This window comes from Streptomyces sp. NPDC012769 (genome assembly GCF_042901205.1).
GTDB lineage: Bacteria > Actinomycetota > Actinomycetes > Streptomycetales > Streptomycetaceae > Streptomyces.
Window position 1 is genome coordinate 228615 of record NZ_JBIBCP010000001.1, and the last position, 55059, is coordinate 283673.

The 55059-nt window shown below is 72.0% G+C and carries 55 protein-coding genes and 3 pseudogenes (2 of these 58 running past the window's edge); 27 read left to right on the top strand and 31 right to left on the bottom strand.

Features of this window, described 5'->3' with window-relative positions; all coding sequences use genetic code 11:
* Both ACFY7C_RS01025 and ACFY7C_RS01030 read left to right on the top strand, forming a co-directional pair.
* A protein-coding gene (locus ACFY7C_RS01025; RefSeq protein WP_389641765.1) for a hypothetical protein crosses the window boundary here: on the top strand, window positions 1–388 show its 3' portion. 44 nt of this gene lie to the left of the window's left edge; 388 of the gene's 432 nt are visible here — the last part of the coding sequence; its start codon lies beyond the left edge, outside the window; its stop codon occupies window positions 386–388.
* A 45-nt stretch (window positions 389–433) separates the two neighbouring features.
* Window positions 434–844 carry a hypothetical protein gene (locus ACFY7C_RS01030; protein ID WP_389641768.1) on the top strand — a complete coding sequence of 137 codons (411 nt, stop codon included), beginning with the start codon at window positions 434–436 and terminating at the stop codon, window positions 842–844.
* Window positions 845–904: 60 nt separating this feature from the next.
* Here the strand turns inward: ACFY7C_RS01030 and ACFY7C_RS01035 are convergent, their stop codons facing one another.
* Together ACFY7C_RS01035 and ACFY7C_RS01040 are read right to left on the bottom strand one after the other, a co-directional pair.
* On the bottom strand, window positions 905–2557 hold the full coding sequence (locus tag ACFY7C_RS01035; protein ID WP_389641771.1) for an alkaline phosphatase D family protein: 1653 nt from the start codon (window positions 2555–2557) through the stop codon (window positions 905–907).
* Window positions 2558–2743: 186 nt separating this feature from the next.
* Window positions 2744–3160, bottom strand: a complete 417-nt coding sequence (locus ACFY7C_RS01040; RefSeq protein WP_389641773.1) for a hypothetical protein — start codon at window positions 3158–3160, stop codon at window positions 2744–2746.
* A gap of 585 nt (window positions 3161–3745) precedes the next feature.
* Between ACFY7C_RS01040 and ACFY7C_RS01045 the strand changes: the two genes are divergently transcribed.
* Window positions 3746–4645, top strand: coding sequence for an NAD-dependent protein deacetylase (locus ACFY7C_RS01045; protein ID WP_389641776.1), 900 nt, complete (start codon window positions 3746–3748; stop codon window positions 4643–4645).
* A gap of 115 nt (window positions 4646–4760) precedes the next feature.
* Here ACFY7C_RS01045 and ACFY7C_RS01050 read toward each other — a convergent pair whose 3' ends face one another.
* The 3 genes from ACFY7C_RS01050 to ACFY7C_RS01060 form a co-directional block, all read right to left on the bottom strand.
* Window positions 4761–5288 (bottom strand): hypothetical protein, encoded by a 528-nt coding sequence (locus ACFY7C_RS01050; RefSeq protein WP_389641778.1) that lies wholly within the window; start codon window positions 5286–5288, stop codon window positions 4761–4763.
* Between the two features lie 138 nt (window positions 5289–5426).
* A complete protein-coding gene (locus ACFY7C_RS01055; RefSeq protein ID WP_389641782.1) occupies window positions 5427–6008 on the bottom strand; it encodes a hypothetical protein in 582 nt (193 codons plus the stop codon).
* A gap of 196 nt (window positions 6009–6204) precedes the next feature.
* Window positions 6205–7467, bottom strand: a complete 1263-nt coding sequence (locus tag ACFY7C_RS01060; protein ID WP_389641785.1) for an MFS transporter — start codon at window positions 7465–7467, stop codon at window positions 6205–6207.
* 171 nt (window positions 7468–7638) lie between these two features.
* On the opposite strand from ACFY7C_RS01060, the gene ACFY7C_RS01065 reads away from it, so the two are divergent.
* Window positions 7639–8577: a LysR family transcriptional regulator gene (locus ACFY7C_RS01065; protein WP_389641788.1), complete on the top strand. Its 939-nt coding sequence runs from the start codon at window positions 7639–7641 to the stop codon at window positions 8575–8577.
* A gap of 211 nt (window positions 8578–8788) precedes the next feature.
* Window positions 8789–9235: a hypothetical protein gene (locus ACFY7C_RS01070; protein WP_389641790.1), complete on the top strand. Its 447-nt coding sequence runs from the start codon at window positions 8789–8791 to the stop codon at window positions 9233–9235.
* Window positions 9236–9303: 68 nt separating this feature from the next.
* Here ACFY7C_RS01070 and ACFY7C_RS01075 read toward each other — a convergent pair whose 3' ends face one another.
* From ACFY7C_RS01075 to ACFY7C_RS01090, 4 genes are all read right to left on the bottom strand, one after another.
* Window positions 9304–9636 carry a hypothetical protein gene (locus ACFY7C_RS01075; protein ID WP_389641793.1) on the bottom strand — a complete coding sequence of 111 codons (333 nt, stop codon included), beginning with the start codon at window positions 9634–9636 and terminating at the stop codon, window positions 9304–9306.
* 130 nt (window positions 9637–9766) lie between these two features.
* Complete coding sequence (locus ACFY7C_RS01080) at window positions 9767–11545, bottom strand: sensor histidine kinase (protein WP_389641796.1); 1779 nt, start codon at window positions 11543–11545, stop codon at window positions 9767–9769.
* Window positions 11546–11760: 215 nt separating this feature from the next.
* Entirely contained in the window at window positions 11761–12579 is an 819-nt protein-coding gene (locus ACFY7C_RS01085) for an ABC transporter permease (protein WP_389641799.1), read from the bottom strand.
* Complete coding sequence (locus ACFY7C_RS01090; RefSeq protein ID WP_389641802.1) at window positions 12576–13520, bottom strand: ATP-binding cassette domain-containing protein; 945 nt, start codon at window positions 13518–13520, stop codon at window positions 12576–12578. The genes ACFY7C_RS01085 and ACFY7C_RS01090 overlap by 4 nt, the downstream gene beginning before the upstream one ends.
* Window positions 13521–13765: 245 nt before the next feature.
* Here ACFY7C_RS01090 and ACFY7C_RS01095 point away from each other — a divergent pair, with 245 nt between their 5' ends.
* Complete coding sequence (locus ACFY7C_RS01095; protein ID WP_389645849.1) at window positions 13766–14386, top strand: response regulator; 621 nt, start codon at window positions 13766–13768, stop codon at window positions 14384–14386.
* A 113-nt stretch (window positions 14387–14499) separates the two neighbouring features.
* Here the strand turns inward: ACFY7C_RS01095 and ACFY7C_RS01100 are convergent, their stop codons facing one another.
* Entirely contained in the window at window positions 14500–16011 is a 1512-nt protein-coding gene (locus ACFY7C_RS01100; protein WP_389641805.1) for a hypothetical protein, read from the bottom strand.
* Between the two features lie 105 nt (window positions 16012–16116).
* Between ACFY7C_RS01100 and ACFY7C_RS01105 the strand changes: the two genes are divergently transcribed.
* Window positions 16117–17157 (top strand): vWA domain-containing protein, encoded by a 1041-nt coding sequence (locus tag ACFY7C_RS01105; protein WP_389641808.1) that lies wholly within the window; start codon window positions 16117–16119, stop codon window positions 17155–17157.
* Window positions 17158–17227: 70 nt separating this feature from the next.
* Here ACFY7C_RS01105 and ACFY7C_RS01110 read toward each other — a convergent pair whose 3' ends face one another.
* The 3 genes from ACFY7C_RS01110 to ACFY7C_RS01120 all read right to left on the bottom strand — a co-directional run bounded on the left by ACFY7C_RS01110 (window position 17228) and on the right by ACFY7C_RS01120 (window position 19972).
* Window positions 17228–18760: a right-handed parallel beta-helix repeat-containing protein gene (locus ACFY7C_RS01110; RefSeq protein WP_389641810.1), complete on the bottom strand. Its 1533-nt coding sequence runs from the start codon at window positions 18758–18760 to the stop codon at window positions 17228–17230.
* 148 nt (window positions 18761–18908) lie between these two features.
* A complete protein-coding gene (locus ACFY7C_RS01115) occupies window positions 18909–19238 on the bottom strand; it encodes a hypothetical protein (protein WP_389641812.1) in 330 nt (109 codons plus the stop codon).
* 191 nt (window positions 19239–19429) lie between these two features.
* Window positions 19430–19972, bottom strand: coding sequence for a GNAT family N-acetyltransferase (locus ACFY7C_RS01120; RefSeq protein ID WP_389641815.1), 543 nt, complete (start codon window positions 19970–19972; stop codon window positions 19430–19432).
* A 120-nt stretch (window positions 19973–20092) separates the two neighbouring features.
* Here ACFY7C_RS01120 and ACFY7C_RS01125 point away from each other — a divergent pair, with 120 nt between their 5' ends.
* Both ACFY7C_RS01125 and ACFY7C_RS01130 read left to right on the top strand, forming a co-directional pair.
* Window positions 20093–20908: a hypothetical protein gene (locus ACFY7C_RS01125; protein ID WP_389641818.1), complete on the top strand. Its 816-nt coding sequence runs from the start codon at window positions 20093–20095 to the stop codon at window positions 20906–20908.
* Window positions 20909–21040: 132 nt separating this feature from the next.
* Window positions 21041–22153 (top strand): ABC transporter substrate-binding protein, encoded by a 1113-nt coding sequence (locus ACFY7C_RS01130; protein WP_389641821.1) that lies wholly within the window; start codon window positions 21041–21043, stop codon window positions 22151–22153.
* A 12-nt stretch (window positions 22154–22165) separates the two neighbouring features.
* Here ACFY7C_RS01130 and ACFY7C_RS01135 read toward each other — a convergent pair whose 3' ends face one another.
* Window positions 22166–22924 (bottom strand): TioE family transcriptional regulator, encoded by a 759-nt coding sequence (locus tag ACFY7C_RS01135; RefSeq protein WP_389641824.1) that lies wholly within the window; start codon window positions 22922–22924, stop codon window positions 22166–22168.
* Between the two features lie 58 nt (window positions 22925–22982).
* Here ACFY7C_RS01135 and ACFY7C_RS01140 point away from each other — a divergent pair, with 58 nt between their 5' ends.
* A complete protein-coding gene (locus ACFY7C_RS01140; RefSeq protein WP_389641827.1) occupies window positions 22983–24185 on the top strand; it encodes an erythromycin esterase family protein in 1203 nt (400 codons plus the stop codon).
* Between the two features lie 430 nt (window positions 24186–24615).
* Window positions 24616–24789, top strand: a complete 174-nt coding sequence (locus tag ACFY7C_RS01145; RefSeq protein WP_389641830.1) for a CsbD family protein — start codon at window positions 24616–24618, stop codon at window positions 24787–24789.
* A gap of 79 nt (window positions 24790–24868) precedes the next feature.
* Here ACFY7C_RS01145 and ACFY7C_RS01150 read toward each other — a convergent pair whose 3' ends face one another.
* Both ACFY7C_RS01150 and ACFY7C_RS01155 read right to left on the bottom strand, forming a co-directional pair.
* Entirely contained in the window at window positions 24869–25936 is a 1068-nt protein-coding gene (locus ACFY7C_RS01150; protein ID WP_389641833.1) for an SRPBCC family protein, read from the bottom strand.
* Window positions 25937–25939: 3 nt separating this feature from the next.
* Entirely contained in the window at window positions 25940–26983 is a 1044-nt protein-coding gene (locus ACFY7C_RS01155) for a histone protein (RefSeq protein ID WP_389641836.1), read from the bottom strand.
* Between the two features lie 203 nt (window positions 26984–27186).
* On the opposite strand from ACFY7C_RS01155, the gene ACFY7C_RS01160 reads away from it, so the two are divergent.
* The 8 genes from ACFY7C_RS01160 (at window position 27187) to ACFY7C_RS01195 (ending at window position 31247) form a co-directional block, all read left to right on the top strand.
* Window positions 27187–27564, top strand: coding sequence for a gas vesicle protein (locus ACFY7C_RS01160; RefSeq protein WP_389641839.1), 378 nt, complete (start codon window positions 27187–27189; stop codon window positions 27562–27564).
* Window positions 27565–27702: 138 nt separating this feature from the next.
* On the top strand, window positions 27703–28164 hold the full coding sequence (locus ACFY7C_RS01165) for a gas vesicle structural protein GvpA (RefSeq protein WP_389641842.1): 462 nt from the start codon (window positions 27703–27705) through the stop codon (window positions 28162–28164).
* 15 nt (window positions 28165–28179) lie between these two features.
* Complete coding sequence (locus tag ACFY7C_RS01170) at window positions 28180–28899, top strand: GvpL/GvpF family gas vesicle protein (protein WP_389641845.1); 720 nt, start codon at window positions 28180–28182, stop codon at window positions 28897–28899.
* 31 nt (window positions 28900–28930) lie between these two features.
* On the top strand, window positions 28931–29179 hold the full coding sequence (locus tag ACFY7C_RS01175) for a gas vesicle protein GvpG (RefSeq protein WP_389641848.1): 249 nt from the start codon (window positions 28931–28933) through the stop codon (window positions 29177–29179).
* A 31-nt stretch (window positions 29180–29210) separates the two neighbouring features.
* A complete protein-coding gene (locus ACFY7C_RS01180) occupies window positions 29211–29723 on the top strand; it encodes a gas vesicle protein (RefSeq protein ID WP_389641850.1) in 513 nt (170 codons plus the stop codon).
* On the top strand, window positions 29720–30610 hold the full coding sequence (locus tag ACFY7C_RS01185; protein WP_389641853.1) for a GvpL/GvpF family gas vesicle protein: 891 nt from the start codon (window positions 29720–29722) through the stop codon (window positions 30608–30610). Before ACFY7C_RS01180 ends, ACFY7C_RS01185 begins: the two co-directional genes overlap by 4 nt.
* Complete coding sequence (locus ACFY7C_RS01190) at window positions 30607–30819, top strand: gas vesicle protein (RefSeq protein ID WP_389641856.1); 213 nt, start codon at window positions 30607–30609, stop codon at window positions 30817–30819. The genes ACFY7C_RS01185 and ACFY7C_RS01190 overlap by 4 nt, the downstream gene beginning before the upstream one ends.
* On the top strand, window positions 30816–31247 hold the full coding sequence (locus ACFY7C_RS01195; protein ID WP_389641859.1) for a gas vesicle protein K: 432 nt from the start codon (window positions 30816–30818) through the stop codon (window positions 31245–31247). Before ACFY7C_RS01190 ends, ACFY7C_RS01195 begins: the two co-directional genes overlap by 4 nt.
* Before the next feature lie 66 nt (window positions 31248–31313).
* Here the strand turns inward: ACFY7C_RS01195 and ACFY7C_RS01200 are convergent, their stop codons facing one another.
* The 5 genes from ACFY7C_RS01200 to ACFY7C_RS01220 form a co-directional block, all read right to left on the bottom strand.
* On the bottom strand, window positions 31314–31583 hold the full coding sequence (locus tag ACFY7C_RS01200) for a GlsB/YeaQ/YmgE family stress response membrane protein (protein WP_389641862.1): 270 nt from the start codon (window positions 31581–31583) through the stop codon (window positions 31314–31316).
* A 101-nt stretch (window positions 31584–31684) separates the two neighbouring features.
* Entirely contained in the window at window positions 31685–32536 is an 852-nt protein-coding gene (locus ACFY7C_RS01205) for an alpha/beta fold hydrolase (protein WP_389641865.1), read from the bottom strand.
* Window positions 32537–32724: 188 nt separating this feature from the next.
* On the bottom strand, window positions 32725–33144 hold the full coding sequence (locus ACFY7C_RS01210) for an STAS domain-containing protein (protein WP_389641868.1): 420 nt from the start codon (window positions 33142–33144) through the stop codon (window positions 32725–32727).
* A 154-nt stretch (window positions 33145–33298) separates the two neighbouring features.
* Window positions 33299–33688 (bottom strand): hypothetical protein, encoded by a 390-nt coding sequence (locus ACFY7C_RS01215; RefSeq protein ID WP_389641871.1) that lies wholly within the window; start codon window positions 33686–33688, stop codon window positions 33299–33301.
* A gap of 144 nt (window positions 33689–33832) precedes the next feature.
* Complete coding sequence (locus ACFY7C_RS01220; RefSeq protein ID WP_389641874.1) at window positions 33833–34852, bottom strand: AraC family transcriptional regulator; 1020 nt, start codon at window positions 34850–34852, stop codon at window positions 33833–33835.
* 348 nt (window positions 34853–35200) lie between these two features.
* Here ACFY7C_RS01220 and ACFY7C_RS01225 point away from each other — a divergent pair, with 348 nt between their 5' ends.
* Together ACFY7C_RS01225 and ACFY7C_RS01230 are read left to right on the top strand one after the other, a co-directional pair.
* Window positions 35201–36922: a PP2C family protein-serine/threonine phosphatase gene (locus tag ACFY7C_RS01225; RefSeq protein WP_389641877.1), complete on the top strand. Its 1722-nt coding sequence runs from the start codon at window positions 35201–35203 to the stop codon at window positions 36920–36922.
* Between the two features lie 140 nt (window positions 36923–37062).
* Window positions 37063–37599 (top strand): NUDIX hydrolase family protein, encoded by a 537-nt coding sequence (locus ACFY7C_RS01230; protein WP_389641880.1) that lies wholly within the window; start codon window positions 37063–37065, stop codon window positions 37597–37599.
* Here the strand turns inward: ACFY7C_RS01230 and ACFY7C_RS01235 are convergent.
* From ACFY7C_RS01235 to ACFY7C_RS01250, 4 genes and pseudogenes are all read right to left on the bottom strand, one after another.
* Window positions 37589–38095, bottom strand: coding sequence for a hypothetical protein (locus tag ACFY7C_RS01235; RefSeq protein WP_389641883.1), 507 nt, complete (start codon window positions 38093–38095; stop codon window positions 37589–37591). The two genes, ACFY7C_RS01230 and ACFY7C_RS01235, sit on opposite strands and share 11 nt — an antisense overlap.
* On the bottom strand, window positions 38088–38477 hold the full coding sequence (locus ACFY7C_RS01240) for a VOC family protein (protein ID WP_389641886.1): 390 nt from the start codon (window positions 38475–38477) through the stop codon (window positions 38088–38090). Before ACFY7C_RS01240 ends, ACFY7C_RS01235 begins: the two co-directional genes overlap by 8 nt.
* A gap of 113 nt (window positions 38478–38590) precedes the next feature.
* Window positions 38591–38866 (bottom strand): annotated as a pseudogene (locus ACFY7C_RS01245) (ArsR/SmtB family transcription factor); the annotation flags it as partial.
* Between the two features lie 188 nt (window positions 38867–39054).
* Window positions 39055–39690 carry a histidine phosphatase family protein gene (locus ACFY7C_RS01250; RefSeq protein WP_389641889.1) on the bottom strand — a complete coding sequence of 212 codons (636 nt, stop codon included), beginning with the start codon at window positions 39688–39690 and terminating at the stop codon, window positions 39055–39057.
* A 302-nt stretch (window positions 39691–39992) separates the two neighbouring features.
* Between ACFY7C_RS01250 and ACFY7C_RS01255 the strand changes: the two genes are divergently transcribed.
* Window positions 39993–40838, top strand: coding sequence for a maleylpyruvate isomerase N-terminal domain-containing protein (locus ACFY7C_RS01255; protein ID WP_389641892.1), 846 nt, complete (start codon window positions 39993–39995; stop codon window positions 40836–40838).
* A gap of 22 nt (window positions 40839–40860) precedes the next feature.
* Here the strand turns inward: ACFY7C_RS01255 and ACFY7C_RS01260 are convergent.
* Window positions 40861–42774, bottom strand: a pseudogene (locus ACFY7C_RS01260) (flavin monoamine oxidase family protein); the annotation flags it as partial.
* A gap of 352 nt (window positions 42775–43126) precedes the next feature.
* On the opposite strand from ACFY7C_RS01260, the gene ACFY7C_RS01265 reads away from it, so the two are divergent.
* Window positions 43127–43678 carry an SMI1/KNR4 family protein gene (locus ACFY7C_RS01265; RefSeq protein ID WP_389641895.1) on the top strand — a complete coding sequence of 184 codons (552 nt, stop codon included), beginning with the start codon at window positions 43127–43129 and terminating at the stop codon, window positions 43676–43678.
* 36 nt (window positions 43679–43714) lie between these two features.
* Here the strand turns inward: ACFY7C_RS01265 and ACFY7C_RS01270 are convergent, their stop codons facing one another.
* Entirely contained in the window at window positions 43715–44032 is a 318-nt protein-coding gene (locus ACFY7C_RS01270; RefSeq protein ID WP_389641898.1) for a DUF6234 family protein, read from the bottom strand.
* A 197-nt stretch (window positions 44033–44229) separates the two neighbouring features.
* Here ACFY7C_RS01270 and ACFY7C_RS01275 point away from each other — a divergent pair, with 197 nt between their 5' ends.
* Both ACFY7C_RS01275 and ACFY7C_RS01280 read left to right on the top strand, forming a co-directional pair.
* Window positions 44230–44667 carry a nitroreductase family deazaflavin-dependent oxidoreductase gene (locus ACFY7C_RS01275; protein WP_389641901.1) on the top strand — a complete coding sequence of 146 codons (438 nt, stop codon included), beginning with the start codon at window positions 44230–44232 and terminating at the stop codon, window positions 44665–44667.
* 109 nt (window positions 44668–44776) lie between these two features.
* Entirely contained in the window at window positions 44777–46006 is a 1230-nt protein-coding gene (locus ACFY7C_RS01280) for a nitric oxide synthase oxygenase (protein WP_389641904.1), read from the top strand.
* Here ACFY7C_RS01280 and ACFY7C_RS01285 read toward each other — a convergent pair.
* Window positions 45997–48190, bottom strand: a pseudogene (locus ACFY7C_RS01285) (RICIN domain-containing protein). The gene ACFY7C_RS01280 and the pseudogene ACFY7C_RS01285 sit on opposite strands and share 10 nt — an antisense overlap.
* A gap of 254 nt (window positions 48191–48444) precedes the next feature.
* Here ACFY7C_RS01285 and ACFY7C_RS01290 point away from each other — a divergent pair.
* Both ACFY7C_RS01290 and ACFY7C_RS01295 read left to right on the top strand, forming a co-directional pair.
* Window positions 48445–49416, top strand: coding sequence for a LacI family DNA-binding transcriptional regulator (locus ACFY7C_RS01290; RefSeq protein ID WP_389641908.1), 972 nt, complete (start codon window positions 48445–48447; stop codon window positions 49414–49416).
* Between the two features lie 167 nt (window positions 49417–49583).
* Window positions 49584–52697, top strand: a complete 3114-nt coding sequence (locus tag ACFY7C_RS01295; protein ID WP_389641911.1) for a glycoside hydrolase family 3 N-terminal domain-containing protein — start codon at window positions 49584–49586, stop codon at window positions 52695–52697.
* Window positions 52698–52842: 145 nt separating this feature from the next.
* On the opposite strand, the gene ACFY7C_RS01300 is transcribed toward ACFY7C_RS01295, so the two are convergent.
* The 3 genes in view from ACFY7C_RS01300 to ACFY7C_RS01310 are tightly spaced (each overlapping or abutting the next) and all read right to left on the bottom strand, a layout consistent with a single transcriptional unit that may run on beyond the window.
* Window positions 52843–53913, bottom strand: a complete 1071-nt coding sequence (locus ACFY7C_RS01300) for a tetratricopeptide repeat protein (protein WP_389641914.1) — start codon at window positions 53911–53913, stop codon at window positions 52843–52845.
* Entirely contained in the window at window positions 53913–54992 is a 1080-nt protein-coding gene (locus ACFY7C_RS01305) for a tetratricopeptide repeat protein (protein ID WP_389641917.1), read from the bottom strand. The genes ACFY7C_RS01300 and ACFY7C_RS01305 overlap by 1 nt, the downstream gene beginning before the upstream one ends.
* On the bottom strand, window positions 54989–55059 hold the final stretch of the coding sequence (locus tag ACFY7C_RS01310) for an AAA family ATPase (RefSeq protein WP_389641920.1). 1339 nt of this gene lie beyond the right edge of the window; only the last 71 of its 1410 coding nucleotides appear in the window; its start codon lies off the right edge, out of view; the stop codon is at window positions 54989–54991. Before ACFY7C_RS01310 ends, ACFY7C_RS01305 begins: the two co-directional genes overlap by 4 nt.

The following is a 55059-nucleotide window of genomic DNA, read 5'->3' on the forward strand; positions in this document are numbered from 1 at the left end:
ATGGTCGCTGGACGAGGAGAACTGGTCGCGCAAGTGGTGGATTCCCTTGGTCGCCATCGTGATGGCGGCTGCGACCTGGGGGCTCCTGGGATACGTGGAGGGCGGCTGCGACCGTGGGCCTCGGGGCGGCTGCGTGGCCGCCGACGGCTACGAGTGGCGCGGTTGGGTGTTCTTCCTTTCCGCGATGCCCGCCTTCTTCGTGGTGGGAACCGGCATGACGGCCGACCGCTGGCCGCCTCCGCTCGGCGTCGCCACCGGTGGCACTGTTTGCGGTCTCTACACGCTCATGCAGGGCCGGACGGTCGGCCACCTGATCACCGCGGCCGTACTCTTCGCCTTGGCCGTCACGGCACCCGCACTCGCCCGGCGACGCCGACGGGCCTCGTGAGCCACGTCAAGGCGAACGGATTCAACGCGCCCGTAGGCTGGTTCGGTGTTCGATCGTCTGGAGATCAAAGTGGTGCCGCCCGGGCCGCGGTTCGATGCCCAGGTGCGGTTCTGGGTCAACGGGGAGGACATGGTCGAAGAGGCGGTCGGTGTGGGCGGCCGGGGGCCGTACGCGGTCGATGTGCTGCCGGTCGGCCGCCCCAGCCCGCTTCGGGCGACCGGCGAGGCGCGCCGCCTGACGCTGGGGGAACCGGAGTGCACCGGTGGCTGCTGTGGCTTCCTGACCGTGGTCGTGCAGCGGCTCGGGGAGATCGTGCAGTGGTCGGACTGGGAGGCTCCGTGGGAGGCGAACACCCTGCCGCCCGACTCTCCGTTGGAGCTCCACTTCGAGGCGAGTCAGTACGACGCCGAGGTGGCTCGCGCCGAGGCGGTCCGCTGGTGGCCGGCACACCCGTAGCCGGCTCGGCACGCCACCGGCCGGCTTGGGCCCTTGATCAACGGTGCGGCGGGCGTCGTCTCATCGCACCGGTGGGAACACCCGCTCGACGCGCTGCGTTCCGTTTCGGGTGCGGTAGGAGCGGGCCCAGGTGGTTGTCGCGTTCGGCTGGGTCTTGTCGGAGATGGTGAAGTAGTCCATCTGGGAGTGCTCGGGGGTCACGTCGAGGACTCCGTAGCCGTGGTTGTCCATGTCCAGCCACTTCACATGGCGGTTGGCGGCCCGGATCGCCGCGGCTGCCGCGAGTGAGGTCGTGCCCGGCGGCACGCGCAGGGTCTCGTCGAAGTTGTCGGAGGTGACGGACGTGACCACGAACTCCGTCGCCGCCGACCGTGAGAGCGGGTACGTCGCCGCGTTCACCGGCACGTCGTTGGCCCACGCCATGTGGATGTCACCGGTCAGGAAGACCGTGTTCCGGATGGATCGCTGCGTCAGGTGCGCGAGGAGCTCCCTCCGGTCGTCCGTGTAGCCGTCCCACTGGTCGGTGTTGTACGCCACCCCCTGCTGCGGCAGGCCGAGCATCTCGGTCAGCGGGGCGAGGAGGGAGGGCAGCAGCGAGCCGAAGGCGAACGGGGCGATCATCACCGAGCTGCCGACCAGCTGCCAGGTGGCGTTGGAGCCCGCGAGGCCCGTTTTCAGCCAGTCGAGCTGCGCACGGCCGGTGATCGTGCGTTCCGGGTCGTCGACCGAGCCGCTGCCGGTCGTCACCTGCTGGGAACGGAACGAGCGCAGGTCGAGAAGGTGCAGATCCGCCAGCCGGCCGAAGCGCAGTCGTCGGTACACCGTTCCCTCGGTCGAGGCGCGGACCGGCATCCACTCGAAGTACGCCTGCTTGGCGGCGGCCACCCGGGCCGCCCACTCCCCCTCGGCACCCGGTGTGTGGTTCTCCGCACCGCCCGACCAGGCGTCGTTGGCGAATTCGTGGTCGTCCCAGACCGCGATCACGGGGTGCGCGGCGTGCAGCGCCTGGAGGTCGGCGTCCGTCTTGTGCGTGGCGTGGCGGATGCGGTAGTCGGCGAGCGAGACGGTCTCGTGCGGGGGCTCGTGCCGGCGTACGACGTACGGAGGTTCCGGCGCGACACCGGTCGCGAACTCGTAGAGGTAGTCACCGAGATGGACGATCGCGTCCAGGTCGGCGCGGGCCGCGAGATGGCGGTACGCGGAGAAGTAGCCGGCCTCCCAGTTGGCGCACGAGACCACACCGAAGCGGACCCGGGGGGCGGTGGCGTCGGGGGCCGGGGTGGTGCGTGTGCGGCCGACGGAGGAGACCACGGCTCCCGCCGTGAAGCGGAACCAATGGGCGGTCGCCGGGCGCAGACCCCGGACGTCCACCTTGACCGTATGGTCGGAGGCGGCCGTCGCGGTGACGGAGCCCTGGGCGACGGTGCGGGTGAAGGCCCGGTCCTCGGCGACCTCCCAGCCGACGGTGATGTCGGGGCCGCTGCCCGAACCGGGCACGGCCGCGGCGGTGGGGGTGACCCGCGTCCAGAGCATGACGCCGTCGGGCAATGGGTCGCCGGAGGCGATGCCGTGCAGGAAGGCGGGCGCCTCGGCGGCCTGGAGAGCGGGAGGCGCCGCGCCCACCAGGGCGGGGGTGGCGGCGGCAGTGAGGGCGGCGGCCTTCACGACGGTCCGGCGGGTGGGGGAAGGAGCTGGCACGTGCTGGCTGGTCACGGGCAGTCAGGTTACGGACCGAAGAGACGAAAAGGCGTGAATCGCATGGAACCGGACCGGCGCGCGGCCGGGCATGCGGCCGTACGGGGGACGGGACGCCGGCGACCCGGTCGGAGGCGGCCGGATACGCAGCAGGTCCCGCGGGGTCGAGCATCCGCTCCCGCGGGAGTGCTTCACCGGAGCCGATCACCAGCTCGTGCAGAGATCATGGTCCGGGCAGAACATGACGTGCGTGGCGTTGTAGCCGGCCCGCACCGTCAGGGATGCCGGAGCCGGACCGTAATTGACGAAGGACCCCGGGTCGGCGGTGGCGGTGAAGGTCACCGTCGTGCCGACCGGGAAGTCGGCGTGGCAGGAGCCGGTCGGTTCCTGCTGGTACTCGGTGCTGTCCGAGGGCCATGCCTCCTGGTGGCAGTTGATTCCGGCCGGCCGGCTGGTGACGGTCCCGCCACCCCAGCCGTCGCTGACCCACGCCGACACCGTCGCCTGTTGGGGTTGGGCCTGCACCGGCGCGGCCGTACCGATCGTCGCCGCGGTGCCGAGCGCCACGGCGGCCACCATCACCCGCCTGACGCCGCGGGCCCCTTTGTGCTTCTGTGCCATGGGGGCACCCCCTTGATTGCCGTACCGATCACGCCGGTGCGCAGGCGTGGGGATCCAGCGCGATGATCCGATGGATGACCGCCACGGGATCACCGACCCGGCGGACCGCCTTGCGGAACGCCTCCGGGCTTGCCGCCTCGTACACGCATTACGCCCGGCGGTGGTCCCCGGTGACGTAGCTGTGCATCCGGACCACCTGCGTGCCGATGTCGGCCTCGATGAGGGTCGGTTCCGGCCTCTCGGCCAGGCACCCAAACCCCTACCGGGGCATCGTCGCCGCGTCCTCTCCGACCAGGTGGGTTTTGGTCTCATACATCAGCCTAGGGCCGGACCCGTGGGGGCACATCCGGCCGGGCACCCCACGTTCGCCCGGACGACGGAAGATACTCGCGGCCATGGCGCGCTCACGACGCGTCGGGATCGCGCGGCGCCTCGACGCGAGGGCGGGCGCCAGCTCCCCGGACCGTACGGGCCTGTCCGCACGCCTGCCTGCGCGCCCGCACGCTGCGCGCCCGCACGCACGCCGCCCCGACTGCGCGGAGTGAGAGCGGGCGGATGCGCGCTTCGCTTCCGTACCCTGGCGGCATGCGCATGCGCCCCACTCTGCACTGGACCCCTCCCGAGGACCTGCCGCCGGGCACCACGGATCTCGAGCCGGTCGCCGACGCGCTGGGCACCGGAGGTGTCCTCGTCCTCAGCGGGGCGGGGATCTCGACCGAGTCGGGCATCCCCGACTACCGGGGCGAGGGCGGCAGCCTCAGCCGGCACACCCCGATGACCTACCAGGACTTCACCGGCAGCGCTCAGGCCCGGCGACGGTACTGGGCGCGGAGCCACCTCGGCTGGCGCACCTTCGGCCGGGCGCGCCCCAACGCCGGGCACCGGGCCGTGGCGGCGTTCGAGCGCCACGGGCTGCTCACCGGCGTCATCACCCAGAACGTCGACGGCCTGCATCAGGCTGCCGGCAGCGACGAGGTCGTGGAGCTCCACGGGAGCCTGGGCCGGGTCGTCTGCCTGTCCTGCGGGGCCTTCAGCACGCGCCAGGAACTCGCCCGGCGGCTGGAAGCGGCCAACGCGGGGTTCCAGCCGGTCTCGGCCGCGCTCAATCCGGACGGGGACGCCGACCTCACCGACGAGCAGATCGGGGACTTCCGCGTGGTGCCGTGCGCGAACTGCGGCGGCATCCTCAAACCGGACGTGGTGTTCTTCGGCGAAGCCGTCCCCCCGCGGCGCGTCGAGCACTGCCGCAACCTGATCCACGAAGCGGCGTCACTGCTGGTCCTGGGCTCTTCGCTGACCGTGATGTCCGGTCTGCGGTTCGTGCGCCAGGCGGCCGAGGCCGGCAAGCCGGTGCTGATCATCAACCGGGACCCGACCCGTGGCGACCGCCACGCCCTCACCCGCGTCGCCCTCCCCCTCGGCACGGCCCTGACCACGGTGGCCGGCCGGCTGGACATCCCCGTCGGCCACGGCGCGGCGACCTGACCAGGGCCGTCGTGATCCGCGCCGCGCGCCCCACGCCGTCACGGAGACCGGTGGCCGGGTTCTCCGTGACGGGGGGCGCCGCGCGGCGGACCACCGGCCGACAATGGGGCGTGCGTCAGCCGATCGTGCGGTCGGCGTCGACGACGACGCAGCGGGTGTACTCGGAACCATCGCCACCGCCGGTGTACGGGGTGCTCGCCTCGCCCTGCTTCGACGCACCGCCCTCGACCCGCAGGTCCTCGAGCTTCGCGAGCGCCAGGTTGGCGGTGCTCGAACCCTCGGCGCCCTTGAACTGCAGGGTGACGTCGTAGAGGTACGCCGACGAGTCGCTGTTGGTGACGGTCACCTTGGCGACCAGGTTCTTGCGGTCGGCGCTCAACGCGCAGTCGTCGATGCGGACGTCGCGCTGCGCGCGGTCCTTCGACGAGCCGCCGACGCCGCCGGTGGTGACACCACCGGAGCTGGAGCTGTTGCTGTCGGAACCGCTGCTTGAGCTGTTGCTGTCGGAACCGCTGCTGGAGCTGCTGGAATTGCTGGAGCCGTTGCCGCCACCGCAGCTACCACCACTGGAACCACGGGCGCCGGTGAGGGCTACCAGGGCGATTCCGAAGACGGCGACAGCACGGACATGACGAAGCTTCACGCTTCAACCCCCGTTGAGTGATTTGCAGATACGCGTGTGCAAGAAAATGCGCCCGCCTTGACGAGCACACGTCACCCTACTGGATGCCGACGGCCCCGACGGACACGTCCCGAGCAGGGCGCCGGCCGGCCACTCGACTCACAGGTCCATGAACTCGTAGTGCCGCAGGCGGGACTCGGCGGCGTTCTCGGTCATGCCGAGAAGTTCGGCCGCCCGCGTCAGCGAGAACTCCTCGTGGCGGGTCAGGATCCTGGTGGCGAGGGGGCCGAAGAAGGTGACGACCGACTCCAGCTCGCCGGCCGCCTTCAGCACGGGGAGCGGGGCGTCGTCGACGAGCTCGTCCAGGCGCTCGCGCAGCCGCCTCAGCAGCCCGGCCACGTCCTCGGGGAGGGGCACCGCGCGCGTGGCGACCTCGTCCATGTGGGCCTCCCACTCCAGCTCGGGGCCGGAGACGTCGTACGTGGCGAGGTCATCGGGGTCGACCCGCTGCCAGTCGATCGGGAACGTACGCTCACCCCGCCATCCGCAGGCACAACTCCCCCGCATCGTCGTCGCCGTCGCCCTGCTGAAGGTGCCGTCGTACACCCACCAGTCCCTCGACTCGTGGAAGTGGGACCCGCTGCCGAGGTCGAAGTAGACCGGCCCGGGCTCGCTGCCGTCGGCCAGCAGCACCCCGACCCCACCCACGTGCGACTCGAAGCCGTCGCGCCTCCAGCCCATCCCGGTTCGCCTCCTCATCGGCGGAAGGCGGCACCCCGAGCGGGCCGCCCACCGCTCCACGATGGAGCAGCGAGGCACCGCCCCGCAGTCGCCTCGGCATATTCCGGCGGCAACCGGTTGCGCGGAGGTGCACCGCACGCCCCCCAGGGCGCGGCGACCGCCCCTCGTACACACGGCCATGGGGGCTGTGGCGGCCTCAGACGTGGTTCGGTGCCGGGTCCCGCTCGGTCGGAAGCGCTGCCTCGCGGCGGGGAAGCAGCAGCGGCGTCATCAGCAGGAGCGCGCCGGCCAGGCCGATGGCCGTGCGCGCGCCGAGGAGGCCGGCCAGCACGCCCCACACGGCCGTCAGCAGCGCGGTCTGGGCCCTCGTCGTCACCGTCCAGGCGGTCAGCGTGCGGGCGACCCGGTCGGGCGCGGTGCGCTGGAGGCGGTAGGTGGCGTGGACGGGGTTGAAGATCCCGCAGCAGAGGATGAGCCCCAGCTCGACGCCGATGACCAGCAGCAGCCCTGCCGTACCCGGCCCCAGGAAGGTGAGGCCGACGGGCCAGACCGCGCGCAGCGTCCCGGCCGCGACGAGGACCTGGTGTTGACCGAACCGTGCGACGAGCGGGCGGGCCAGTCGCGCACCGAGCAGCCCGCCGACGGAGGGTACGGCGAAGGCGAGGCCGTACTGCCACGGTGCGAACCCGAGCGGGCCGAGCATCAGGACGGCCAGCAGCGGCGAGGTGGCCATCACCAGGCCGTTGAACAGGGCCGTGTTGAGGAACAGCGGACGCAGCGTCGCGTCGGCGAGGATGTACCGCCAGCCGTCGAGCAGGTCCCGCGGACGCATCCGCGCGGCCGCCCGGCGCTCGGACGACGGAGCCTCCCCGCCGCTCCGTCCGAGGGAGCCCATCGCGCGGATGCCCAGGGCCGACAGCAGGTAGCTGACGGCGTCGGCCAGCACCGTCGCCACCGGCCCGAGGAGCCCGATCATCACACCGCCCAGCGGTGGTCCGATGATCGTGGTGGTCCAGGCCGTCGATTCGAACCGGGCGTTCGCCGCGAGCAGGTCCTCGGGCGGCAGCAGCGTCTTGAGGTAGGCGCCGGAGGCGGCACGGAAGGTGATGTCGGCCGCCGCGACGACGATCGAGACCAGCAGGAGCTGCAAGAAGGTGAGCGCGCCGAGCGCGAACGCGGCGGGGATCGTCAGCAGCGCCGCGAACCGCACCAGGTCCGTCGCGATCATCACCGGCCGCTTCCGGCGGAACTCCATCCACGGACCCAGCGGCATCGCCACCGCCGCGCCCACCGCGGCCCCGACGGAGGCCAGCGCGGCGACCTCGGCCGGTCCGGCGCGCAGGACCTGGACGGCGATCAGCGGGAAGGCGCCGAAGGCGAGCCACGTACCCAGCGCGCTGGTTCCGTACGCCGCCCACAGCCAACCGAACCGCCGCCCCAGACGGTGTCCACCACTCATCCCCGCCGCCGCCCCTCGCTCCCCGTTTCTCGCGCCTCGTTTCTCGCTCGTGCCGCCTTCCGCACAACCGATTCGTCCTCGGAAGCATCAAAGCGAGTGCCGTACGTCGGGATCAAACAACCACCGAGCCACTCGGCCACAACCGACGGTTGTGCGCCGTAGGGTTGAGACGTGGACCTCGACATCGTCCGGACCTTCGTCGTCGCCGCCGACACGGGCCGGTTCCAGGAGGCGGCCGTCGAGCTGGCGGTCACCCAGCAGGCCGTCTCCAAGCGCATCGCCGCTCTCGAACGCAACCTCGGCGTACGGCTGTTCACCCGCACCGCGCGTGGCGCCGAGCTCACCATCGACGGGCAGGCGTTCCTGCCTCACGCCCGCGAGCTGCTGCGCGTCGCCGAGCGGGCCGTCACGTCCGTGCGTCCGGGGCGCCGTCCGCTGCGCGTGGACGTGATCGCCTCGCGCGGCGCGGCTTCCGGGCTGATGCGCGGCTTCCACCGCGCGTATCCCGAGATCGCACTCGACGTGGTCTGGCTGTTCGACATCGAGACGGCGATCGCGGCCATCCGCTCCGGCGAGATCGACGCTTCCTTCCGGGCCGTCGCCGCGCCCGGCCGGCCCCTTCCCGAGGACATCGAGTCGGTACGGGTGCTCGACGAGCCGCTCCAGCTCCTCACCGGTCCCGCCCACGCGCTGGCGGACGCGCGGTCGGTGCCCCTCGCCCGGCTCGCGGGGCACCGGATCTGGATGCCCGGCATCGTCCCGGGCACCGAGTGGGCCGCCTACTACGACGATCTCGTGGACGAGTTCGGCCTCACCATCGAGGCGACCGGCCCCAACTTCGGTTCCGACGCGCTCCTCGACACCATCGCGGACACGCCGGCCCTGGCCACCTTCATGGGCCGGCACACCCGCCTCGTCTGGCCCGCCGATCACGGCCTGCGCCGCATCCCCGTGACCGACCCGACGCCGGTCTACCCGCACTCGCTCCTCTGGCACCGCGACAGCCCCCACCCGGCCCTGGCCACCCTCCGCGCCCACCTCGCCGCCACAGCGGCCGGCCCGGGCGCCGCGGGGACCTGGACGCCGGGCTGGGTGAACCCGCGCGACTGACGCGGGCGGTGACGTGGGCGGGCAGGGGCGGCCATCGGCGCTCCTCCGCCTGCCCCTCCCCCGGCGCGTCCGGTTTCGGCCAATCTCGCCGGTAGGTGTCCATGTGTCCAGGACCACGGCGAGCGCGTCGGTACTCTCTCCTTTCCGACGCGGCGGGACGGCACCGAAGACCCGTCCACCACCCGTGTCCGACCGTGAGGGGGCGCCCCGCATGACCGTCCACGAACCCGCCGCGGTGCTGGAGTTCTCCGACGACCTCCGCCCCGACGACGCCGCACCACTGCGTGCGTTCCTCCACGCCCGCCTGACCGAGGCCGCCGATCGGCAGCAGCCCGGCACCGAGGCGGAGTGGGCCGCCCGTCGGCTCCTGCAGACCACGGACTACAGCGCCCTGTTCCTCTGCGACCTCCTGACCAGCTGGGCGGACATCGTCGAGGCCGGCCGCATCGGCAGGCCCGGCGCCACCCAACAGCTGCGCCAGGACGTGCGCACATGGTGGAACCACCTGTGCCAGACCGCCGAACGGTTCTCCGACCACCCCGACCATCTCCCGCGCTGGCGCCCTCTGAGGCACCTGTGCGTGGCGCACGCCGAGCTGGCGGAGCAGCTGACCGACGGCTTCTCCTCCGGCGTCTACGAGGGTGGCGCCCACCCGTGACCCCACCGCCCGAACGGACGCGGTGACACGGGCGGGCGGGCGCCCGGAGCCGGTGCGCGTGGGGCGGCTCAGTCGCCCATGTAGGGGCCCTGCACAGTGGGGGGCTCGCCATGCGACGTGTACGGGCCGCCCTGCACGGTGAAGGTCTCACCGTGAGTGCTGTACGGACCGCCCTGGATGATCGAGGTCTCGCCGTGGGTGGTGTACGGGCCGCCCTGCGTCACGTACGGGTCGCTGTACGACGTGTACGGGCCGCCTTGTGTCACGTACGGGTCGCCGTACGACGTGTAAGGACCTCCGTGGGTCAGGTCCGCGCTCTCGGCGTGAGCGGCGCCCGCCGTCGCCAGGGCGAGGGCGACTGCCGCTGCGCCCGTGGCCGCGATCCCCTTCAGAGTCGTCATGCCGAACTCCCTCCGTTCCGAAGACAACTGGTCGCGGAAAGTGTGCTCGGCTTCGAGCGTCCGGGGGAAAGGGTTCGGGTGCGCGGGCGTGTCGTGTGGGGAGCAGCCGGGGCACGGCTCCCAGGGATGGTCACAGGTCCGCGGGCAGGGTGTCCTTGGCCACCAGAGTCTCGCCGGACCAGCAGAGCCGGTAGAGGTCGACCTGGCCGAACAGATCGCGGCCCGATCGGTAGAAGTCACAGGTCGTGGTCGCTGGCCGAGGTGCGGCACGGGCGTGGTCAGGGGGGTACGGGAAGGGGCGGGCCGGAAGCAGCCGAGCGAGCTCCGTGCGGGACCGTCCGGTCTCCAGCTGGTCGAACCGGGACGGCGGCAGCACGCCGGTCGTCAGCTGCCAGGCCATGTGCACGGCGGCCGGTACGAAAAAGGCCGCGGCCGCGACCGGTGCCGCGAACGCGACGACGGAGCGGCGGCGCGCGGTGCGGCGTGCCTGGGCGAGCCGTTCGGCGGACTCAGGGATGGCGCCGAGGTCTCTCTCCCCTCCCCCGTCCCTGCCCGCGCCCGTCATGTCCGTGCCGGGGTCGGCGGCGCGCGCGGCGAGTCGGGGCGGGGCCTGGTGCGGGAGGACGGCGGTCAGACGGAAGCCGCCGTCGTGCGGGCCGGTGGACAAGGAGCCGCCGAGTACGTACACCCGCTCCCGCAGACCCGTCAGGCCCCGGCGACCGGTGTCCGCGGCCCCGGCTTCGCCCGCGGGGCGGGGCTGTTCGCCAGGTCGTCCGGTCGCCGTCGGCGTCGGCGTCGGCGCTGGCACTGGCACTGGCGGGGCGGTGGTCTCGACGGTCACGCGGGTGCGGTCGACCTCGTGGGTGATGTCCACCCGGACCGCACCGCCCGGGGCGTGCTTCACGGCGTTGGTCAGGGCCTCCTGCACCACCCGGTACATTCCGCGTTCCACCAGGGATGACAGTGCGGGCACCGCGCCACGCCGTTCCCAGCGCACCGGTACGCCCGAGGCGACCGCCCGGCCGAGAAGGTCCTCGACCGTGTCCTTGATGGGCAGCCCCCCGCCCGTACGGCCGCCCTCATCCGTGAGCCGCAGCCCCGTACCCGTCGGCCCAGGCCCCGCCCCCGGCTCCCGTGGTGCGTGCAGGACGGCGACGGTCTCCCGTAGCTGCTCGACGGCGTCCGCGATGGTCCCGCGCAGTTCGGCGAGGTCGGCGCGGTCGCGGTCGGTGAGGTCGGGCGAGAGCTCCAGGGCGCCGGCACGCAGGGCGACGAGGCTCAGGACGTGGCCGAGGGAGTCGTGCATGTCGGCCGCGATGTCGGCGCGTTCGGTGAGCCGGGCCCGCTCCGCGACGAGGTGCTGCCGCTCCTCCAGGCTCCGGGCCAGCTGCCACCCCTCCCGTACGAGATCACGCCGGCCCCGCCAGTGCCGTCCGGCCAGCCAGGGCACCAGGAGGGCGGCGGGGAGCACGGTCAGGGCGTAGAACCACCACACGGGCTGAGCCCGCAGCGCGGCGCAGACCGCCACGTCGAAGGCGAGGCAGGTGCCGAGCACCGTCAGCGGTCCCCGGGCCGCGGCGACCCTGGCGCCCAGCAGGCAGCTCAGCGCGGCCAGGGACAGGACGTGGGCGTTGCCAGGGGTCGTGGAGTCGGCCAGGCCCAGGGCGCAGAGGCCGTTGACGAGGAACACCGCGACCCCGGGCCGGCGGCGGGACAGCGGCACGGCCACCGCCAGGACGGCCAGCGGCAGCAGCAGGTCCGGGACCGTCGAGGCCGCGGTCGCCTCCCCGAACCCGAACACGGTGGCGGCGGCGAGCACGGCCCACAGGGCCACGTCGACGAGCGCGTACCTGGCCGACAGTATGCGCGGATACGGGCGCGGTCGCGGATACGGGTGCGGTTGCCGCATGGCGGGTCAGCGTCCTTCGGATCGGTGTCGTCGCTCGGGCGCGGGCCGGGTGCTCGGCAGCGGCCCCGGTCCCGGCCCGTGGTCGATTCTCTGGGACGCGCCCGGACGCCCGCCGACGAGGTGTCTGTCGGCGGGCGTCCGAACCGGCGAGCGTCGAACCGGCGAGTCCGGCCCGAAGGGCGGGCCGAGCCTCGACGATCCCGGTCGACGGGCCGTCAGGCGTCCCTGCGGCGCAGCACGTACAGCCCGGCCGCGTGGGCCGCGGCGGCCCACGCGGCCACGATCAGGACCGCCGTCGCCGTCGCGTACGGGGCGGCGGTGCCGGCCCGCATGAAGTGGTCGCCCGCTCCGTGCGGAAGCCGGTCGCTGACGGCCGCGAGCGTCTCGCCGCCGAGTCCCAGGAAGATGCTCGGCAGCCCCCACAGCAACGTGACGAGGATCGACAGCGCGCCGGCCGGGTGCCGGGTGGCGAAGGCCACGCCGACGGTGAGTACGGCGATCAGCGCCTGGTAGACCCCGACGGCGAGGGTCTGTCCGAGGACCGTGGCCGCGTCGAACGACGCCCGTCCGTCGAACGCCCCCCAGGCGACAGCCGTACCGACCACGGCGGAGACGCTGCCGCCGAGGAAGGCGACCAGGGCCGTCACCAGCGCCTTCGCCGCGTGGACCCGATGCCGGCGCGGCACCCACAGCAGCGCCGCCCGTACCGTCCCCGTCGTGTACTCGGACGTCACCGCCACCGTGGCCATGACGACCACGGCGAACTGGGAGACGACGGCGGAGGCGGCCGCGGCGTTCCCGACGGGCTGCACCGGATGGCCGTTGATGCGGGAGATCGACGCGTAGTAGTAGGCGAACACGCCGGTGATGGCGAGACCCGCCGAAAGACAGAGCCAGGCGGCTCGGACCGACCACAGTTTGGTCCACTCGGAGGCGATCGCCCCGGCGAGGCCGTCGGTGGTGCGCCGCCCCGGAGCGTCGGGCGCCGTCCCCGGGGCGGCCGGCCGGTCGCCGTGTGCCGTCAGGGTGCTCACTGCCGTCCTCCTTCGGTCGTCGCGCCCGTCGCGTACTCGACGCTGCGCGCGGTGAGGTCCATGTACGCCTGCTCCAGCGACACCCGGACGTCGCTCAGGCCGTGCAGCCGTACGCCGCGGTGATGGGCGAGGTCGCCCAGCTCGGCTGCCGTGCGCCCCTGGACGGTGAGTTCGCCGTCGCCGCCCTCCGACGTCTCGACGCGCACGCCGTCGAGGTGCATCAGGCCGCGCACGAGCTCCGCCCGCTCTCCGGGGTCGGGCACGAGTGCGCGGGCCGACGCGGGCGAGGCGGCGGCCAGGAACTCCGTCATGCCGGTGTCGCTCAGCAGTCGTCCCCGCCCGATGACGACGAGGTGGTCGGCGGTCAGCTGCATCTCGCTCATCAGATGGCTGGAGAGGAACACCGTGCGCCCCTCCGCCGCCTGGTCGCGCACCAGCCGGCGGATCCACCGCACCCCGTCCGGGTCGAGGCCGTTCACGGGCTCGTCCAGGATGAGCACGGCCGGGTCGCCGAGCAGGGCGCCCGCCACGCCGAGGCGTCCGCTCATGCCCAGGGAGTACGTGCCGGCCGGCCGGCGGGCCGCCTTGGTCAGGCCGACCGTCTCGAGCACCTCGTCGACACGGCGGACCGGAATGCCGTTGGCACGGGCCTGCGCGATCAGGTGGGCGCGGCCGGAGCGGGCCGGGTGGACGGCCCTGGCGTCCAGCATCGCGCCGACCGCGCACAGCGGCCGGCGCAGGTCCGCGTAGGGGCGGCCGGCGATCAGGGCCCGGCCGCGTGTGGGGTGGTCGAGGCCCAGGATCATGCGCATCGTGGTGGACTTCCCGGCTCCGTTGGGGCCGAGGAAGCCGGTGACGCGCCCGGTCCGGACGTCGAAGGTCAGATCGTCCACGGCGAGCGTGTCGCCGTAGCGTTTCGTCAGTCCTCGGAGGCTGATCACGAAGGTTCCTCGTTCCCTGCTGACGTGTCGTTTCCTTACGACGGCGACGCTAGGAGCGGGCGGGGCCGGCGCCCATGGGTCGAAGGGAAGCGGCGTCCTGCCTTTCGTCGGGGGTGCCGACCGCCGTGGGAGGGATTCGCCGGGCTCAGGGCCGTACGGCGGGGAGCCGGCCGTAGGCTCGTCGCGTGGAAGACGAAGAACCGAGCGGCCGGCCGGTCCGGGTCCTGGTCGCCGACGACGAGGCGATGGTGCGGGCCGGGGTACGCGCCATCCTGGGCCGCGACGCGCAGGTCGAGGTGGTCGCGGAGGCGGGCGACGGGCACGAGGCCCTCGCGCTCGCCCGCCGGCACCGGCCGGACGTGGTCCTGTTGGACATCCAGATGCCGGGCCTCGACGGGCTGACGGCGGTGGCGCGGTTCCGGCGTGAGCTGACGACGGTCGGGGTGATCATGCTGACGACCTTCGGTCAGGACGAGTACATCACCCGGGCTCTGGAGGAAGGCGCCGACGGGTTCCTGCTGAAGGCGGACGACCCCAGGGAACTCCTCCGAGGGGTACGGGCGGTCGGCGCCGGCGGCGCCTATCTGTCTCCCCGGGTCGCCGGCCGGGTGATCGCCGGCATGCGCGCCCATCGGTCCGCGCATCCCCGCCGTCCGCTGAACCGGCTGACGGAGCGGGAACGCGACGTGCTGGCCGCGCTCGGTGCCGGGCTGTCGAACGCGGAGATCGCGGCCCGGCTGCATCTCGTCGAGGGCACGGTGAAGGCGCACGTCAGCGCCGTGCTCACCAAGCTGGGCGCGCGCAACCGGGTCGAGGCGGCCATCGCCGCGCACGAGGCCGGTCTCACTCCGCCGGGCCGCGACTGATCCCGCCGGACCACGGCTCCGATCCCGGCGGGCCACGGCTGATCCCGCCGGGCTGTGGCTGGACTCCCGGACCACGGCTCTGGTCCCGGCGGGCCGCGGCCGGAACTCCCGGCTCAGCTGGGAGCGTCGTTCGACGCCGCCTCCCGGCGTGGGGCGCCGGCGATGTCGAGCAGTCGGTGCATGAGCTCGACCGGGAGCCCGGGGTTGCGGGCCGCCGCGCGCGGTGTGCCTTCCGCCCCGAGGAGTTGGACGAGCCGCCGACGGGGCAGGCGGGGGTCGGCGGCCGCGTGGTGCCTCACCATGTCGTCCCCGTCGTGGGAAAGGCGCTCGACGAGTTCCGGCTCGGCTTGCGGGTCGAAGAGGGCCGCGTAGCGCAACCGGGCACGGGGGTCGTCGGCGAACCGGGCGAGGCCGGGGCGCGCGAAGTTGCGACGGGTGACGAGTGTTCCCCAGCTCAAGCCGTTCCAGTCGGCGAACATCTCCACGAGCAGGTGGTGCGGGGCATGGTCGTTCTCACAGAGCATCAGCTTCACGAAGTAGTCGTCGTCGGCCGCGAGTCGCTCGATCACGTCGTCGGGCAGCTCCGGTGCGCAGGTGACGCCGCGGCGGAGCAGGACGTGGCCGGAGGCCGCGATCTCCCGCAGCGCGTCCGGGTCGCCGAACCGTTCCTTCACCCAGCTCGGAACGGGGTGGCGGCCCGTGGGGACGGTGTAGTCGATCGCCACTCGCTGTTCCTCGGTCAGGTCCGCGCGCAGGGACACGGCGAGACGGACGGAGGGGTCCGGGTCGGCGGCCAGGGTGAGGGCGAGCTCCGTGGGTACGTGGGGGTTGCAGGCGGCATGGTGACGTAGGGAACCGTTCTCGTGGGTCACGAGGAGTGCGGCCAGCTCCGCGTCGACGGGTGCGGCGAAGGCGGCGTCGGCGCGGCGGCGTTCGTCCGTCTCGGTGAGGAAGCCGTCGACCGTCGTCGGCAGGGGCGCGTCGACGTGGGTGGCGCGTTCGACGGCCTTGCGCACCCAGGGGTGGGGGGCGGCCTCGGCGGCTGCCCGGACTTCCGGGCGCAGCCGGGGCCAGCTCCAGGAGTCGATGGCGGCGGCCCGGACGCGCGGGTCGGGATCCCCGGCCAGCGCGAGCAGCGTCTCGTCCGGCAGGCCGGGCAGCCCGGTGGCGAGGTATCGCAGCCGGGCGTCCGGAGCGGTGGCGGCCCGCACGATCGACTCCGTCGGCAGTTCGAGGCCGTTGTCGCACGCCGTCACCACCGCGACGCGCCGCACCCTCTCGTCCGGATCCTCGGCCAGCGTGGCGAGCGCGTCCGGCGGCAGGTGCGGGTTCTCGGCGAGGATCCTGCGGACGCGGGTGTCGGGGTGGGTGACGGCGACCCTCGCCACCGCCGGCGGGAGCGGGTGATACGTGAGCCAGTATCCCGGCTCGGGGAAGGGATCGACCGTGAACACCCGCTTCAGCACCGCCTCCGGCGCGGCGCTGTTCACGGCGAGCCCCGCGATCCACTCCTCGTGCAGAGCGGTGTCTTCTCCGAGCAGCCGCAGGGCATCGGCTCGGGCCGCGTCCGTCACCTCGGACACGCCGAACGCGACCGTTGTGAGCTGGTCCTTCGTGGGCGCCATGAGGTGATCCTCTCAGGGCGCCCGTCCGGCGGCCACGATCGATTGTCAGTGGTGGGTGAGACGGTGAGTGCGTCGAACCGAGAAGGAACACGAGGGGGAGCTGTCATGTCCGGAAGTCAGAACTACATCAACCACGTTGCTCTCGTGCTGGACGCCAGCTCGTCCATGTCGCACCTGAGCCGCAAGGTCGTCGAGGTCGCCGATCAGCAGATCGCGTACCTCGCCCGCCGGTCGCGGGAGCTGGACCAGGAGACGCGTGTCACGGTGTACGTGTTCGCCGACAAGGTGGAGTGCGTCATCTACGACAAGGACGTGCTGCGGATGCCGTCGCTGAAGCAGCTGTACCGGGTCGGCGGGATGACGGCTCTGCTGGCGGCCGCGCTGAAGTCGCAGCGGGAGCTGGCGCAGACGGCTCAGCTGTACGGGGACCACAGCTTCCTGACGTTCGTCCTGACCGACGGTCAGGAGAACGCGAGCCACCGCTGCCCCGACGCCCCGGCCAGGGAGCCGCGTCAGCTGGTCGAGGCCGTGGCCCGGATGATCGAGACCCAGCAGGACAACTGGACGCTGGCGGTCCTCGTTCCGGACCAGATGGGCAAGCGCGAGGCCATGAACTGCGGCTTCCCGAAGGACAACATCGCCATCTGGGATGCCACGAGCACCGAGGGCCTGGAAGAGGCCGGGCAGGTCATCCAGGAGGCCACCGAGAAGTTCATGGTGGGCCGTGCCAAGGGCATCCGGGGATCGCGGGCGGTGTTCTCGACCGGCGCCGAGGCGGTCAACCGGGACACCATCAAGGCCGCCGGGCTCGCCCCGGTGGACCGGTCGGCCTACGCGTTGGTTCCGGTGACCCGTGAGACGGCCATCCGGGAGTGGGTCGTGGAGTGCGGGCACACCTACCGGACCGGCGGCGCGTTCTACCAGCTGAGCAAGCCGGAGAAGGTGCAGGCGAGGAAGCAGATCGCGGTGCTGGAGAAGAAGACGGACCTGGTCTACACGGGGCCCGAGGCCAGGGCCCTGCTCGGGCTGCCGGACGTGGAGGTACGCGTCAAGCCCGATCACAACGACGACTTCACCATCTTCGTGCAGAGCACCAGCGTGAACCGGAAGCTGGTGCCGCAGACGCGGCTTCTGCTGATGAACTGAGCGCGTCGGGGGCACAGGGCCCCGGACCACGCCGTGACCCTGTGCCCCTCTGCCCCTGTAGCCCCGACGGTCACAGCCCCGGGCCGTTGTACGCCCCGCGGTGCGGCTTCGTCGTCGTGGACACGGGGTTCGCCCAGTAGTCGCGGCCGCCGTTCCCGCTGATCACGGAGCCGTTGTTCAGGGCGGGTGAGGTCGAGCGCAGTTTGTAGCCGTCGGCGGAGTGGATCGTGTCGCCACCGGTGCCGGGGTTCACGAAGCGCGGGTCACCGGCGATGCCGTTGGCGGTCGGCCGCGGCACGCCCTGGAAGACGTTCCACAGCCACTGGATGCCGGGGCCGGTGGGCAGCCGGGAGTCGCCGGTGCCCACCCAGATGTTGTTCTCGACGACGCTCTCCTCGGGGAGGGTGACGTCGAGTCGTCTGTCGGTGCAGTAGAAGACGTTGTTGTACAGGTGGAGCGCGGAACGGCCGGCGCTGACGCTGCTCATGCGGCAGTCGTTCTCGGAGATGTTGAAGCGGATGACCTGCTTGGCGCCGCCGATGGTCCCGCAGCCGTCGCAGTCGAGGAAGAAGCCTCCGATGTTGTCCCGGCTGAAGTTGTACTGGATCGTGCAGGTGCCGGTGTTGCCCCAGTCGCAGTCGAAGGCCTGGCTGTCGGCCACCGACATCCGCGTGATGCCGTACACGGCGTTCTTCTGGATGGTCGGATTGTGGTCGCCGAGCACCCAGATGCCGGCGAAGTTGCCGCCGGAGAAGGGATACACGCCGTTTCCGACCCCGGAGGCGTTGTTGTACTGGATCATCGGCGCGTCGGCGTAGCTGGCGATGATGCCGTCGCCGCCGACGTCCTTGATGACGTTGTGTTCGATCAGCACGCCGGAGCCCTTGACCGTCATGGCTCCGACTCGGATCTTGAGCCCTCCGCCGCCCGTGTTGCTGATCTGGTTGTGGTGGACGTGGACGTCGTGGAGCGTCGAGTTGGTGCCGCTCGCCCCGGTGACGATGCCGGCGGACTGGACGAAGTCCTCCGTCGTCGGGCTGGTCTTGTTCGTCTGGCCGGCCACCCGGTCGACGACGAGATAGCCGATGTCGAAGCCTCGGTGCGCTCTTCCGTCGGTGGCGGAGATGCGAAGTCCCGTACGGCGGGCGAGGGCGGCGGCGGGGTTGGTCAGCCGGAGACGGCTGACCCGCCAGTGGTCCTGGTTGGTCAGCGACACGGCGTCGGCGGCGCCGTTGCCGTCGATCACGGGCAGCGCGCCGGTGCCGTAGGCGGTGAGGGTGATCGGAGCGGCGGCGGTGCCGCTGCCCTTGGGGGCGAGGGAGCCGGTGCAGGTGGTGCCGGAGGCGAAGGCGAGCGTGTCGCCGGGAGCGTAGGTCCTGGCGTTGGCCTGGCCGATGCTGTTGTAGGGCGAGGCCTGACTGCCGTCGCCCGCGGTCGGCCTGGAGCAGTCCACGTACGTCGTGCCCGCCACGGCCGGGACGGACACGTCCGCGACGGCGGCGGGGCTCGTGAGGGCGAGAGCGGCGGTGCCGGTGAGGGCGAGAGCGAGGGCGGCGAACCCGCGCCCCGTCCCTCGCCGTCGCCTGCATGCTCGGAAAGTCATGGCGTCACACCCTTCTGGCGGTCCGGTGTCGCCAGAAGCTAGAGGTGGCCCATGAGCGAGTCAACGCATCTTTGTCGATTGATCGAATTTCGATCAGAGGTGCCGCGGCAGCGCCGCGGGTGTCATCGAGGGGCGCGGCACGGCCGGTTCACCTTCCGAAGAGGAAGGAGCGGGCCGGGACGAAGAGCTCGTGACCGGTGCGGAAGCGGAGCCGTACGCCCGACTCGGTCCACGTGGTGGACTCGATGCCCTCGGTCGCCAGGACGGGATCGATGTGCACCAAGTGCCCGTAGGAGAAGCCGGGATCGCGGCCGACCACCAACAGGTACTCGTGGCGTCCGGACAGGGTGTGCTTGTGCACGATGCCCAGGAAGTGCTCCGACTTGTCCGCATAGACCACCGCGGAGGGAGCGGTGTTCCGGTACGTCACCTCCGTCCGCGGCCACCACAGGGCGGTCACGGCGACGACGGTGACCACGATGCCGGCCAGGGTGCCCAGCAGGAAGACCCCGATTCCCGCCTTGCGGCGGACCGGTCGCGCGGTCCCGCCGAGCCGGTCGGGCGTGAACGTGTCGATGACGCTTCTCCAAGGTCGCTGTCGCTCCGGAGCGGACGGCCGGGTCGGCCGCTATGGCAAGGACGCGATGACCGGGCCGGACGGTTGCGGTTTCAGCCCTTCGCGTCCGGCTTCCATTCCTCGGCGAGGAGGCCGAGCAGCACCTCGTCCAGGAACTCGCCCAACACCCAGGCGGAGGAGCGCAGCACGCCCTCGCGGACGAAGCCGTTGCGCTCGGCGGAACGCAGCATCGCGGTGTTGTCCGCCAGCGTCTCGATCTGCAGCCGCTTGAGGCCGCGCACGATGAATCCGTAGTGGCACAGCGTCGCGACCACGTCGGTGCCGTAGCCCTTTCCGCGCGAGGACGGCAGCAGGCCCAGACCGATGTGCGCGGAACGGTTGTGGTTGTCGATGCCCCAGAGCGTCGCGGTGCCGACGAGCGTGCCGCCGTCCAGCTCCACCACGGAGAACTGGACGAGTCCCTGGGCCTGTTCGTCCACGACGAGTCGCGGGTCCTTCGTCCCCGGCGTGAGGGGCCGCCACGGCCCGCCTTCGGCCCGGGAGCCGTTGACCACGTCGTCGTAGAGCTCGGCCAGCAGGACCGGGATGTCGTCGTCGTGCCGGGCCCGCAGCCCGACCTTGTCGCCCTTCAGCATGCAGGCTTCCTATCCGAACGGGCCGGACCGCGGCAAACGAATATGCGACCCCGTGGTGGCGCCCGGCGGTGGGGCGCTCGGCCGTCGGCGGTGTCAGTGCCGTGCGCTTCACTGTCCGTCATGGAGCTCACGCAAGCGACCGTCGATGACCTGTTGGCCCGAGTGGCCCCGGAGGGGGGCTTTCTGTACGTGCCGGGTGACCTGGATCCGCAGGATGTGACCGACCTGCTCGGCGCCAGGTACGGCGCCCCGCGCACCCTCGTCCTCGAGGGGTTCGTCGATCCGACGGTCGACGAGTCCAGGGGTGCGGCCCTCCTCGGACCTCTCGGGGACCGGGTCGTGACGATGCGGGCGTGGGCGTACGGGGACCGGTGGGTCGGCACGGGGACGGCGAGGGACGCCGAGGCGGTCGAGCGAGAGGTGCTGGCGGTCGCCCGCAGGGAGGTGCCGGAAGCCCTGACGGTCGCCGCGGACGAGGGCGACGAGCACGTCGGGGACGTCGACTGGGTGGAGCGGCTGGGACGGATCACCGGCTGGGCACGGCCCGATCGGCGCCGGGACGTGGACTGGGCGGAGGTGGAGACGCGCATCGGCACCGCACTGCCGAGCGACTACAAGCGCATGGTCGAGATGTTCGGCAAGGGTGCGTTCGACGGGTATCTGGGCCTGATGCAGGAGCCGGCCACCTTTCTTCGGGAGGAGGATCTGCTCGTCTGGGCGGGCACCGAGCACGAGGACCTGTACTGCTGGAGAACCGAGGGCGACGACCCCGACCGGTGGTCCGTCGTGGTCCAGTCCTTCGACGGCGAGGACGTCCCCTTCGGCCTCCGGACCGCGGAGTTCGTCTGCCGCATCCTCACGGACCCCCACCAGCGGTTCACGATGGCCCGCTACTTCGACACCCACTGGTTCATGACCTACGGGGAGCCCGACTGACCGCCACGCGAGCCCCGGGCGGCGGGGGCGGCCGGGGGCGGGTGTTGACGGTTCGGCTAGTCTCGGGCGCCGCTGACGTGCACGCTACGTCGGGCATACGGCCACCGCTTCTCACTGGGGAGACGCCAAGGTATGAGCACGCCATCCTCGACCTCCGGAAGGGAGCGGGCAGCCGATGCGGTGCTCCGGATCGGTGCGCTCGTTCCACTGACGCGGCCAGGCTGGGCCGAGGCGGGCCGACACCTGCTCGCCGGGCTGGAACTGGCCGTACGCGATGTCAACGGGGCGGGCGGGATCGCCGGGAGACCGCTCGAACTCGTGGTCCGGGACACCGCGGCTGACCCGCTGCGGGCCGCGGCGGCCGTGGACGAACTGGCCCGCCTGGGCGTGGCCGCCGTGGCGGGTGAGTACCACAGCGTGGTCGCCCGCGCCGCCGCCGGCCGGGCCGATGCCCTCGGTCTGCCGTTCCTGTGCTCGTCGGCGGTTCTCGACGCGCTCACCGAACACCCGACGGAGTGGGTCGCCCGCCTCCCCGCGCCGCAGTCCCGCGGCTGGCGGACATACGCCGACTTCCTGTTCGGCGCTGGTCACCGCCGGATCGCCGTGGCGGCCGACGCGAGTGTCTACTGGGCGTCAGGCGCCCGCATCCTGCGGGACCGTCTCACTCCGCGCGGCGGCACCGTCGTCGAACACGACATGGGCGCCCTCACACCCACGGCGTTGTGCGACGAACTCGTCGGCGACGGCGCCACCGCCCTCCTCCTCCTGGTCGGCCACCCGGAGCCGGCCGTGCCGATCGTCCAGGCCGTCCGCCGCGACCAGCGCCTCGCGGAGCTGATGATCGGGGCTCCGGCCGGGCAGCCGGAGTTCACCGAATGGGCGGCACTGCTGGGCGACGACGGCGCCGGGATCCCGTTCCTGCGCTATCTGCCCGAGCGCCTCGGCCCGCTCGGCGTGCGCGTCGAGCGGGACCTTCGCGAACGGCTGGCCGAAGCGCCCTCCTTCGTCGCCTTCGAGGGGTACGACACGATCACCGTCCTCGCCGATGTGCTGCGCACCCACGGCGCGGAAAGGGCGCGCACGGCGGTCGCCTGGCCGCATGTCGCCGTGGAAGGCACCCGGGGACAGATCCGGTTCTCCCGGGCACCCGGCATCAGCGTGTGGCAGTGGGCGGAGGCGCCCGTCCAGGTCGTCGACCGGGATCCGGCGCGCCCCGATCGCCTGCGGGTCCTCCACACCGGCTGAGCGCACGCGTAGCTAGCCACGCCCCCGGAGGTACGCCTCCAGTTCCGCGGCCCCGGTAAGCATCGCCCGCCCGCGGGCGGACAGCCGTCCCTGCCAGTCGCGCAACGCGGCCTCCAAGGGCTCGAGGCCGCCGGCCTCCCGTACCCGGTCGATCAGCGGGGCGATCTGCTCCAGCAGGTAACCGCCGCGCCTGAGCTGGTGGGCCAGGCGGGCGTCCCGCACGTCGGCCTCGCCGTAGAGGCGGTAGCCCGTCCGGGAGTCGCGGCGGGGGCGGACCAGCCCGGCGCGCTCCCATGTGCGCAGCGTCGCGGGCCTGAGGCCGAGCTTCCGTGCCAGCGGCCCGATGAAGATGTCGCCGCGCCCGGACGCCCCCGCCTGCCCGTCCGTGCGGTCTGTGCCGTTCGCGGCGTCCGTGGAGAGGGGCACCAGATCGCGCAGGGCCCTCTCCACGGCCTGAAGGGTGCGTCGGTCGTCGAGGAGCTGGGCGTGGCTCTCGTCGATGAGGCGGAAGGCCTCGTCGACCGCGCCCTGGTTCACGGCCCGCATGATCGATGTCGCCGTCCCATGGCCGTGTCCGGGCGCCAGGGCGAGGAAGGCGCGCAGGGCCGCCGCGTGCAGCGGGGTGTAGGTGCGGTAGCCGTGGGGCGTGCGCGCGGCGGCCGGAAGGATGCCGGCCGCCTCGTAATTCCGGACCGCCTGCGTGGACAGACCATGCCCACGGGCCAGATCGATCGGCCTGAGCCGATCATCACTTTGAAGGTTTCGCCCCATGAGGCCCACGATATCGCGCAAAAGTTTCCACCGAGGCTTCAACGATAGCGTTGAAGGCATGGCGACCGACCTCAAGGACACCGCCCACGCCGTCGACGCTGCCGCCGTCATGAGACTGCTGCCGACCCGGCCCCGACTGCTCGCCCTGGGCGAGCCCACACACGGTGAGGAGACCCTGCTCGACCTGCGCAACGAGCTCTTCCGACAGCTGGTCGAGCAGGAGGGCTACCGGACGATCGCTCTCGAGAGCGACTGCCTGCGGGGCCTGATCGTGGACGACTACGTCACCAGGGGCACAGGCACCCTCGACGAGGTCATGGAGAACGGCTTCGGTCACGGCTGGGGTGCCTTTGCCGCCAACCGCGAGCTGGTGCGGTGGATGCGCGCCCACAACGACGGCCGGCCCGAGTCCGAGCAGCTCCGTTTCGCCGGCTTCGACGGTCCGCTGGAGATCACCGCCGCCGCGAGCCCCCGACAGGCCCTCCTCGCACTTCACGACTACCTCTCGGCCCGGGTGGAGGCGGACCTGCTCCCCTGCGACGCCGAAACGCTCGACCGCCTGCTCGGCTCCGACGACCGGTGGACCGAGCCCGCCGCGATGCGCGATCCGTGCCGGTCCGTGGGGCGGTCGGCCGAGGCCGGTCGGCTGCGGCTGATCGCCGACGATCTGGTGGAGCTGCTCGACGCGCGCAGGCCCCACCTCGCCCTGACGACCCCGCGGGACGACTGGGACCGGGCGTGCCTGTACGGACGCACCGCCCTCGGGCTACTGCGCTACCACCACGGGATGGCCGACACCTCGCCGTCCCGGCTGACCAGGCTGGTCAGCGTGCGGGACCAGATGATGGCCCGGAACCTCCTCGCGGCCGCCGCCCGGGGCCCCGTCTTCGTCCACGCCCACAACTCCCATCTCCAGCGGGAGAAGAGCACCATGCGGATGGGCGGGATGCCGCTGGAGTGGTGGAGCGCCGGTGCCCTGGTGGCTGCCGAGCTCGGCGACGGGTACGCCTTCATGGCCACGGCTCTCGGCACGATCCTGCACCACGGTGTGGACACCCCGCCCGCGGACACCCTCGAAGGGCTCCTGTACGCGCTCCCCGAGGAGCGCTGCGTCATCGACGCCCGCCTCCTGGCCCGTACCCTCGGCGACACCCGGCCCACGCCCCGGGAGTCACCCTGGTTCGGTTACGCCCCCTTCGACCCGGCCCACTTGGCGGACAGCGACGGCCTCGTGTTCGTCAGGGACATTCCGCGCGGGTAGGGGGATGGATCCCTCCGGATCCATGTTTGGAATGCGCCGGGCGGCGCAGAGGGAGGGCAGGGGCTCAGTCGGAGATGGTCATGAAGATCACCACGAGACGACACCACCGACGCCGACTCCGAAGCCGAGGCGCTTGGACGCGCAGCCGCGCGTGGCGGCGCCGGACGCCCCACGCCCTGCTCCGCCGGAGCTCCGCGCGGCTCACGCTGTGTGGCGCGCGGGCGACGGCCTGGGGGCTACGGCGGGCCTTTCGGCTGCTGCTGCGTGCGGGTGCACGGGCCCTCCTCCCCCGCTGGCTTCGACTGTTGCCGCTGCCCGTGCGGGCAGCACAGGTGCCGATCGGACGGATGCTTGTTCGGGGTCTATCGGGGTAAGCGCTGGGGTCGAATTCGTTTACCGCTCCACCGGTTCCGGTGTGGAGGCGAGAGTGATGGCTGTCGGCAAGAAGGCGAAGAACGCGGCGAAGACCACGAAGGGCAAAGTGAAGGAGAGCACGGGTAAGGCCGTCGGCAACGAGAGCCTGGAGATGAAGGGCCGGGCGGAGCAGGTGGCGGGGGACGCCAAGCAGACCGGCCGGAAGGCGAAGGACACCCTGAAGCACTGACCGCAGGGGCTCCGAGGTGAAGTGGGGGGCGCGCGGATGGGGCCGGCAGGACATCCTGCCGGCCCCGTTCGCATGCTCGCTAGCGCCGTCGGCGGCGAGGAGCGGGAGCGGGCTCTTCCTCTTCTTCGGGCTCCTCCTCGTAATCGGCTTCCTCCTCCTCGTACTCGGGTTCCTCTTCCTCCTCTTCTTCTTCGTCTTCCGCTTCGCCTTCTGCTTCGTCTTCCGCTTCGTCGTACGGCGCTTCCTCTTCTTCGCCCTCTTCCTCGTCCTCTTCCTCGTAGTCGTCCGGCTCGCCCTCGGCTTCGGTGTCGGATTCCTCCTCCGCTTCCAGGGCCTCTTCGTGGGTCTGGACGACCTCGCCGTCCCGGATCTCACCGCGCCAGCCTTCGGGTTCCTCGGTGCTGAGGGTGGCGTAGCGCAGGAAGTGCTTGAGGTCCAGGCGCAGGCGGCGACCCTGGGCCCGCCACAGGTTGCCCGTCTTCTCGAACAGCCCGGACGGCTGGTACTCGACGACCACGACGATCCTGGTGAGGGTCGGGGTGAGCTCGTGGAAGCTGACGCAGCCGCGTGTGGTGCCCTTGGCGCCCTGGGACGTCCAGACGATCCGCTCGTCGGGAACCTGCTCCTGGACCGTCGCCTTCCAGCTCCGGGTGGAGGGACCGACCTTCAGCTTCCAGTCGCTGGTGGTGTCGTCGTTCTGCGAGACGTCGCGCACGCCCTTGGCGAAGCTGCTGAAGTTCTCGTACTGCGTCCAGTGGTCGTAGGTCGTGCGCAGCGGCAGCCCGATGTCGACGGCCTCGATGATGTTGACGACCTTGCCACCGCCGCCCTTCCGACCGCGGCCCTTGCCCATCGCCTCGGAGGCGGCGCCGGTGACCTTGTCCTTCAGGTTCCCGAACGCCTGCCCGGCGACGGCTTTCAGTGGTGAGTCGCCGCTGAGGAGCCGGCCGCCCACTCCGCCGATGTCGGAGAGTTTGCCGCCGTTGTCGGCGACGTCGTAGAGCTGGTCGGTGAGGTCGCCGAGTTTGCCGCTCGCCTTCTCTGCCAGCTGGTCGGCCTGGGCCGCCGCGAAACCGGACAGCTCCTTCAGCAGCTGGTCCAGCCCGGAGCCTTCCTTCGCGCCGCTGGTGCGTTGTGAGGTTGCCATGGCCTACCTCCGCCCGGACGGCTTGCGGGCCGTGGTCTTCTTGGCCGCCGTCTTACGAGCCGGACTGCGGCTCGTCGTCTTCTTGGCGGGGGTGGTCTTCTTGGCAGCGGTCTTACGGGCCGAGCCGCCGCTCGCCGTCTTCTTCGCGGAAGCGGAACTGCCGGTCCTCTTCGCCGCCGTGGTGCCACTGCTCTTCTTGGCCGCCGCCGTGCCGCCGGTCTTCTTCGCCGTGGTCTTCTTCGCCGTGGTCTTGGCCGGTGTGGTCTTGGCCGCGGAGCTCTTGCGGGCCGGTGCGGTCTTCTCGGCCGCGGGCTTGCGGCCGCCGGTGGTCTTCTTCGCCGCCGCCTTCTTGGCGGGAGCGGTTTCCTTGGAGGCGCTCGACCGTTGCGCGGTCTTGCGAGCGGGGGCGCTCTTACGGGCAGGGGCGGAAGCGGCCTTGTCGGCGCGGCCACGGGCCGGCGCGCGGGTACGGCGTGGTGCCGGGCGCTCCTCTTCCTCCTCCGGCTCCTCCTCTTCCTCCTCCGGTGGCTCTTCTTCTTCCTCCGCTTCCGGCTCTTCGGGCTCCTCCGCCTCCTCTTCCGGTTCTTCTTCCTCTTCTTCCTCCGGCTCCTCCTCTTCCGGCTCCGATGCTCTCTCCTGGTCCTCCTCCTCGAACTCGCCCTCGTCCTCGTACGGTTCCTCCTCTTCGTATGCGTCCTCGCCCTTGTCCTCGTCCTCGCCCCGGCTGCCGCGTATGCGGGTCAGCTCGAGGGTGCGCTCGTGCAAGGAGTCTGCGAGCTCGACGAGCTTGCGATTGGCGGCGGCGTTCAGGGCTTGGCGGCCCGCGTCGAGGGCTTCGCCCCGAAGCTGGTCGCCGATGTCGGCGAACTGGGGCATCTCCTTGAGCCGGGAGACTCCCTCGCGCATCAGCTGCCCCGGTTCGAGTCCGAAGCGGCGGCCGGCGAGATAGGTGGCGGCCGTGAAGGCCAGCCGACCTTTCTTGGCCCGGCCCAGGACATAGCCGGCGGCCACCGCGGCCGCAAGCGCGATCTTGGTCGTGTCTTGCATGATCATCCCCTTTGGCCAGGGCGCGTACGGGACCGCGAGGTCGCCGAAGGTACGGGACCGCGAGATCGGATTGCCGCGGTCGGTCGGCGTGATGGGCCCACTCGGAGGGGGCGCTTTCCAGCGTCTGCCCCCGGTGCAAGACTTATGTGCGCATTTAGTGACATTCTAGGTTGAGTGAGGCCGTCTCCCCAGGGGAGTGACATATGGCCGAAGCCGAACCCGCCCGCTCACGACGGACCGCCGCACGCGCCGGTGACGAGGGCGACGAACGCCGGAGGCAGCCGGCCAGGCGCAGTGCGGAGCGCAGTGCCCCCCGGCGGCGCCAGGGTGCCGCGTCGGCGATGCGCTCGGCGGCCGAGCAGCTGGCCCAGCTCCTCGGCAGGGCTCCCGATTCCGTCTCCTCGCTCAGGCCGAGCGAGGACGGCTGGGAGGCACAGGTGGAAGTGGTGGAGCTGGAGCGCATCCCGGAGACGACGAGCGTGATGGCGAGCTACAAGGTCACCCTGGACGAGGAGGGCGAGCTGATCTCCTTCGAACGAACCCGCCGCTACAGCCGCGGCATGACCGACAGGCCGACATGACCGACAGGCCGACATGACCGACGGACGGACATGACCGACGGACCGACCTGAAGACAGACATGACCGACGGACCGACCTGAAGACAGACATGACCGACAGGTCGACCTGAACGACAGGACGCCCGTGGAAGGAGGCGTCATGACGATGATGCCGCAGGGCGGCAGCAACATCACCCGAACGGGAGGCGGCGGCTCAGGAAGCCTCTACGACGTATTGGAGCTCATTCTCGACCGTGGGCTGGTCATCGACGTCTTCGTGCGCGTCTCCCTGGTGGGCATCGAGATCCTCAAGATCGACGCCCGGATCGTGGTCGCGAGCGTCGACACGTATCTGCGCTTCGCCGAAGCGGTCAACCGCCTCGACCTCGAATCCGGCCGCAAGGCCCCCGCCCAGCTGCCCGAAGTGGTCGGCGACATGATGGAGGGCGGCTCCCACGGCAAGTCGAAGGGCGCGCTGACCGGCGCCATGGAAGCGGTGACGGACTCCCTCACCGGCAAATCCAGGTCCGAGGCGGACGAAGAAGAGGAAGAGGAAGAGGAGCCCGCCCCTCGGCGGCGGCGCCCCGCCGCCCGGCGCCCGGTTCGCCGGGAGAAGGAGTAACCCGAGGAGTAACCCATGGCGCTCTACGTGTACTCGATCGTCGCCGCGGACCACCCCCGGCGTATCGACGGCCTGGACGGCGTCGGATCCCGTCCGTCCCCGCTGCGCACGATCACCGCCGGTCCCCTGTCCGCGGTCGTCAGCGAGACGTCGGAGGAGATCCGGCCCAAGCGCCGGGACCTCCTGCTGCACCAGGAGGTGCAGGACCGTCTGCTGGCCGACGGCGCGGTGCTGCCGCTGCAGTTCGGTTACGTCGCCCCCGACGAGGAGGCCGTCCACGCGGCCCTCGAGACGAACGCGGACGGCTACCTCACTGCCCTGGAGCGTCTGCGGGGCTGCGCCGAGTACCACGTGCGGGCCTCTCAGGAGGACGAGGAGCCCTTGCTGCGCCAGGTCCTCGACGACGTACCGGAGGCGCGGGACCTGGACGAGCGGATCCGCTCCGGCGAGCAGGACCCCCAGCTGCCGCTGGCCCTGGGCGAGCTGGTGGCCGGCGAGGTGCAGGCCCGTCTGGAGTCGCTGGCCGCCGGCCTGGTGCAGGCACTGGTGCCGTTCGCCCGGGAACACGTCACCCGGCCGCCCGCGGGCAACGACTTCCTCAACCTGTCGCTGCTGGTGCACGACGACCGCAAGGACGAGCTCCTGGAGGCCCAGGCCGGCCTGGCCCGGCAGATCGGCAGCGGCATCGGTCTGCGGTTCTCCGGCCCTCTGCCCCCGTACAGCTTCGTGCAGTGACCGCCGACGGGTCACCGGAAGGGAGGACACCGTGGGACTGCTGAGCCAGTTGCTGACGCTGCCCGCCGCGCCGGTGCGTGCGGTCGTCTGGGTCGCCCAGCAGGCGGTGGAGCGGGCCGAGGAGCAGTACTACGACCCGGCCCCCGTCTGGCGTGCGCTCGCCGACCTGGAGCAGTCGCTTCGCGCGGGAGAGATCGACCAGGAGACGTTCGACCTTCGCGAGGACGAGCTGATCGACCGCTTGGAGGAGATCGCGGAGTACCGGAACCGGATGTCCTGACCGACGAAACCGACGAGACGAGGGCACCATCGTGACCGACCCCCAACCCGGCCGACTGGGAGCCTCCTTCCCCTCCCGCGCCGCCCCCGCGCCCTACGCGTCGAGCGCGCCGTCCAGTCTGGCCGACATCCTGGAACGGGTCCTCGACAAGGGCATCGTCATCGCCGGTGACATCCGCATCAATCTGCTCGACATCGAGCTGTTGACCATCAAACTCCGCATCCTGGTCGCCTCCGTCGACAAGGCCAAGGAGATGGGCATCGACTGGTGGGAGCACGATCCGTCGCTGTCGTCCCGGCACGCGGGCAGCCCTCTCGAAGCGGAGAACCGGCGGCTGCGCGCGGAGCTCGAAGCGCTGCGCCGTGACCAGATCACCGGCCGTACCGCCTCCGTGACCTCGTCCTCGGGATCGTCCGACGTCACCCACGAACGCGAACCCGAAGCCGAACCGGAGCCCGAGCCAGAGCCCGAGCCGGAGGCGGGACGTCGGGCCAGACCCGTACGCCGTACCACCAACCGACGCCCGCGCGGGGAGCAGCGGTGAACGCCTCCGGGGACACCGGCACCGGCACGGTCACCTATGTCTACGCCGTCGCCTCGCCCACCCGCTCGCTGCGTGAGCGCCTTCCCGCCCTCCGTGGCATCGCCGATGCCGCCGTACGGCTCCTTCCCGACCCTCGGGAAGGCGGCCCGGACCAGGGGCCGGATCCGCTCGCGTTCGTCGTCAGTCATGTGCCCCGCGAGGACTTCGACGAGACGGCCCTCAAGAGTCGTTTCGAGGATCTCGGCTGGCTCGAGAGCGTCGCCCGCGCCCACCACGACGTCGTCCAGGCCGTCGCCGACCACGCCACGGTCCTGCCCCTGCGGATGGCCACGATCTACGAGGACGACGTCCGCGCCCGCCAGGTCCTCACCGCACAGCACCCCGACTTCGCCCGGCATCTGGCCCGCCTCCACGCGCACACCGAGTACGGCGTGAAGATCTCCGTGCCCCCGGAATCGGCTGCCGACGCTGCCGCCGAAGACACGACCGCCGCGGACACGACCACCGCGGACGCGACCACGCCCCTCAGCCCCGGCAAGGCGTACCTGCGGCGGCGGCGCGCCCGGCATCACGCACGGGAATCCGTCTACGGGCAGGCGCAGCGGGCCGCGGCGACGGTGGAGGAGATCGCGGCCCGCTTCACCTCGTACCGCGTGCGCCACGCCCCTCAACGCGGCACTCTGGCCGGTCCGGACGAGAACGTCGTCAACGACTCCTATCTGGTCCCCGACGACCGGGCGGAACACTTCCGGGCAGCCCTCGCCGAGGCGGCCGAACGCTTCCCGGGCATCCGCATCGACGTCACGGGCCCTTGGGCGCCGTACTCCTTCGCCACCCCCTCCGCAGACTCCGACCGTCCCGCCGCCGACGCCGGGCACGAGCCATGACCTTCCCCGAGTACGGCGAGCACCTGCCGGACCGCCAAGTCGCTCTGGTCGACCTCCTCGACCGCCTGCTCAGCGGCGGAGTGGTCATCGCCGGCGACATCGTCCTGTCCATCGCCGACATCGACCTCGTCCGCATCTCCTTGCGGGCGCTCATCGTCTCCGTCGGCTCCGACGCGGCCGAACAGGCCGCGGACGGGCGGTCGGCGTGACCGACAACGACCGCTCGCCGGAGACCGCCGCCGCTGCCGGTTCCCCCCAGGGCGCCCAGGGCGCGGAGGGCGTGGGCGACTCCATGGCGCGGGCCTTCCGCCTCGTCCAGGCGCCTCCGGAAGCCACCGGGGCCACCACGGGGCCGACCGCCCCGGCGCACCGCATCCACAGCGACCCCGAGACGGTCGGCGAGGACCTCCTGAAACTCGTCCTCACCCTCGTCGAGCTGCTGCGCCAGCTGATCGAACGGCAGGCCCTGCGCCGCGTGGACGCCGGCGGCCTCACCGACGAGCAGGAAGAGGAACTGGGTGCCACACTGCTGGCCCTGCACGACACCCTCGCGGACCTCTGCGCCCAGCACGGTTACGCCCTGGAGGACCTGAACCTCGACCTCGGTCCTCTCGGCACCCTGCTGCCACGCGACTGAGCGCGGACCGGTTCCGGCCCGCGCCCAGATCAGCCGCGGTTCCCCGCTGGCTCATGGTGCCCGTCGCTAGTGGCGATGTCGGGCGCCGGCCACAAGGCGGTAGAGGGCCAGCAGGATGAGCGATCCGACGATTGCGGCGATCCAGGTCGAGAGTTCGAAGAACCCGTCGATGGAGTCCACGCCGAAGATCACCTTGCCGAGCCAGCCGCCCAGAAGACCTCCCGCGACACCGATCAGGATCGTGATGATGATGCCGCCCGGGTCCTTCCCCGGCATCAGAAACTTCGCGATGATTCCGGCGATCAGGCCCACCAGAATCCAGCCGATTATGCCCACGGTGCACCTCTTTCAACGGACACGATTCCTGCTCATCCGTATGCACCGCCCCACGCATCCCAAACCCGGAAAATACCCACTGCCGCCACCGCGCCGAACGGTCAGGCGCCGTCGACGGTCGACGCGGACCGCGTGGCCGTGGACGTGGTGAAGGCGGTGAGGTCGCGGAGTACGCGGTCCGGGGCTTCCCAGTACACGACGTGGCCCACGCCCTCGTAGACCAGGAGGCGGGAGTCGGGGACGGCGTCGAGGATCGTCCGCTGGTCCTCGGGCGGCAGGAGGCGGTCCCGGTCGCCCCAGACGACGAGGGTGGGGACGAGGATCCCCCTCAGCGTCGCTCGGAGGTCGGTCTCCAGGAGGCCGCGGAGGGTTTCGCGCCAGACACGGGCCGGGGCCTTCAGATTCTCGTCGATCACGGTCTGCAGGAAGCCGCGCCCCATCGGACTCGCCGTCATGCCGCTCGCGAATGCCTCCACGAAAGCGCGGTCCACGGGATCCTCCAGCTTCCTCACCGTCTCCCAGAGCTCGGCGACTCCCGGCTTGTCGGCGAGCGCGGCGGGCACGCCGAGCAGGACGAGTCCCGCCACCCGGTCCGGCCGTCGGCCCGCGACGATCCGGGCCTGTACGCCTCCGCTCGATCCGCCGACCAGCACCGCCCGCTCGATGTCAACGGCGTCCATGAACGCGATGAGGTCCTCGGCGAAGTCGTCCGGGAGGTAGCCGTCCAGCGGCTTGTCGGCGTCGCCGTGTCCGCGCTGGGTGGGGGCGTACGCGTGCAGGGCGGCGGGCATGCGGCGCAGCAGCGGTTCGAACGTCCACCAGGAGTCGACGTAGCCGTGGACGAGCACGATCGCCGTGCCGTCGCGGCCGGCACCGGGGCGACCCGTCTCCGCGTAGGGAAGCGTGGGCCGCCCGCCCCCCAGAACGGCGGTGTGCACGGAGATGGCGGCCATCACAGCCCTCCTCACCTCGCCACCCCTCCCTCCCAGCGTAGGAAGCACCGAGGCGGGGCGACACTCGCCGCGTGCCGGACACGCACCGGGCACGTCCCGGGCGCTAACCGGGCACGAACCGGGCGCTAACCGGGCCGGGCCCGCGCACCAGGCGCGGGCCCCGGCTCGGGTCGTCCCCGGGGTCGTCGCTAGCGGTCGCTCAGCCCGGGCGACGGGCCGGCGGCGGCCGGTATCCGCACCGCGGCGGCGGCCTGCAGGAGGCGGTTCACGGCTCGGGAGGGGTTCACGAGCCGGAGTCGGCGCCCGTTGCGGGGCCACCAGCGCAGGACGGTCAGAAGGCCGGAGTCGCAGAAGGTGACGCGGAAGGTGTCGAGTACGAGGCCGGTGTAGCCCTCCGCGGCCGCGGAGACCAGCAGGGCGCCGAGTGGGGCGGTGCTGAAGCGGTCGATCTCTCCGCTGACGTGGACGACCAGTGTCGTACCGATCGTGCTGCAGGCGTCGACCGCTATGACGCCGGGCGCGGTGTCCGCGCCCGAGTCGTGCGGGGAGGGTGCGGCCAGGGGCGCGAGAGCGGTGGACAGTATCGGGGGTGTGCTCGAAGTACTCACGCCTCCATCAACGCCTCACGGTCACCCTCGGGACACGCGGCACGCGGCCACTTCACCCCATCTGACCAGCGGATATCCCCGGCAAGAGGGAACTTCGAGGGCGTGCCCTCCCCTGCGAGGTGGTGCTGCTCCGGTACGAGGGGTGCTGCCCGGCTCACTCGTGGCGGCGCCGGCGGTGGCGGGCGCGCCATCGCGCCAGCAGCTCGGCCGGGGTGCGGGGCGGGGGCGTCGGCTCGGTGTGCCACTGCTCCTGGCCGGTGAGGGGGGCGAGCGGCATGAGGTACTGCCTGCCCTCGATCACCGCGGCGCACAGCGGCTCGGCGTCGGGCAGGTCGGCCAGGCGGACGGTGAACGGTCGCAGGGCACTGTCCAGGTCGGCGATCTCCCCCCGGAGCACGGTGGTGGCACGGCGTGCCGTTCGGGCCACGGCCACCACCTTGCCGTCGACGAGCAACTCGGCCCTGCGGTGCCTCGACTCCCACACGACCGTGATCGAGTGTCCCCCCTGGTCCAGGTGGAACCGGCGTCGGCGAACCGCCCTCACGGCAGCCTCCCAGTCAGTGCCGCATATCCAGCAGCGTAGCCAGAAGCACCGCGTCGGTGCAGCACGTCATCACCGCACGTCACCACAGTGCTCGGCGCGACGCGTCGGCACACGCCTCCGGGAGCGGCGCACCACCGAGAAGGCCTACGGCGCCTCCGTCAAGGACCGGTGGCGGTGTTCCCTCGGGGACAGGCCGTAGGCGGCGCGGAAGGCGCGGGTGAAGTCGGAGGCGCGGGGCATGCCCCAGCGGGTGGCGACCACGTGGATCGGGGTGGTGCTCAGTGCCGGGTCCGCCAGGTCGCGGTAGGCCTTGTCCAGGCGCAGTGCGCGGATCGAGGCGGCCACCGTCTCGCCGCCCGACTGCTGGGTGAAGACGCGGTGCAGATGGCTGAGCGATATGTGGTGCGCCGCGGCGATCACACCGGGCGTCAGCTCCGGATCGTGCAGGTTCTGCCGGATGAACGACCTGATCTGCTGGACGAGGGCCTGTTGGCGGGATTCGGGTGGCAGCGCGGCTTCCTCGTCCAGCAGCTGGGCGAGCCAGGCCGCGATGAGGTCCCGTACGACCAGGCCGAGTCGGGGCGCGTCGGAGGGCTGGAGGAACGGCGCCTGCCGGTCGAGGCTGACGAGGAAGTCCGCGAGCAGCGCGCCGGTGCCCTGCCGCGTCGGGACCGAGCGTCCGAGCAGGTGGCGTACGCGGTGCGGGGACAGGGGCAGCATCGCCTTGGGCAGGTCGACGGCCACGCCCTCGACGGCACGGATCTCCTCGCGTCCGGTGTCCTCGCGTCCGGCGGACCCGACGCCGTACGACCGGACGTCGTAGGTCTGTGAGCTGTCGATGACACTGAGGCAGCTCGGGCCGACCATGGCCGTCGGGCCGGCGTCGGGGCTCACGGCGAGGCCCCCGTCGAGCATGAGCGTGAGGTGGTAGAGCTCGGGGTCGGCTCGGCGGGCCATCGTGGCGTCCCGCAGGAAACGGGTGGGCGGGATGGACGTCTTCCACACGGTCACGGGTCCCAGTTCCATGTGCCGCAGCTCCGCCCTGAAGTCGGCGGCGTGCGGAGTGATCGCGTCACAGTGACGCGTCTTCTCGACCAGCTCCCGCCAGCAGTCGAACCTGTCCTCCGCAGGCACGTCCTCGCTGCGGAACTCGGTCCCGATCATCGTTTTCACACTCCGTTCCCCTGGCCGGATGCCCTCCGAGAGGGCCGTCTGGCCCGGCCCCCACCTCATGGACGGGACAGGAGCGATTTTTGTGACATCCGAGCCGCGTGCGTCCGACGGCATGAGGGCCTCGTCCCCGGACCTCCACGCGCTCGACGCCGGCCACGAGCATCCGGCGTAACGAAGGCGTTGAAGGCATGGCCAAGACTTTACGCACGGGATGCACCCTCCCCTTCCCGGAGCCCAGAGGCATGATCCGGGACGAGGTGGGCAACGGCGCTGGTGGCAGCCGGTGGCGCGAGGGCCGAGCCGCCGGTCCGCGTGCGCGAGCCGGCCCGGGAGGCGATTGTGAGTTTTCCGCTGCCTGACACCGTCGACGAGCTCAAAGACCTGATCGGCCAGGAGGTCTCGGCCCTGCGAGGGGCCGTACGCCGTACCGCGGAACGGCCCCCGTCGCCCGTGCCGGGTGAGGAGATCACCGCTCCCGTGCAACTGCTCGCACCGGCGTCCGCCGCTGGCACGCACGAGGCGGCGCCACGCTGTCTGTGCAGCACCCACGACCGGGACGCGGCGGGGACGTGCTCGGCGCTCAGCGCGATTCCGGCGTCCGCCGCGCTCCTGGAGCCGATCCGCGACGCCGAGACCGGGATCGTACGGGATTTCCACATCGTCGCCGGCAACCGCACCCGGTCGGCCGAGTGGCTGGAGGCCCCGGACCAGCAGGTCGGACAGCGTTTCCTGGAAGCACGGCCCGGAGCGGCGAACAGCGGGCTGCTCACGGCGCTCATCGACGTCACCGCCGGCGGTGGACCGATGGAGGGCCGTGTCGTCGACTACACCGAACAGCGTCTGGGCCGGCTGCACCGCGCTCCCCTGCTGTACACGGCGGCGCTCTGCGGTGAGCAGCTGCTCGTCACCTGGCGGCCGGTGCAGAGCCAGACGGAGCTGCTGACCATCGACGCCCAGTACCTGGCCTCGCTCGGCTGGGGCAACTGGGACCTGTTGTCGGGCAAGGTGACCTGGTCGGAGGGGCTCACCCGGATCTTCCACGCCGACATCCGGATGCCCTGGACACTGGAGCAGCTCTGCGACGCGCTGCTCCCGGACGATCTGACGGCGTTCGCCGAGTTCCTCACCTCCGTCCTGGCGGGCGAGGAACCGGCCTGGACCCGGATCCGGTTCCTGGTGCTGGGAGAGGTCAGGACGCTCGACCTGCTCGGGCGGCCGGTCGCCGGCACCGACGGGCGGCCCTGGGCCGTCAATCTGGTGGCCCGAGACCTGACCCCGCAGATCCGCAGCCGCCGCAGGCTGGCGGAGACGGAACGCGAGTCCGACCGGCTGCGGCGCCAGTCCCAGGCCGAGCGGCGGATCGCCGACGCCATGCGGGAAGCGCTGCTGCCCACCCACTCCGAGGCCCTGGCCGCGGTCGGGCTCACGGTCGCGGCCTCCTACCGGCCCGCCGAAGCGGACGCCGCGGTGGGCGGCGACTGGTACAAGTGCCGGCTGCTGCCGGACGGCCGCGTCCTGATCGCCATCGGCGACGCCTCCGGGCACGGCCTGGACGCGGTGGCCCGGATGTCGCAACAGCGCCACGCCCTGGCCGGCCTCGCACAGACCGGAGCCTCGGCCGGCGAGATCACGACCTGGCTGAACGAGCTGGTCTGCAGCGAACCCTCCGGCCAGACCGCCACCGTCGTCACCGGCCACATCGACGACCGCCGGGCCCTGCACTGGGCCGACGCCGGCCACCCGGCACCCCTCCTGCTCCGGGACGGTCACGCGGCACCGCTCCGTACACCGCAACGCGGCCCGCTGCTCGGTGCCCTGCCCGGGTACGAGTACGAGACCAAGACGACGGAGCTGCGCGCGGGCGACCTTCTGCTCCTGTACACCGACGGGATCGTCGAGCGCCGAGGAGAGGACGTGACCAAGGGCATCGAGCGCCTCGCCGACGTCATGTCGCGTTCCCCGGGCATCGGCCCCCAAGAGCTGATCGACGCCGTACTCGCCGAGCCCGATCAGGCCGGCCACGAGGACGACGCGTGCATGCTGGCCATCCGCGTCGACTGACCCACCCGACGAACTCGTAGGCCCGCCCAGGACTGCCCGGCCTTCCCGAAGGGGAAGGGAACGCGCGACGGAATGTTGACACGGGGCGCGCCCGGGCGGTTCTGCCCCCGCGCGCCCCTCCAGGAAAGTATGATCAAGCGATGTCTGACATGACTGAGACCACGCCCGGCTGGCTGACCACGGACGAGCTGGACATGGCCAGGGCCCGGATGCCGATCCTGTACGTCGAAGCCGTGCCCGTACGCGTGGACGACAGCGGCGAGGTCACCAGCATCGGACTGCTCCTGCGCATCGGCGCGGACGGAACGATCAGCCGGACCCTGGTGTCCGGCCGCGTGATGCACCACGAGCGGGTCCGGGACGCGCTGCTGCGGCACCTGGAGAAGGACCTCGGCCCGGTCGCCCTCCCCCGTATCCCGGCGGCCCTCCAGCCCTTCACCGTCGCCGAGTATTTCCCCACGGCGGGCATCACCCCGTTCCACGACCCGCGTCAGCACGCGGTGTCCCTCGCCTACGTCGTGCCGGTCACCGGCGACTGCCGCCCTCGGCAGGACGCCTTGGACCTGGTCTGGTTCAGCCCGCAGGAGGCCGTCTCGCCGGCCGTGCAGAGCGAGATGCCGGGCGGGCACGCGGTCCTCCTGAAGCAGGCGCTGGCGCACGTGGGACTCACGTACTGAGGCCTGTTCCTGAGGGCGCGGCCGGGCGGACGGCCGCGTTGCGGACGCGGCGGGTGCGCCCGTGCTCGGCGAGCAGGGTGAGGGCCGCGGGCGATACGGGGAAGCGGCCGTCGACGGCGGTGCGCTGGCACCAGTCGGTGGCGGCGGACAGTTCTTCCGGGGTCCAGGGCTCGCCGAGCGCGATCGCCCGGAGCAGGCTCCATTCGCGCAGACGGCGGGTGGGGAAGTCCCGCCCGGCGACGGCGCCGCTCAAGGCCTGGCACCAGCCCGGGAACCGCGGGTCGGTCAGGAACTCGGCCGCGCGGCGGTCGACGTGGCGGACGACCGCGCTCTGCGCCATCACCTGGTCCTCGTCCCGCAGGACGGCGAGCACCAGGGCCGCCTCCCCGGCCTCGTCCGCTCCTTTCGCCTCGGCGAAGGCATCCAGGGCCGTGACGTACGCGGCGTAACGGCGATGCTCGGCCGGCTCGCCGCCTCCGCGGTCCGGCTCACTCACTGTGGACGATCTGGATCAGGTTGCCGCAGGTGTCGTCCAGGACCGCGGTGGTGACCGAGCCCATCTCCAGCGGCTCCTGGGTGAAGTACACCCCGAGCTCCCGCAGCCGGTCGTATTCCGCCCGGACGTCCTCCACGGCGAAGGAGGCGGCCGGGATGCCGTCGTGCACAAGGGCCGTCTTGTACGGCTGCACGGCGGGATGACCGGAGGGCTCCAGCAGCAGTTCGGTCCCGTCCGGCTCCTCCGGGGAGACCACGGTCAGCCAGCGGGCCTCCTCCCCCATGGGGACGTCGTACTTCTTCACGAAGCCCAGCACGTCGGTGTAGAAGCGCAGGGCCTTCTCCTGGTCGTCGACGAAGACGCTGGTGAGGTGGATCTTCATGAGGTGTTCTCCGCGTTGTCTGTGCTGCCCGTGTCGCCGGGGCTGTCGGTGGCGGCCGTGGCAGGCGTGGCGGCCGTGGCGGCCACGTGGTCCGCCGACGCGGCGCCGGGCCGCGCCTGAGGCTTGAGCCAGCGGGTCATGGCGCGCTCGAGGGGTTCGGTGTCGAGGTCGTGGAACTTGTAGCGGCCCTGGCGTCGTGAAACGACGAGTCCCGCGTCTTCCAGGACGGCCAGATGCTGGCTGATCGCCTGACGCGACAGCCCGAGACCGTGCTTGGTCACCAGCCGCGCGCATATCTCGAACAGGCTCTGACCGTCCCGCTCCGCCAGCTCGTCGAGGATCCGCCGACGGGTGGGGTCGGCGAGCGCCTTGAAGACGTCCTCCGTCATGACGCCCACCATAGGCAAGTGAACGCTTGCCTATCAAGCCGACCGGCCGACGGACGGGGAGGCACGGACGGGGAGGCACCCACGCCCTGGATGCGTCCGGGCCCGCGCGTCCCCACGTGTCACATCCGGCGGGGCTGTGTGCCCTCCCGGGGCGGCGGGCGGTCGGTCTCCTGACCCATGAGCGCCTGTCAGAGGTGGAGTTCGGGCGGGAAGCCGGTCCAGCGGAGGTCGGCGGGGAGGTGGGCGGTGTCGTTGAAGAAGAGGACGGAGGCGGGGCGGCCGGGTGCGTAACGGATGACGGTCAGGGCCGCGTTGGCGTGGTTGATGCCCATCCAGCGCCACTTCGGGGCGTCGAGGGCGGCCCGTACGAGCCAGGCGATCAGGAAGTTGTGCGTGACCACGAGCTCGTGGCGCGGCTCGGCGCCGTCGACGGGGCCGGTGAAGCGGGCGACGGCCTCCCGCGCGAGGCCGGGGCCCTTTTCCCGTTCCTCGGCGGGGAACCCGGCCAGGTGGTCGAGCATGGCGTCAGCCGATTCCGGCGGCAGCTCCTCGCGGTGCGGCAGGTAGGGGATGTAGTCGCCGGCCGGTTCCGTCACGGCGAGAGGAACACCGTCGAGCTGCTCACCGACCAGCTTCGCCGTCTGCTCCGCCCGCGCGAGGGGGCCGTGATGGATCGCGGCGAGCGGGGCGCCGCGCAGGCGCTCGCCGAGCAGGACGGCCTGGCGGCGGCCCTTGTCGCTCAGGCCGCTCTCGTCGGGCGTGGCCTCTCCATGGCGCGTCAGGTAGAGGTAGCGGGCGGCTGTCGCCGTGGTCGGTGCCGTCATCTGCGGGTCCTCCGGCAGAGTTCGTGATCTTGCGGATGTCTGGAGGGGACGCCGGCGGCCCTGGCCCGGTTCCGCCTCCGACCCCCGATTCCGATTCCGATTCCGATTCCGCACGAGGGTCGCCATGGAGACGGGTCGCCGCACGACGCCGACGGAACCCCGCCGGGGCCTGTCCCCGCAGCCCTACCCACCGGTAATGTGCGGGCTCGTCAGCAGCGAGGGGGAGTCGCATGGACATGGGCACAGGCACGGGCACGGGCACGGGCACGGGCACAGGCACGGGCACGGGCACGGGCACGGGCATGACATTCGATCCCGTCGCCGAGCACGCCAGGACCCGGGCCGCGCTGGGCGGGGCGATGCGGCGACTGGTGCGGCTGCTGCGCGACGTACCCGACCTCGACGCCGCCTCCGGAGTCCCCGTGTGGAGCGTGGGCGATGTCGGTGCCCACCTGGTGGCCGCCTATCTGGCGTACGGCTCCGCCTTCGGCGACGAGCCCGTGGAGTGGGACGGCCTGCTGCCACCGGACGAGGGGCCGCTCGCGGAGCGGGTCGCGGCCGTGAACGCCACATCGATCGCGCTCTTCCAGGGCGCCGACCGCGCTCGCCTCGGCGACTTCGTCGCCGAGCGGGGCGAGACGTTCCTGCGCGCCACCGGACACCTCGCCCCGGACACCCCCGTCGCCACTCCCTGGCTCGGCCCGAAGGTCGCCCTCCCGCTCTCGGCGGCCACCGGCATGCTGCTCAGCGAGAGCCTCGTCCACGGTCTGGACATCGCCCGGGGCGCCGGACTTCCGTGGTCGATCCCTCCGGAGGAAGCGCGCCTGGTGATCGGTCAGGCCATGCCGTCGGTGATGCCGCTGGCCCTCGACACGAAGAGGGCCCAGGGCGTCAGCATCGCCTTCGACGTCACCGTCAAGGGCGGACCGCGGCTGGCGGTCGTCGTCGACGACGGGGCGGCGACGGTCACCCGCGACGCCCCGCCGCGCGCCTACGACTGCCGGATCGTCGCGGCACCGACCGCCTTCCTGCTCGTCTCCTTCCGGCGCACGCCGCTCTGGAAGGAGATCGCACGCGGCCGGATGCGGGCCGGCGGCCGCAAGCCCTGGCTGGCGACCCGCCTCAACGAGCTGATCACCACCCCGTGATCCACCGGCCCGGCAGGCCCTCTCAGCCCGTGTGGACGCTCAGCGCCGTACGGACGGCGGATTCCAGGGCGCCTTCGATCCAGGCGGGTTTGACGGAAGTGTGGTCACCGGCGAAATGGAGCGGCCCTTCCGACGTGGGGACGTCGGGAAACAGCTCGATGTGCTGCCCGGGAAGGAGCACGGAGGCCTCCCCGTAGGCGTAGGGGTCCCGCATCCACGACTGTGTCTTGCACTTGGCGGTGAAGAACACCTCGCAACGCCGGCCGAAGACGGACTGCACCCCGGCGAGGGCGCGGAGATACCGCTCCTCGTCGCCGTACGCGTCCCATTTCAGGGCGTCGTCGGACCAGCTGTACGAGGCGAGCATGACGCCTCCGTCGCTCCCCTCCATGGGGTGGGCGTGCTCGAAGAACATGAAGCGGTTGGCGTTGTCGCTCGCGGAGCCGCCGCCTCGGACGTGAGCGGCTTGTGGTTCGCGGCCGATGCCGGCGGGGCGGAAGACGGCGAAGCAGTGCCGGAGGTCGTCGGAGACGCTCACGCCCAGGTCCTTCACCGACCGGTGCGCGCCGAGGTGCCTGCCGTCCTTGACCCGGCCCGCCTTGTACGCGGCGTAGAGGCCGTCCTCGATGGAGTCCAGGGCCACCTTCCACTGCTCCTCGGTGAACTCCCACCAGCGCTGGGAGAACTCCAGCAGCACCTTGGTCGCGGCGTCGTAGTGCAGTTCCGTGACGGCGCGGCGCTTGCCGTAGCTCAGCGGAGGGTCGAAGGCCACGTGGCGCAGTCCGGAGAAGGGCACGGTGACGATGGCCTCGTCGCCCTCGAAGACCTCCGTGACACCGCCCGCGCCGGTCTGGCAGTCCTCGGACACGGTGTGCACCCGTACCCTGCCGCCGCCGCGCTCGATGCGTACGGCGCGGCGGTCGAGGCGCACCTTGCTCCTCACGGGCGCGTACATCGCGTCCACCAGCCCCGCGGTCCCGCCCTTGAGCTCCCAGAACGTGGTCCTGGGGTCGATCAGGGCACTGGACAGGAAGCTGTGGAGGAAGGAGAGATGGAGACGGGAGGTCAGGTTCTGGAGGGTGCCGACGAGGTCGACGGTCCTGGTGTCGAGGCCGGCGACCTCGGTGAGGTAGCGGTACATGGACCAGTGGCCGTACCGCCTGAGGACCTCGGCCCATCCGTCGACGAGGGCCTTTCCCTCCTTGCCCCGGACGAGGCGGCGCGCGGGTTCGAGGGCCTCCGCGAGGATCGCCGACGCCGTCCGCGTGCGGTGCGGTCCCGTGACGCCGAAGGTGTCGTTGACGACTTCCGGGCGCCGCTCGTAGTCGGCCTTGCGGACGTGGACGCCGTTGACGTGGATCCAGGTGCGGTTGGCCTTCCTCGTCGGGTCCTCGACCTCCACGTCGACGAGCAGGAACTCCTGGCGCGGGAGCGCGTACTTGCGGATCAGCGCCATGAGGAGCGGGTGACTGTCGGGCAGGCGCATGGCCCCGGCCTCGGCGTACTGCCGGGGGTCGGCGAAGGGCTGCTGTCCGTTCTCGTGGCCGCCCTGGCGGAAGGTCTTGACGCGGCCGCCCACCCGGTTGCCGTTGGCCTCGATCACGACGACGTCGTGGCCCGCCCGGTTGAGCAGGTCGGCGGCGAGCAGGCCGGCCGGCCCGGCTCCGACGATCAGGACCCGCTTCGTCGCCCTCCCCCGGCTCGGCGGCAGGCCGTTCTCGACGGTCTTCAGGTAGGTGGGGACGAGGGAGGTGTCGTTCTCGTCGTGGACGACGATGGCGCGGGCGACCCTGATGTAGGCGGAGGGGTCGGTGCCGGGCGGCGGCGCCGTGACCGGGCTGTTCGCGGTCGCGGGCGCGGCCGAGGCGGCGGCGAGCCCGGCGGTGAGCGCCGTGGCACCGCTCGCGGTGACGACCGACCGCCGCGAGGGCCGGGCGGGGTGCGGGTGCGCGGAACGCGGGGCGGATAAGGCGCTTGGCGCAAGGGGGCCTGTTTCGGTCGGCGTGGCGGCCGTGTCGTCGGTACCGGCAACGTCAGGTGTGCCGGGAACACCGGACGTGGGGGAATCAGCGGACGTGCGGGAAACATCGGACGTGCTGGAGATGCTCGCTCCCGAGAGTGCTCAAGTGGTGTGGTGCGTCCCGCACATGCTTGGGCCGGGGCCGGCGTGCGGCCAGGGCGTTCACACGGACGGGGAGCTCAAACCACTCCATCGGTCACAGCCGTTGTCACAGGTCGACGCCCATGCGGCAGGGCGGCTCCACGGCGTCACGGATACGGTGGGCCGCATGGAGAGCTGGGACCCGGGTGGCGTACGTGCCCGTGTACGGGAAATGGCCGCGCGGGACCCGCGGTGGGAGCGGTTCGGGGCGAACAGTCACCGGTACGGGCTACGGGCCGCGCTGCCGGAGGCGGAGATCAGGGCGTTCGAGGAGGTCCACGGGATCGACCTGCCCGTCGCGTACCGGTCCTTCGTCGCGCGGGTGGGCGACGGCCCGGCCGGGCCCGGTCACGGGCTGATGCCGCTGACCCGGCCCCGCCCCGAGGCGGACGACGACTGGGCCGTGGACGACGAGTGGCGGGAGGACCGCCTCCCCGGGCGGCTCGCCGCGCCGTTCCCTCTCACCGACCCGCTGCCCGGCCGGCTCCGCGCGCCGGCCGAGGAGCTGACCCCGGGCACGCTGATGCTGGCCGAAGAGGGCTGCGGCATGTACATCAGGCTGATCCTGAACGGCCCGCGGACGGGCGAGATCTGGCGGATCGATCCGGACTGGGGAGGATTCACGCCGGCCTTCACCGACTTCCGCGCCTGGTACGGCGACTGGCTGCGGCGCTGGTGAGCGAACCCCCAGGCCGCGGCGCGCGGGGAAGAGGCCCTAGCGGGTGGCGAGGAAGGCGAAGAGGGCCGACGCGCAGCCGAGGGCCGTGAGTTGGACGGTGCCGGCGGTCCAGCGGCGCAGGAGGAGGAGACCGCCGCCGGTGACGGCCGCGGCGGCGGCGAGGAGCCAGGCGGATCGGCGGGCCATTCGGGGGGCCTCGGGCGGGTTGGCGGGGTCGTAGCCGTCGGCCCAGGCCGTGACGCCGTACCCGTACAGGAGCCAGGCGATGACCAGCAGATCGATCAGCAGCAGTGCCACGGCGACCGCGATCCGCTGTCCCGTCGACGGCCCGTTTCCTGGCTTCCCGGCATGCATGCGTCCAATCTGGCGGGCCGGGCGAGGGGGCGCATGAGCACGCGTACTCAGATCGGTCGGTCCACGCAGACGGTCCGCGCAGAGGGCCCACGCAGAGAATGACCGCTTCTGTACGGTGGCGGTTTCCCGGCGATCCGTCGGGGAAGAGCGTCGCGGAAGTCGATGTCGGCCGTGTGCCGTGACTACGGAGGTCAGTCATGTCCCTTGAAGGTGTGTACGAGCCGAGCCCGGCGAAGTGGGTGCGCGATCAGGTCGAGCTGTACGAGTCGTCGGGCGGCACGAAGGGCACGACGATGCGGGGTCTGCCGGTGGTGCTGGTAACGAGCCTGGGCGCGAAGAGCGGCAAGATCCGCAAGACTCCGCTGATGCGGGTGGAGCATGAGGGTGCGTACGCGCTCGTGGCTTCCAACGGCGGCGCCGTCAGGCATCCCGTCTGGTACCACAATCTCGTGGCCTCGCCCCTGATCAGGCTGCAGGACGGCCCCAAGGTGTGGGACATGAGGGCGCGGATCGTCACCGGCGAGGAGCGGCGGGTGTGGTGGGAGCGTGCGGTCGCCGCCTTCCCGGACTACGCGGACTACCAGCGCAAGACCGAGCGGGAGATTCCCCTCTTCGTCGTGGAACCGGTCGACTAGACGGAGCCGGGCACTTTAGCAGCACGGTGACCCTCCCGACCGAGGAACGACTACTCTCCACACCCACGCGCGTGCGTACGGTAGTCATGGGGGCCAGGGAGGGAACACCGTGGTCTTCAGCCTGAGTCGTCGTCGGAAGTCGGTCCCCGTCAGCGGTACGTGTCCGTATCCGCCTCCGCCGGTCCCGCAGGTGCGGGTGCGGCCGCAGGCGCCCCCGCAACCACAGCCGCCGGCGAAGTCGCGCCCGGACGTCGTGGACGGGCGCCAGGCGGAGGAGTTCGTGCGGCAGTTCCACCAGGAGCAGCCGCACGCGGGGGACCTGGACCGGAGGGTCCGTGAGGTGCTGGCCGAGATCGAGCGGACCGGGACCTATGAGCACTCCCCCGCCGAGCTGGCCTTCGGCGCGCGGGTCGCGTGGCGCAACGCGGCGCGCTGCATCGGAAGGCTCTACTGGCGCAGCCTCGTGGTGCGCGACCTGCGGCACATGACGTCTCCCGACGACGTCGCCGAGCAGTGCTTCGAGCATCTGAGGCTGGCCGGCAACGGCGGGCGGATCCGGCCCGTGGTCTCGGTGTTCGCGCCGGACCGCCCGGGGCGCCCCGGGCCGCGGATCGTCAACGACCAGCTGGTCCGCTACGCCGGTCACCGCACCGCAGCCGGGCGCCGGGTCGGCGATCCGCGCGGCGCGGCGCTGACGGAGCGGGCGCGGGAGCTCGGCTGGAAGCGGGAGGAGGAGCCGTTCCAGGTGCTGCCGTTGATGGTGCGGGAGCGCCCCGGGGCGCGGCCGGAGTGGTACGAGCTGCCGGAGGACGCTGTGACGCAGGTGCCGTTGCGGCATCCGGACCACGCGTGGTTCGCCGAGCTCGGGCTGCGCTGGTACGCGGTGCCGGCGATCAGCGACATGGTGCTGGAGATCGGCGGCGTGCGGTATCCGGCCGCGCCCTTCAACGGCTGGTACATGGGGACGGAGATCGGCGCCCGCAACCTCGCGGACGCCGAGCGCTACGACCTGCTCCCGGTGGTGGCCGACCGGCTGGGTCTCGACCGGTCGACGGAGCGCACGCTCTGGCGGGACCGTGCGCTGGTCGAGCTGAATGTGGCGGTGCTGCACTCGTTCCAGGAGGCGGGGGTGACGATGGCCGACCATCACACCGAGTCGGAGCGGTTCCTGCGGCACATCGCCCAGGAGCGCCGTCACGGCAGGGCCACCCCCGCCGACTGGAGCTGGATCGTTCCGCCGATCTCCGGCTCCGCCACCCCCGTCTTCCACCGTTACTACGATCCGGTGGACCCCTCGCTCCGGCCCGCTTTCCTCCCGGGCGGGCCGTCCTACGGGTAGCTCACCAGGTTGGCGACGTTCGTGGTGGGGTTCGACGGGCCGCCGCGGTCGTTGACGACGTGCCGGATGGTGCCGGTGCCGCCGAGGGAGACGGTGACCATGCTGCGGAAGCGTACGTCGGGACGGTTCGGTGCCTCGATGGCACGCTCGGCGGTGACGGCCGGGTCGACGTTGAAGAAGCAGTAGCTTCCGAGGCCGTAGGCCTGGTGGCTGGTGACGTGGTCGGCGACCTTGTAGGCGGCGTAGCCCTGGGTGGCGCCGTTCATCCAGGCGGCCTGGTTCGGCGGGTCGTAGGGCATCTCGTTCTGGTAGAAGTACGTCCGGCCGCGGTTGCCGTTCCAGATGGTCTGGTGCTTCTGGTAGTGCTCGACGAACAGGCCGTACGTGGTGACGTCGTCGCCGTTGACGACGAGTCCGGTGTCGGCGGTGTTGGTGGTCCAGCCGACGCCGGTGCCGTGGTCGGCGCGCCAGATCCACATGTGGTCGCCGATGACGTGGTCGCTGTTGACGACCAGGCTGGTGGTGGCCCTGCCGACGGCGGCGCCGCCGACGCGGAAGTACACGTCGTGGAGCGAGGTGGGGTTGGTGGCGTGGGAGGCCGACGAGCCGGCGGGGCCGATCTCCAGGAGGGTGGGCGAGTTGACGGTGCCGGCGTCGAAGAGGACGCCCGCGATCTTCACTCCGTCGACGTCGGCGACGGTCATGGCGGTGATGCCGTTGTCGGGGACGAAGGTGGCGAGGCCGAGGCCGAGGATCACGGTGTCGGGCCGGGTGACCCGGAGGGTCTGGTCGAGGTGGTAGACGCCGGGGGTGACCAGCAGGTCCTTGCCCGCGGCCAGGGCGGCGTTGAGCTGGGCCGCGGTCGCCCCCGGTCGGACGACGTGGAAGCGGTCCATGCCGAGGTGGGTTCCGGCGGGGGTGGCACCGGCGGTCCATGAGGCGCCCGTCGAGTCGGTGCGCGTGGCGGGCACGAACACCTTGTAGGCGCCGGTGCCGTCCACGTACAGGAAGGGCTTCTCGCGGACGACGGGGGTGCGGTCCACGGTGGTGTGCGGCGGGTTCGGGAAGGTGGTGCCGGGGACGCCCTGGCTGCCGACGAAGACCATGTTCCAGTTCGAGCCGGTCCAGCCGCCGAGCTGGGAGTTGCGGGTGAGCCATTGCTGCTGGGTGCCCGAACGGACCTGGCCGTCGATCTTGCTGTCGGCCATGAAGCCGCCGCTGGACCAGCCGCCGTCGCTGAGCTCCAGGTTGCCGCGCACGTGCATCCGGCGGTAGGCGGAGGCCTGGGACACGGCCCAGCGGTCGGTGCCGCCGGTGGGGTTGACGGAGAGGTTCTCCGCTCCGCGCCAGAAGTTGTGCGTGGCGTTCTGCGGCGGGAACCAGTCGGCCTCGACGTGGACGGCGCCGTTGATGGTGACGGCGTCGGGCGACTGGCCGAGGCCGAGGACCTGGGTGTAGAAGCCGACGTTTGACGTCGTTGTCGTACGTGCCGGGCTTGAAGAGGACGGCGTAGCGCTCCCGGCCGAACTGGTTGGTCTCCTGGCGCCGGAAGATCGTGTCCAGTCGGCCCTGGATGGTCGAGGAGGGCATGGACGGGTCCAGGACGACGACGTTGGGGCCGAGGTCGACGTCGCCGGGAGCGGTGCCGGCGGGGGTCACCCGGAAGCGCTGGGCGGCCGTGCCGTTGCAGGTGTACTGGACGAGCTGGACGCTGTCGGCGGTGGACGCGGCGGGGACGTCGAGGCACTTGCCGCTGTTGCGGTTGACGAAGCGGTAGGCGCCGCCGCCGTCGTCGACGGCCCGCCACTGCTGGTTGAGGCCGCCGCCGTAGGTCCACAGGTGGACGGGGGCGTTGTCGGCGGTGGAGACGTCGCTGACGTCGACGACCTGGGCGGAGTCGTTGCGGTTGGCGATGCGCACGTGGCCGTCGGAGGTGGCGGTGACGCTCCACTGCTGTGCCGTGGTGCCGTTGCAGGCGTACTGCTGGACGGCGGTGCCGTTGGTGGTCGCCGCGGCGCGGGCGTCGAGGCACTTGCCGCTGCCGGCGTTGACGACGGTGACCCAGCCGGAGGGCGGCTCGGCCGCGGCCGCCGGGGGGCCGGGCGCGAGCGCGACCAGGGCGGAGCAGATCAGTCCTCCGGCGGCGAGGACCGCGCCGAGGCGGCCGCGCGGGGAGAGGGACATGGGTCTCCTTGGAGGTGGGGGGATGAGGGGACCGTCCTGCTTTCTGAGCGGCGAAAGTAAAGGTCTGAAACAGGCACGTCAAGAGCTCGCGCATTCAGATCTTGAAGGCGCAACTCGCTTTCCCCGCAGATCACTTGGCTGACGACACGAGCTGACGTGAAGTCTTGACGGCGGGCACCCGGCGCTGTTGACTCACGGCACCGTGTCGGAACCGGTTCCGACAGCGTTGTCGGTTCCGTACGGGAGGCTTCGCTATGCGTGTCACGATCTCCGATGTCGCACGTGCGGCGGGGGTCAGCAAGACGACGGTGTCCCGGGTCCTCAACACGGGGGCGGAGGTGGACGCGGTCACGGCGGCGCGCGTTCGTGAAGTGATCGACGTGCTCGGCTACGTGCCCAGTTCGGGGGCCGTCGGTCTGGCCCGGGGCAGCAGCAGGACGATCGGCATGCTCACACCGTCCCTCACCTGGCCGTGGGTGGGCGAGGTCCTCCAGGGTGTCGCCGACACCGTGGAGGCGGCCGGCTACGGGATGCTGCTGTTCACCTGCAACCGCGGCTCCCGTTCGGTGGCCCACTTCGCCACCCAGGTCTCCGCTCGTGCCTTCGACGGCCTCCTCGTCATCCTTCCGGAGGGCATCCTCGACACCGTCACCGCGATGCACCGGCGCGGCATGCCGGTGGTGCTCGTCGACGACCACGGCCACCGGCCGGACTTCCCGTCGGTGGCCACGACCAACCGGGCGGGCGGCGCCTCCGCCGCCGCCCGCCTGCTCGCCACGGGGCGGCGGCGCCCGCTCGTCGTCACCGGCCCCCGCCGCTTCGGCTGCGTGCGCGAGCGGCTCGCGGGCTTCACGCGGGAGCTGCCCGCCGCCGTCGTCGTCGACGGCGAGTTCACCGAGGAGACCGGGCACCGGGCCGTCGCCCGCGCCCTCGCCGAGGGCCGCGACATCGACGCGGTGTTCGCCCACAACGACCTCATCGCGGCCGGAGCACTGCGCACCCTCCGGGCGGCCGGCCGGCGTGTGCCGGACGATGTCGCGGTCGTGGGCTTCGACGACCTGCCGATGGCGCGGCACACCGAACCGCCGCTGACCACCGTCCGTCAGCCGATGCGGGCGATGGGCGAGGCCGCCGCCCGGATGCTGCTCGCCGGGCTCGGCGGCGAGCCGATACCGGACGAGCCCCTCGTCCTGCCCACGGAGCTCGTCGTCCGGCTCTCCGCCTGACCACCGCCGCGCCCCGCACGGCACCGCGCCCGTCACGATCAGCGCCCGTCACGATCAGCGCCGCCCCCTCGCACCGCATCGCGCAACACCGCACGCTCACACCGCACCGCACCGCACCGCACCGCACCGCACCGCAAGAGCCTCCCCCTTCCCTCCTAGGAGCCCTCATGCCACGCCAGCGTCACCGAAGGACGGCGGGCGCGGCGGTCGTCGCCGCGACCGCCGTGCTCGCCGGACTGCTCACCGGCGCACTGCCGAGCGCCGCCGCCGGCCAGGACCCACCGCCCCGGGCCGTCGACCGCTTCGAGGGCGAGGTCCCGTTCGCCACTCCGCCCGCCGAGGGGCTGTTCACCTGGGGCAGCGACGCCGACGACCATCCGCGCCTGGAGCTGGTGGAGCGGGCCGACGCCCCCGAGGGGGAGAAGGTCCTCGAGGGCCGCTTCGACATCAGCGGCTGGGGCGGCTTCACCCATGACTTCGCCTTCGACCGGCCGGCGCAGGACTGGACGGCACACCGGGGCATCCGGTTCTGGTGGTACGGGCAGAACACGGCGCCGCTGCCACCCGGTTCGGGCCGGCGGATCAACTTCGAGATCAAGGACGGCGGGGCGAACGGCGAGGCGTCCGAGCTGTGGACGACGTCCTTCACCGACGACTGGGAGGGCTGGCACCTCGTCGAGATCCCGTTCTCCGACTTCCACTACCGCGCCGACTACCAGCCGGTGGGCGGCATCGACCAGGTGCTCGGGCTCGACGCCATGTGGGGGTACGCCCTCACCCTGCCGACCGGCGGACCCGGAGCCTTCGCGCTCGACGGAGTGGAGCTGTACGGGACGGCGGAGCCGGCCCTCGACGCGCGGGTCGTCACCCGGTCCGTGGTGCACCCCGTCGACGAGGGCGGCACCGCCCGTGTCGACCTGTCGGTGACCACGGCCGGGTCCGCGCCGCTCGGCGCGCCCGTCACCGTGACGTACACGACGGGCCACGGCGCCGAAAGCGGCGGCAAGGAGAGCGGCGGCTCCGGGGCCGAGCCCGGTGAGGACTACGAGCCGGTGACCGGCAGCGTCGTCTTTCCTGCCGGGACGCCGTCCGGCGCGACGCGCTCGATCAGCGTGCCGACGCTCCGGGACGGGGCGGCCGAGGCCGCCGAGACCATCCCGCTCGTCCTCACCGTCGAGGGCGCCGGGGCGCCGGCCGAGACGCCGCTCGTCGTCGTGAACGCGCACGGACTGCCGTACCTGGACAAGCGGCTTCCGGTCCGCGCGCGGGTGGCGGACCTGCTCGGCCGGATGTCCCTGGCCGAGAAGGTCGGCCAGATGACCCAGGCCGAGCGCAACGCGCTGCGCTCCCCCGGCGACATCGCCGGTCACGGCCTCGGCTCGCTGCTCTCCGGCGGCGGCTCCGTGCCCACGCCCAACACCCCCGAGGCGTGGGCGAGGATGGTGGACGCCTACCAGCTGCGGACCCGGGCGACCCGCTTCCAGATCCCGCTCGTCTACGGCGTGGACGCGGTGCACGGGCACAACAACGTCGTCGGGTCGACGATCATGCCGCACAACATCGGCATCGGTGCTGGTCGCGACCCGGCTCTCGCGGCCCGGACGGGCGCGGTCACGGCGAAGGAGGTACGGGCCACGGGTGTCCCCTGGGACTTCGCGCCGTGCTTGTGCGTGACCCGCGACGAGCGCTGGGGCCGCTCCTACGAGGCCTTCGGCGAGGACCCCGCGCTGGTCACCGCCATGGAGACGGTGATCGACGGGATGCAGGGCGCCCGGGACGGACGGGACCTCGACCGCCCCGACAAGGTGCTGACCAGCGCCAAGCACTTCGTGGGCGACGGCGGCACGGAGTTCGGGTCGTCGACCACCGGTTCGTACACGATCGACCAGGGCGTCACCCGGGTCACCCGGCAGGAGCTGGAGGCGGTCCATCTCGCTCCGTTCGCCGAGGCGGTCCGGCGCGGTGCGGGCACGGTGATGCCCTCGTACTCCTCCCTGGACGTCCTCGGCGACGGCCTCGGGCCGGTGAAGATGCACGCGAACGCCGAGATGCTCAACGGGGTGCTCAAGGGCCGGATGGGCTTCGAGGGCTTCGTGATCAGCGACTGGCAGGCCATCGACCAGATCCCCGGCGACTATCCGAGCGATGTGCGCACGTCCGTGAACGCCGGTCTCGACATGATCATGGTGCCGACGAACTACCAGGAGTTCACCCGTACCCTCGCCGCCGAGGTCACGGCGGGCCGGATCCCGATGGCGCGGATCGACGACGCCGTGGCCCGGATCCTCACCCAGAAGTTCCGCCTCGGCCTCTTCGAGAAGCCCTACGCGGACACCACGCACCTGCCCGAGGTCGGTTCGGCCGCGCACCGCGCGGTGGCGCGCGAGGCCGTCGCGAAGTCGCAGGTGCTGCTGAAGAACGAGGGCGGGGTGCTGCCGCTGAAGCCGACGCAGAAGGTGTACGTGGCCGGTTCCAACGCCGACGACCTCGGCAACCAGGCCGGCGGCTGGACCATCAGCTGGCAGGGGTCCTCCGGTCGTACGACCACCGGCACCACCGTCCTCGAGGGCATGCGCAGGGCCGCACCGGACGCCGGCATCACGTACTCGAAGGACGCGTCCGCGCCCACCGGCGGCCACGACGTGGGAGTGGTGGTGGTCGGCGAGACGCCTTACGCGGAGGGGTTCGGTGACGTCGGCAACGGGCACGACCTGGAACCGGCCGCCGCCGACCGGGCGGCGGTGGAGCGGGTCTGCGCCGCGATGCCGTGCGCGGTACTGGTCGTCTCGGGCCGGCCGCAGCTGATCGGCGGCCTGCTGCCGCGGATCGACGCGCTCGTCGCGTCCTGGCTGCCGGGCACGGAGGGCGACGGCGTCGCCGACGTCCTCTACGGCAGGCGGCCGTTCACCGGTCGGCTGCCGGTGACCTGGCCGAGGTCGGAGGCGCAGTTGCCGATCAACGTCGGCGACCGGCGGTACGACCCGCAGTTCCCGTACGGCTGGGGGCTCACCACGCTCGCCCCGGCACCGGCCGGCGGCGCGCCCGTCCTCCGGGGTCCGGGCCTGGCGGCCGAGGCGCTCCGGAAGGCCGGGCGCGGGGACTCCGCGGAGGCCCGGAAGGTCGTCGAGCGGGCGCGTCTGATCGTCCAGGCACGGATCGGTCAGGACGGCATCACCGAGGCCACGGCCCGGCCGTTCGCCGAGGCGGACCACCTGCTCCTGGCGGGCGACCCGGCGGGCGCGCTCCGCAAGCTGGCGGAGGCGTACCGGGCGGCGGGCTGACGCCGGTCGGGCCGGGCCGCGGACGGCCCGCACGCGCCGCGCCCGGAGGCCGCCGTCCCCGGCCTCCGGGCGCGGTCTTCCGCCCTGCTGCTGATTCGGCCTCCGCTGTTTGACGGCCCGGCTGATTCGGCCCTGCTGTTCGGCCCTACTGTTTCGGCGCGCGCTGCTGAAGCGCCGTGCGGCCGGCCACGTTCGTGACGAGCGCGAAGAAGAACAGCGGAAGGGCGAGGGCGCCGAAGAGGGCGTGGTGCCACAGCACCAGCGCCAGGGCCGAGTGGACGACGAGCAGCGCGACGGCGAACGCCATGCCGAGGACCGGCCGGCAGCCGCGCGCCACCAGCAGGAGGGGTCGGCGCAGGTGGGGCGGGACGCGGCGGGAGAGCCACAGCAGCCAGCCTCCCCAGCTGCCGAGGAACACGGCCGCGCACAGGAGATGCGTGACGAGGGCGTCGGTGCCGGTGGCGCCCGCGCGCAGGTGCGCGGAGCCGAGGGACACGGCGACCGTGCCGGCCAGGGCCACCCAGCGGGAACCGGTGACGGTGCCCCAGGCCATGGTCTCCAGGTTGTAGCGGGCCTGTCGGTCGTGCAGGTCGAGGGCGGCGGACTGGACGAAGCCCTCGGCGGCCCGGGTCCACGCGCCGGGCCGGAACCAGCGGCGGCGCAGGTGGAGCAGCGACAGGTTGTTGTGGGCCTCGCTGCTGTCCGGGTCGAGGCGCAGCGCCGTCTCGTAGGCCTGCTGGGCCACGGTGTGGTTGCCGAGGCGGTGGGCGGTGAGGCCGACGAGGAAGTGCGCGTCGGCCTCCTCGGGTGCGAGGGCGACGGCGGTGCGGGCGGCTTCATGGGCGGCGCGTCTGCGTTCGATGCGCGTGGAGCGGTCGAGGACGGTGCCGAGGGTGTAGTGGCTCCCCCAGTGCTGCGGGGCGAGTTCCACGGCGCGCCGGGCGGACCGCTCGGCCTGCTCGTACTCCTTCAGGGAGAGCAGGATGTGGGTGTGGATCATCCAGGCGTGCAGTGATTCGGGGGCGGCCCGCAGGGCCTGTTCGACGGTGGCGAGGGCCTGCTTCTCGTCGCCGAGGCGGTGCCGGCAGCGGGCGAGCAGGACGAGCGCGGTGGCGTCGTCGGGCTCGCCGGCGAGGTGCCGGGCGAGGAGCGCGGCGGCCTGTTCGTAGCGTCCGAGGTCGTAGAGGGCGTCCGCGCGCCGGAGTTCCTCGGTCATCAGACCTTGTCCCTGTCGTGGGTGATGCTGAGCAGGTTCGGTACGAGTGCGAGCCAGAACAGGACCTGGGGGACGGTGCGTTCGCTCCAGGGCACGGTGACGAGCAGGACCGCGCAGAGCGTGGCCCAGGTGGCCTGGCCGAGGACGACCCGGGGCCAGAAGGAGCGGAGGCCCGGGGCCCGGACGAGCGCGAAGACGGTGAGACGGGCGCCGGTGCGCATCCGCCGGTAGCGGCGCCAGGCGCCGAAGCCCCAGACGGCGGCCATCAGGGCGAGCGCCCACAGGCGGGTGCCGAGGTGGACGCGCAGCTCCTCGGGCTCGCCCCCGGTGGGGAAGACGTCGGTGGTGACGGCGGCCATGGCGAGGCAGAGCAGGGCGAGCCAGCGGGTGCCGCGCAGCATGCGGTAGACGGCCTTGTCGAGGTCCTCGCGCAGTGCCTCGGAGTCGGGGGCGGCCGCGAGACCGCCGGCGTACAGGTCGGCGGCGCGGGCGGCGGAGGTGCCGGGCTCGGCGGCCTCCCGTTCGGTGGCGACGGTGACCGCGAGGGTGTGGGTGGGGTCGATCCGGATGATCTCCCGCAGGGCCTCCTCGGCCAGGTCGGGCCGCTCGTGGAAGGTGGCGACCTCGTGGAGGGTCGCCCAGGTGTACGTCACCTCCGGCCCGTTCTCGACGGCCACCCGGGCGTGGTCGAGGGCCTCCTCGGGCCGGTCCGGGGCCAGTTCGAGGAGCAGCTCGGCGAGCTGGCGGCGCGGGCCCCAGGCGTACGGGTCGATGCGGATGGCCTCGCGCTGGGCCGCCGCGGCCTCCTCCGGACGGCCGAGGCTGCGCAGGGCGTAGCCGCGGACGAGGTGGGCCTCGGGCAAGCCCGGTTCGAGCCGCAGCGACTCCATCGCGGCGGCGTAGGCCTCGGAGGGCCGGCCGAGGCTCCACTGGATCCGGCCGAGCAGGTTCCAGGCCCGGTGGTCGTCGGGGTTCCGGGCGAGGGCCCGCCCGACGATCTCGTGGGCCTCCTCGTCCCGCTTCATCTCGTAGAGGATCCGGGCCCGTTCGACCTGCGGGTCCTGCGGGTGCGTCGTCACAGCTTGCGCTTCTTCTTCAGGTAGGCGACCAGGTCGTCGTACATGCCGCCGTCGTTGGCGAACATGG

Bases quoted from the DNA above. Each gene is read 5' to 3' on its own strand.
- ACFY7C_RS01150 (WP_389641833.1), bottom strand. From the start codon at position 25,936: ATGGCAACCTCACAACGCACCAGCGGCGCGAAGGAAGGCTCCGGGCTG.
- ACFY7C_RS01160 (WP_389641839.1), top strand. From the start codon at position 27,187: ATGGCCGAAGCCGAACCCGCCCGCTCACGACGGACCGCCGCACGCGCC.
- ACFY7C_RS01075 (WP_389641793.1), bottom strand. From the start codon at position 9,636: ATGACGACTCTGAAGGGGATCGCGGCCACGGGCGCAGCGGCAGTCGCC.
- ACFY7C_RS01255 (WP_389641892.1), top strand. From the start codon at position 39,993: ATGACATTCGATCCCGTCGCCGAGCACGCCAGGACCCGGGCCGCGCTG.
- ACFY7C_RS01290 (WP_389641908.1), top strand. From the start codon at position 48,445: ATGCGTGTCACGATCTCCGATGTCGCACGTGCGGCGGGGGTCAGCAAG.
- ACFY7C_RS01100 (WP_389641805.1), bottom strand. From the start codon at position 16,011: ATGGCGCCCACGAAGGACCAGCTCACAACGGTCGCGTTCGGCGTGTCC.
- ACFY7C_RS01295 (WP_389641911.1), top strand. From the start codon at position 49,584: ATGCCACGCCAGCGTCACCGAAGGACGGCGGGCGCGGCGGTCGTCGCC.
- ACFY7C_RS01095 (WP_389645849.1), top strand. From the start codon at position 13,766: ATGGTGCGGGCCGGGGTACGCGCCATCCTGGGCCGCGACGCGCAGGTC.
- ACFY7C_RS01170 (WP_389641845.1), top strand. From the start codon at position 28,180: ATGGCGCTCTACGTGTACTCGATCGTCGCCGCGGACCACCCCCGGCGT.
- ACFY7C_RS01055 (WP_389641782.1), bottom strand. From the start codon at position 6,008: ATGGGCTGGAGGCGCGACGGCTTCGAGTCGCACGTGGGTGGGGTCGGG.
- ACFY7C_RS01300 (WP_389641914.1), bottom strand. From the start codon at position 53,913: ATGACCGAGGAACTCCGGCGCGCGGACGCCCTCTACGACCTCGGACGC.
- ACFY7C_RS01120 (WP_389641815.1), bottom strand. From the start codon at position 19,972: ATGCTGAAGGGCGACAAGGTCGGGCTGCGGGCCCGGCACGACGACGAC.
- ACFY7C_RS01250 (WP_389641889.1), bottom strand. From the start codon at position 39,690: ATGACGGCACCGACCACGGCGACAGCCGCCCGCTACCTCTACCTGACG.
- ACFY7C_RS01265 (WP_389641895.1), top strand. From the start codon at position 43,127: ATGGAGAGCTGGGACCCGGGTGGCGTACGTGCCCGTGTACGGGAAATG.
- ACFY7C_RS01125 (WP_389641818.1), top strand. From the start codon at position 20,093: ATGGAGCTCACGCAAGCGACCGTCGATGACCTGTTGGCCCGAGTGGCC.
- ACFY7C_RS01080 (WP_389641796.1), bottom strand. From the start codon at position 11,545: ATGCGGCAACCGCACCCGTATCCGCGACCGCGCCCGTATCCGCGCATA.
- ACFY7C_RS01220 (WP_389641874.1), bottom strand. From the start codon at position 34,852: ATGATCGGGACCGAGTTCCGCAGCGAGGACGTGCCTGCGGAGGACAGG.
- ACFY7C_RS01205 (WP_389641865.1), bottom strand. From the start codon at position 32,536: ATGGCCGCCATCTCCGTGCACACCGCCGTTCTGGGGGGCGGGCGGCCC.
- ACFY7C_RS01240 (WP_389641886.1), bottom strand. From the start codon at position 38,477: ATGAAGATCCACCTCACCAGCGTCTTCGTCGACGACCAGGAGAAGGCC.
- ACFY7C_RS01110 (WP_389641810.1), bottom strand. From the start codon at position 18,760: ATGACTTTCCGAGCATGCAGGCGACGGCGAGGGACGGGGCGCGGGTTC.
- ACFY7C_RS01190 (WP_389641856.1), top strand. From the start codon at position 30,607: ATGACCTTCCCCGAGTACGGCGAGCACCTGCCGGACCGCCAAGTCGCT.
- ACFY7C_RS01145 (WP_389641830.1), top strand. From the start codon at position 24,616: ATGGCTGTCGGCAAGAAGGCGAAGAACGCGGCGAAGACCACGAAGGGC.
- ACFY7C_RS01060 (WP_389641785.1), bottom strand. From the start codon at position 7,467: ATGAGTGGTGGACACCGTCTGGGGCGGCGGTTCGGTTGGCTGTGGGCG.
- ACFY7C_RS01140 (WP_389641827.1), top strand. From the start codon at position 22,983: ATGGCGACCGACCTCAAGGACACCGCCCACGCCGTCGACGCTGCCGCC.
- ACFY7C_RS01155 (WP_389641836.1), bottom strand. From the start codon at position 26,983: ATGCAAGACACGACCAAGATCGCGCTTGCGGCCGCGGTGGCCGCCGGC.
- ACFY7C_RS01045 (WP_389641776.1), top strand. From the start codon at position 3,746: ATGCGCATGCGCCCCACTCTGCACTGGACCCCTCCCGAGGACCTGCCG.
- ACFY7C_RS01230 (WP_389641880.1), top strand. From the start codon at position 37,063: ATGTCTGACATGACTGAGACCACGCCCGGCTGGCTGACCACGGACGAG.
- ACFY7C_RS01165 (WP_389641842.1), top strand. From the start codon at position 27,703: ATGACGATGATGCCGCAGGGCGGCAGCAACATCACCCGAACGGGAGGC.
- ACFY7C_RS01105 (WP_389641808.1), top strand. From the start codon at position 16,117: ATGTCCGGAAGTCAGAACTACATCAACCACGTTGCTCTCGTGCTGGAC.
- ACFY7C_RS01130 (WP_389641821.1), top strand. From the start codon at position 21,041: ATGAGCACGCCATCCTCGACCTCCGGAAGGGAGCGGGCAGCCGATGCG.
- ACFY7C_RS01070 (WP_389641790.1), top strand. From the start codon at position 8,789: ATGACCGTCCACGAACCCGCCGCGGTGCTGGAGTTCTCCGACGACCTC.
- ACFY7C_RS01275 (WP_389641901.1), top strand. From the start codon at position 44,230: ATGTCCCTTGAAGGTGTGTACGAGCCGAGCCCGGCGAAGTGGGTGCGC.
- ACFY7C_RS01040 (WP_389641773.1), bottom strand. From the start codon at position 3,160: ATGGCACAGAAGCACAAAGGGGCCCGCGGCGTCAGGCGGGTGATGGTG.
- ACFY7C_RS01270 (WP_389641898.1), bottom strand. From the start codon at position 44,032: ATGCATGCCGGGAAGCCAGGAAACGGGCCGTCGACGGGACAGCGGATC.
- ACFY7C_RS01135 (WP_389641824.1), bottom strand. From the start codon at position 22,924: ATGGGGCGAAACCTTCAAAGTGATGATCGGCTCAGGCCGATCGATCTG.